The following is a 56,131-nucleotide window of genomic DNA, read 5'->3' as shown; positions in this document are numbered from 1 at the left end:
GCCGCCACCTGGCGCAGCGCCCCGACGGCGACATCCGCGAGACCCGCTGGCGGTACTCCCTGATGAACTGGGGTCACGACCCGCTCAAGGACTGAGGAGCCCGGTCACCGGCCAAGGGCGTCGTGCAGCTGGACGCGGGAGGTCGCGCCCAGTTTGGCGTAGATCCGCGCCAGGTGGGCGCCCACCGTACGGTGCGAGATGTAGAGGCGTTTGCCGATCTCCCTGTTGGTCAGGCCTTCGGCGGCCATCTGCGCGATCTGGAGCTCCTGCGCGGTGAGGAGGTCGCTGGTGGCGGCCTGGCGTTCGCTGCTCCGCTCACCGGCGGCGCGGAGCTCACGGCGGGCCCGCTCCCCCCACGGCGACGTGCCGAGCGCGTCGAAGGTGTCCCGGGCCGCGCGGAGGTGCTGTCTGGACTCCACGGCGCGCCGTTGCCTGCGGAGCCATTCGCCGTAGGCCAGCTCCGTGCGCGCCCGTATGAAGGGCCGCCGGGTCAGGTCCGCGGCGAGTGCCGTCCGAAAGAGGCCCTCGGCCTCGTCCTGGCCCGCCAGCACCGCGCGGGCCATCCGCAGGCCGTCGTGCAGGGACGGCGAGGTCGTGGTCTTCGCGGCCGCCTCCATCTGGGTGATCACGCCGGCCACGTCGCCGGGACGCTCACTGCGGAGGGCCGCGTCGGCGATGTCGGCGACCGTGTGGCAGCTCAGGGCGAGCTGGTGCGAGGGGTCGGTGATGTCGTGCATGCGCAGGAGCCGGGTGAGCGCCTGCGGGTAGTCGCCCGCGCCCAGTGCGGCGAGGGCGCGCGCGTGCTGCGCGGTGGCGAGGACGTTCCGTGCGCCGACCGGCGTGCCGAGTCGCTCGGCCTCGGCCGCCAGCTCGTCGGCCTGGTCGAAGTGGCCGCGCAGTGCCTCGATCTTCGCCTGCGTGGCGAGGATGAGGCCGAGCAGGAACGGCTGACCGGTCTCCCGGGCGAGCCTGCCCGCCTCCTCGGCGGCGGGCAGGGCCACCCCGAGGTCGGCGAGCTGCGCCGCAGCCCACGCCTGCGCCGCGAGCGCGCGGGCCAGGAGTTGCAGACGACCCTGCTCACGCAGGCCGGCCAGCGACGCGGCGGACTGCGTGATCGCCACGTCGAAGGTGCCGACGAGCACCGCGACGCTGCCCACGAGCCGCACGGTCGGCGAGTCGAGGCCGGATCGGGCGAGCAGCCGCTCCGAGCGCTCGATGACGACCGCGCCCCGGGCGATGGGGGCCGCGTAGCCGAGGATGGCGAGCAGCCGGGCGTCCAGCGGGTCGAGCGGCAGCCGCTCGGCCACGTCGACGATCCGGTCTCTGGCCGCCATGCCCGGCTCGCTCCAGAAGCAGCGCAGCGCGGCGCTCCAGAGGATCCGGACCGCCAGATCGATGTCCCCATCCGCGGCGACGGACTCGGCGAGGTCGGCGAGCGCCGAGGCGTCCATGCTCCCCTCCCGGAGTCCGTCGTCGAATGCGGCCCTGATCCAGGCCAGGCGTGCACGCCGCTGCCTCGACGGCTCGATCTCTCCCGCCTCGGAGAGGAGCCGGTCGACGATCTCCGGACGGCCGAGCTCGACCGCACCGTCCGCGGCGCGCAGGAGCCGGTCGGCCCGCCGCTCCGGATCCGGGCTCAGCCGCGCGGCCCGCTCGAGGGCGGCGACGACCGCGGCGCCGCTGCCACGGCGCTGCGCCCGGACCGCGACCGCCTCGAGGGCGGCCGCGATGTCCTCGTCCGGCCGGTCGCTCGCAGCCGCCAGGTGCCATGTTCTCCGGTCGGGCTGATCGGCCAGTGCTCCGGCCAGTGCCCGGTGCACGTCGCGGCGCCGGGCGGCACCGGCCGCTTGGTGGACGGCCGAGCGGATGAGCGGATGATGGAACGCCACGCGGCTCTCGTCCGGAGTGAGGAGGCGGGCATCGACGGCCGGCCTGAGGTCGGCGGCCGTGACGGGCCGGCCCGTGAGCCCGCGGGTGGCCGTCAGCGTCTCGTTCAGATCCGCGCTGTCGTTGAGCGCGGCGACCTCCAGTACGGCCCTCGTGACCGCCGGGAGCGCGGCGAACCGCCGCGTGAAGGCGCTCTCCAGCCTGGCCGTGAGCGGCAGCCACGGGCTCGCGAGGATGGCGGCGCCGTCGGTGCCGTGGACCGCGGCGGGCAGCTCGATCAGTGCCAGAGGGTTCCCCGCCGCCTCGGCGAGCAGCCGGCGGCGCGCCGAGGCGGGCAGGTCCGCCGCGCCGACGTCGAGCAGTGCGGCGGCGTCCTCCGCGGACAGCGGCGGGATGAGCAGGTCCGGCAGCCCGGCCTCGTCCAGCCGCGTCGCCGTGCCGGGGCGGGTCGCGGCGAGCAGCAGGATCGGTTCCGACTCCAGCCGCCGTCCGAGGAACGCGATCACGTCGGCGGTGGACGGGTCGAGCCAGTGCGCGTCCTCCGCGACGATCAGGACCGGTGCGGCCTCGGCTATCTCGGCGAGCAGGTTCAGCACGGCGAGGGCGACGAGATAGCCCTCGGGCACGACCGCCTCGGTCATTCCCAGTGCCGCCCGCAGCGCCTCCCGCTGTCCGGGCGGCAGCACCCCGATGCGGTCCCGTACCGGCCACAAGAGCTGGTGCAGCCCGGCGTAGGGCAGATGGGCCTCGGACTCCACACCGGTCGTGCCCAGGACACGCAGGCCGGACGCGTGCGCGAACGCCGCGGCCTCCTGGAGCAGGGCCGACTTCCCGATGCCGGGCTCACCGCGGAGCAGCAGGGCCGCACCGGCCTGACGTACCTCGCTCACCAGGCCGTGCAGCCGGCTGATCTCCTCGCTCCGTCCGATGAGTCCCACATTCCACAGGCTAACGACCGGCCTTCGCCCGTCCTGCCCTGCCTTGACCTGCCCCGACGCCGACCGGCGCCGTCGGCGGACCGCGCCGCGATGGTCACATGACCGATGCCTCCCGGCCCCCACCGCCCGTAGCGTCGGTGCCATGGCCGTCACCTACCAGTCATCGGACACGAGGGAAGGAACCCGTCGCTTCCGCGAAGCGGGGACGCTGTACGGGCGCGACGCCGAACTCCGGCTGATCGCGGAGGTGACGTCTCGCGGTCTGGCCGGCGCGGGCGGTGCCCTGCTCGTGCGCGGAGAGGCCGGGATCGGCAAGACCGCCTTGCTCGGCGCGGCCCGGGAGGCCGCCGTCGGGCGGGGCTGCCGCGCCCTGTCGGCGGTCGGCGTGCAGTCGGAGGCGTCGATCCCCTTCGCCGGGCTGCATCAGCTGCTCAGGCCGGTCCTCGACCGCGCCTCGGCCTTGATCCCCCGGCAGCGGCAGGCGCTGTCGGCGGCGTTCGGGATGGCCGAGGGCGTCGCACCGGAGATGTTCTCGGTCGGCCTGGCGTCACTGGAACTGATCAGCGGCCTGGCCGATGACTCGCCCGTCATCCTGGTGATCGACGACGTCCAGTGGATCGACCGGCCGAGCGGTGAGGTCCTGGCCTTCATCGCGAACCGCCTGGGCGCCGAGCGGGTGGTCATGGCGCTCGCGGTCCGTGAGGGGCATGACACCGTACTGAACGACGCGGGCCTGCCCGAACTGCCGCTGACGAAGCTCGATGACGACGCGGCGACCGCGCTTCTCGCCGCGCGCGCACCGGAACTCGGCGAGGCCGTCCGCGACCGCGTCCTGGCCGAGGCGGCCGGCAACCCGCTGGCGCTGGTCGAGCTTCCCGCGGCACTGAGCGGGGACGGTGCCCGGCAGGCACTGACGCCGTGGCTGCCGACCACCCGCCGCCTGGAGCGGACGTTCCTCCCCCGCGTCTCGGGGCTGCCGGACCCGACCCGGAGCATCCTGCTGATCGCCGCCGCCGACGACCAGAGTGACCTCACCGAGATCTTCAGCGCCGTGGAGCTCCTGGACGGCACGGCGCCCTCGGTCGACGTCCTGGAACCCGCCGTCCAGGCCGGGTTGATCGAGCTCGACGGGCGTGAGGTGCGCTTCCGGCACCCCGTCATCCGCTCGGCCATCTACCGGGCGGCCCTCCCGTCGAGACGCCTGGCCGCGCACGCCGCGCTGGCGAGAGCGCTGAAGAACTCCCAGGAACGCCGGGCCTGGCACCGGGCGGCCGCCAGCCCCGGTCCGGACGACGGCGTGGCCCTCGATCTCGAGGCGGCCGCCCTCCGGGCCCTCGACCGGGGGGCTCCGCGCGCCGCGGCCGAAACCCTGCGCCGGGCGGCGATGCTGAGCGACCCGGGCGGGGACCGGGGTCGTCTCCTGCTGCGTGCGGCGGAGATCGACTTCGAGCTCGGCGACGCCGTCGCCGCACGCCGGCAACTGGCCGAGGCGAAGTCCTCGAAGCTCGAAGAAGGAGAGCGGCTCCGCCTCACCCTGTGGATGGAGGCCCTCAATGAGGAGAGCTGGTACACCCCACAGCGGGTACGGGTCTTCGCCGACGTGGCGGACCGGTTGGCCGGTGCCGACAGCGACGGCGCCACGCTCGCGCTCAGAGCCCTGTGGCCGCTGTCCGTCGGCTGCTGGTACGGCGATCCGGCGCAGGAGACCCGTGACCTCGTCGTCAGGACGGCGCGGCGCCTCCAGCGGAGCGACGCCGACCCCATGGTCCTGTCCATCGCCGCCTGCGCGGACCCGGTCAAGGAAGCGGCGCGGGTCATCCGCAAGGTCTCCCGGATCGCGCCGGAGTTCACGGGCGACCCCGCCGAGCAGCATGCGCTGGGGGCCTCGCTGACCGCCATCTGGGCCTTCGACCTGTCGTGGCCGTTCCTGTGCGCGTCCGTCGACGGTCTCCGGCGGCAGGGGCGCCTCGGCCTGCTCGGCGAAGCCCTCGCCTCTCAGGCGTGGGCGGCGATCCATCTCGGCAAGCACCGGCTGGCGGCGACGGCGGCCGATGAGGCCGGCCGGCTGTCCCGCGACACCGGCCGATCCCGCTGGGCGCTGGTGGCCGACCTGGCCACGGCCACGCTGGCCGGTGAGCGCGGTGACCACGACACCGCGAACGAACTCATCCGGAGGACGGAGGCGGAACTGCTCTCGGTCGGCGCCCAGTCCATCCTGGGCTTCGCCCAGTTCGCCCGAGGACGGTGCGCCCTCGTCGGCAACCAGCACGGCGACGCGTTCGAGCAGCTGGCCCGGGTACTCGACCCGTCCGACATCGCCTACCACCCGTTCGTGGGCTACCTGGGGATCGCTGACCTGATCGAGGCGGCGACCCTCACCGGCCGCCGCGACGAAGCGGAACACCACCTCGCACGGCTCGACGCCCTGGCCGAGCAGACGACCTCGCCGTACCTACGGGCCATGGCCGCCTACGCCCACCCCCTGGTCGCCGACGACGACACGGCCGAGCCTCTCTACCAGCGGGCCCTCCACACCCGGCTGAAGAGCTGGCCGTTCCACCGGGCGCGGCTCCTGCTGGCGTACGGCCGGTGGCTGAGGCGCCGGCGCCGCCTCATCGAGTCGCGTGCCCCGCTGCGGGCGGCCATGGAGAGCTTCGATGCCCTCGGCATCAGGGCGTTCGGGGAGGACGCGCGCGCCGAGCTTCGCGCCGCGGGCGAGGCCGTCACCCGGTCCACGCCCGACACCCTGGACAGGCTCACCCCGCAGGAACTGCAGATAGCCAGACTCGCCGCGAGCGGGCTGACCAACCGCGAGATCGGGGCGCGGCTGTTCCTCTCGCACCGGACCGTCGGCTTCCACCTCTACCGGGTCTTCCCGAAGCTCGGCATCACCTCCCGCGCCCAGCTGCGCACGGCCGATCTCGGCGGTGACTAGGGCGGTCACGGGCGGCGGGCGTTCTCCCCCGTCGAAAGGGCCGGGAACAGCCGGGAGGCGTTGCGGGTCGTCAGCGCCCGCCAGGTGGTGCCGGGCGGCTGCTCGGCCTCGTCGATGGATGCGACCTGGGCGGCCGCGCCGACGGCCGGAGTCCAGCAGTAGTCACTGCCGTAGAGGACCCGCCGGCTGCCGAACGCATCGACCAGCGCGGGGATCTGCCGGGGGAACGGCGTGCCGGCCATGTCCCACCAGAGTCCCGCGAGCTGCTCCTGGACGGTCGGGGCGTCGCCCGGGCCGCCCCGGAAGACGGTGCGGAAGAGTTCCATGCGGTCGGCGAGCAGCGGCAGGCTGCCGCCGCCGTGAGTGAAGATCCATCGAATGTCCGGATGACGGGCGAGGACTCCGCTGAACACCAGGTCGGCGGCGGCGCGGGCGGAGTCGAAGATGAACTCCATCATCGGACGGGGCCGCCCCGCGGACAGTGCCTCGCCGCAGCACGGCGACGTGGGGTGCACGAACACCACCGCGCGGCGGCGGTTGAGCTCGGCCCAGAGCGGCTCGTACTCCGGGGCGCCCAGGTACCTTCCTCCGGCGCTGGTCACGACGGCCACGCCCCAGCTGGAGAGCTCGTCGAGGGCGCGCGAGGCCTCGGCCAGGGCTCCCTCGACGTCCGGCAGGGGCAGGGAGGCGAAGTGCCCGAACCGTCCCGGGTGTTCACGCGCCACGCCGGCGCCGGCGTCGTTGACCTCCCGGCACAGCGCACGAGCGGCCCGGTCGTCACCGAAGTGAGTGCCGGGCGATGAGATCGACAGAATCGATGTGGCCACGCCCCACTCGTCCATCAGCTCCAGGTGGGTTCCGGCGTCCCAGCGCGGCCATCCCGGCATGCCGTCGGGCAGCAGATGCCCGGCCGCCTTGGCGGCGGCCACGTACTCGTCCGTCACGAAATGGGCGTGCACATCGACAAGACCCTCGATGTAGGGCTGTTCACTCACGGGTGGTCCGTCCTTCCTCGATCATCGGTCGCGGCGCGGGGCCCGCCCCCACCGGCCCCGCGCCGCCATCGGCCAAGCGGTCAGCGGGTGGCGAAGCCGCCGTTGAGGAACACGGTCTGGCCGTTCAGCCACCGTCCGTCGGTGAGCAGGAAGCGCACCCACGGAACGACGTCCTCGACCTTCGTAAGCCGGCCCAACGGCGTCTGAGCCCTCGAGAACTCATCTTCACCGGGCGCGGCCGCGTCCCAGAAGAACGACGTGTCCATGGGGCCGGGGGCCAGGTTGTTCACCGAGACCCGGCGGCCCGTCAGCTCCTTGGACAGCGCCCGGGTGAAGTGCTCCACCGGGGCCTTGCTGCCGGCGTACACGGAGTACCGGCCGGTGTAGGCGGCCAGCAACGACGACACGAGGTTCACGATTCTGCCGCCGTCCTCGATCCGCTTGGCGGTCTCGGCCATGACGAAGAACGCGGCCTTGGAATTGATGGCGAAATGGGCGTCGTATTCCTCTTCGGTGACCTCGGTCATCGGGGCGCCTTTCGCGAGCCCCGCCGTGTTCACCGTGGCGTACAGCGCGCCGTAGCGATCGACCACCGAATCGACGACGCGGCGGATCTCGGCCACCGCGGTCAGGTCGGCCTCGATCGCGAACGCGTTCCCACCCGCCGCGACGCACGCGGCCACCGTGTCCTCGGCGAGGCCTTTGTCGGAGCGGCTGTGGTAGTGGACGGCGACGCTCGCCCCGGCGGCGGCGAGGTCACGTGAGATCGCACCACCGAGATTCTTCGCTCCACCCGTGACCAGGACGGCCTTTCCGTTCAAAGCATGCTCGGGCATCGAATGTGTCCTTCCCTGTCGCTTGGAGACGTCGGCCATCGTCGTCAGGCCGTCGCCGGGCCGTCTTCTGTCACCTGACCTGCTCGGCGCCACGTCACCGCCCTCGGTGCCCGCACCGGTGACCGGCCCAGTCACCTGACGGAAGAAGGCCGGGAGCCGCTCCGAACACGATGAGCGCGTTCCAACGAGAGGAAGGCGACCCATGGTCGATCAGCGGAATGGGAACCCGGCCGGTGACCGGGTGGCGGTCGTGACCGGAGGCTCCGGTGGCATAGGCCAGGCGATCTGCCGGCGTCTCGCCGACGACGGATGCGCCGTCGTGATCAACTACGCGGGGCGGCCGGCCGAGGCGGAGGGGCTGGCCAAGACGATCACCGATCGTGGCGGCCGGGCCATCGCCGTACGCGCCGACGTCGCGGACGAGAACGACGTCGCGGCGCTGTTCGAGGCGGCCGAGTCCGCCTTCGGCGGTGTCGACGTCGTGATCAACACGGCCGGCATCATGCTGCTCTCGCCGTTGGCCGAGCTCGACCTGGCGGTGCTGGACCGCATGCACCGCATCAACATCCGCGGCACCTTCGTCGTCGGCCGGGAGGCGGCCCGCAGGGTCCGGTCCGGCGGCGCGATCATCAATCTCTCCACGTCGATCGTCAAGATCGCCCTGCCCACCTACGGGGCCTACGCCGCCAGCAAGGGCGCGGTGGACGCGCTGACGCTGATCCTGGCCAAGGAGCTGCGCGGCCGGGACATCACCGTCAACGCGGTGGCGCCCGGGCCGACCGCCACTCCTTTGTTCCTCGACGGAAAGAGCCAGGAGTCGATCGACCGCCTGGCTCAGATGGCGCCCCTCGAACGCCTCGGTGTCCCCGCCGACATCGCCGAGGTCGTCGCGTTCCTGGCCGGACCGGCCCGCTGGGTCAACGGCCAGATCCTCTACGCCAACGGCGGCGTCATCTGACACAGCCGCCACACCGCGGTCACGACCCCATCGAACGCAACAACATCGGTACTCCACCAGAGGAGCAGGCACAATGCCGTCCAAGAAGATCATCATCGTCAGCGGGGCGTCCAGCGGCTTCGGCGCCATGACCGTACGGGGCCTCGCCGACGCCGGGCACGTCGTCTACGCCGGCATGCGCGACATCACCGGCCGCAACACCGCCGCGGCCCGCGACGCCTCCGAATACGCCCAGACCCACTCGGTGGAGCTGCGCCCCATCGAGATGGACGTGTCCCGCCAGGACTCCGTCGACGCCGCGGTCGACGCCGTCATCGCCGAGCACGGCCGGATCGACGTCGTCGTGCACAACGCCGGGCACATGGTCCTGGGCCCGCTCGAGGCGTTCACGCCCGAACAGCTGGCGAGCGTCTACGACACGAACGCCGTCTCCACACAGCGGCTCAACCGGGCGGCGCTGCCTCACCTGCGCGGCCGGCGGGACGGGCTGGTGGTCTGGGTCGGTTCCAGCAGCACCAGGGGCGGCACTCCGCCGTACCTCGGCCCGTACTTCGCGGCCAAGGCGGCCGAAGACTCCCTCGCCGTCTCGTACGCGGCCGAGCTCGCCCGATTCGGCATCGACACCGTCATCATCGTCCCCGGCTCGTTCACCACCGGCACGAACCACTTCGCCAACGCGGGTCACCCGGCCGGTACGGAGGTGGCGGAAGCCTACGAGGACGTCTACGGCGACCTGATGGGCCAGGTCGCCGAGAAGCTCGCCGAGCTGGCGCCCGCCGACGCCGACCCGGCGGAGGTGGCCCGAGCCATCGTCCGGGTGGTCGACACCCCCAAGGGCCGGCGGCCGTTCCGGGTGCACATCGACCCGGCCGACGACGGCGCCGAAACCGTCAACCGCGTCGGCGACCTGGTCCGGCGCGATTTCTACCGGCGGGTCGAGCTGGAAGACCTGCTCGGCCCGGCGCTGCCCACGGACTGACCGAGAAGCCACGACCAGCGAAGGACCATCTCATGTCCCATCACCTCGACACGCCGCTGGCGGCGCAGAACGGCCAGTTGTTCATCGACGACCTGTACGTGTTCCCCGGGCAGCGCAGCACGGTGTTCGTCATGGACGTCAACTCCGACATCACCGGCGTCTACGCGCAGCCGGGCTTCCACCCGGAGGCGCGGTACGAGTTCAAGGTGCACTTCGACGGCGCCGCCTTCGAGGACCTGACCTACCGGATCTCGTTCGGCGAGCCCGGCCCGGACGGACGGCGGACGCTGCAGGCGCACGTGCTGACCGGCGCCGACGCGCGGGAGGACGAGGCGGCCGGGGACCTGGTGCTGGAGGGCCGCACCGGAGAACCGGTCGCCGGAGGCGGCGTACGGGTCTGGGCCGGACGCGCCACCGACCCGTTCTACATCGACCTGTCGCTGCTGGCCATCGTGAACGGCGCGGTGGCGAAGGGAACCGCGGCCGACCTCTCGGCGTGGCGGCCCGACGCCGCGCAGAACAGCTTCGCCGGCACCACGGTGGAGTCGATCGTGCTGGAGGTGCCGCACTCCCACCCGCTCCTGCGTCCGGGCGCCAGGACCGGCGTGTGGTGCGCCACCAAACTCGCCACCGACGCGGGCGGCTGGCGGCAGGTCAACCGCGCCGGTCACCCGATGATGTGGCCGATCTTCTGGCCCGACGACACCGACTTCTCCAACCCCGCCAACACGAGACACCCGTCGCAGGACCTCGCCGCCGCCGGCGGGCACATCGCCGGCCTGGTCGCCGCCGTCGCCGGGGCCACCGGCATCTCCGACGACCCCGGCGGCTACGGCGAGACCGTGGCCCGCGCGCTGTTCCCCGACGTCCTGCCCTACGTGGTCGGCACACCCGCGACGTTCGGCTTCGCCACCCGCAACGGACGGGCACTGGCCGACAACGCGCCCGAGGTCATGCTGTCCCTCGTCACCGGCACCGCCGTGCTCTCGGGCCTCACGCCGGCCGTCGCGAGCGAGCGGCGCAGCGGCACATTCCCCTACGTAATTCCGGCCTGACCATCTCCCCGAAAGAATGGCAGGGTGACGCGCTCGGTGACCGCGTCACCCTGCCATTCCAATGGTGGCGCAGGTGGGATTCGAACCCACGATCTCTGGCTTATGAGACCAGCGGGGACGGCCGAACTCCCCCACTGCGCTCCGTATCCGACGTGCCGCCCCAGGGATTCGAACCCTGAACCTCCCGGTCCTGAACCGGACGCCTCTGCCGTTGGGCCAGAGCGGCGTGAATGACGAACGTGAAGAAGCGCCCCGCCGGAAAAGGCGGCCTCTTTCCGATCACCTTCAGTGTGAAGAAGCCCGACCATCGCGGCAACGCATTTTCTCGGCCGCCCCTATGACGACGCGCGCGGAGGCCGCTCACCCGCCCAGGGAGGGTCCGGGCAACCTAAAGCAGGCTTGACCTGCGTCGACTTGCGATCTTTCGAACATCAGTTCGAAGATGGCCTCATGCACGACGCCCGGCCGCTCGACCACTACCCGTCCGGATCCCATCGGATCGAGGCCCGCGACGCCTGGGTCTGGATCCGCCACAAGGGCGCCTGGCGCAAGGGCGCGATCCACTGCTGGTACGTCCATGGCGACACCTGGATGGCGTGGATGCAGCACGAGGATCCCACCCCCGACGTCCCGTGGTCGGCGTGGGGGCTCTACCTGTACGACGGGGTGACGATCCGCCGGCGCCACACACCGGCGGCGATCGCCCGCGTCGAGGTCCCGGCGGGCCCCGACGGACCCGACCGCATCACCGCCCGCCTCCGCGACACCGGCTACACCGTCGAGCCCCGGCACCATCTCGCGGGCGGCGGCAGGACTCTGCTCATCGGATGAGGCATCCATCTTTACGCCCTCCAGGCGGAGTGCGCCACGGGCGTACGCATCCGCGGCCTGCGAGGACTGCCGCTTCACGCTGCAGGGCTGGCGCCGGCCCGCGGCGTCCACGTGGGCAGCCAGGAGCAACGGACCACCGCGGATCGCACCAGGGAAAATAAGCAGCCAACTGCACAGCTAGCTGTACAGTTGGCTGTTGTCTTGCTACGCTGGACGCATGAGCGAGCAGCCGAAGCCGCGCCAAGATGCCTCACGGGTCGCCGGAGAGCTCCGCGTCACCCTCGGGCAGTTGGTCCGCCGACTTCGTGAACAGGCGGCGGGTAGCGACCTGACCAAGTCGCAGATGTCGGCACTGTTGCGCATCGAGCGCGAGGGGACCGCGACGTCGTCGTCCCTTGCCGAGGCTGAAGGCATGCGCCCCCAGTCGATGGCCAAGATCGTCCGCGTTTTGGAGGGAGCCGGCTTGATCAGCGGCTCGCCCGATCCGAAGGATGGGCGTAAGACTCTACTCAGCCTCACTCCGGCCGCGCAGGAGCAATTCCGCATTGGACGGAGCGCCAGAGAGGACTGGCTGACGAGTGCGATCGACGCCAGCCTCTCCGATGACGAGATCGCGCAACTCGCCTCTGCCGTGAAGCTGCTGAGGCGCCTGGCTCAGTCGCCCTGACCTGCCTGCCGCTGTGCAGCGGCACGGATAGCACCGCAGATACACGCATGCAGCGGATGCGGTTCCCGCCCCCGGTCATTCATCGAACGAAACGAAGGATTTAGCATGCCCATTACCACGATCGACCCGCGGACCGCTCTCATCGTCGTCGACCTCCAGCAGGGCATCGTGACGACCCCGCTGGCTCATCCGGTCGACGATGTCATCCAGCGCTCGACAGCCTTGCTGAAGGAGTTCCGCAGCCGGGGCTTGCCCATCGTGCTGGTCAACGTCGCAGGATCCCCGGCCGGCCGCACCGACGCCGGCGGCCCGCACACTCACACGTTCCCGGCGGGCTGGACGGACCTGATCCCCGAGTTGGAGCGGCAAGACGACGACCTCGTCGTCACCAAGTATGCGCGCAGCGCATTCACCGGCACCGGCCTGGCCGAACGGCTGCGCGAACTCAACGTGACCCAAGTGGTGATCACCGGGATCGCCACCAGCAGCGGCGTCGAGTCCACAGCCCGGGACGCGCACGAGCAGGGCTTCCACGTCACCCTTCCCCTGGACGCCATGACCGACTCCGCCCTGGACCGGCACGAGCACAGTGTGGCGCAGATCTTCCCGCGCATCGCCGAGACCGGCACTACCGCGGACGTCCTGAGCGTCCTGGCACTACGTTCATGACCACCCCCACGACTGAAACACCTGCCGCCGCCGCTACCTCCACGGCTTTCGGATGGCGCTTCGCCGGTCCGCTACTGCTGGGCTCGACGCTCAACCCGATCAACAGCTCGATGATCGCGACTGGCCTGGTCGGGATCGGCCTGGGCTTCCATAAAGGCCCAGGCACCACGGCGTCCCTGATCTCCGTGCTCTACCTCTGCAGCGCGGTGATGCAACCCACCATGGGCAAGCTGGCCACCGTCTTCGGCGCACGACGTGTTTTCATCACCGGACTGCTCATCCTCGTACTCGCCGGCATCACCGGAGCGGCCGCCCCGGCCTTCGGCTTCCTGCTGCTGTCCCGGGCCCTGATCGGCATCGGCACCTCCGCGGCCTACCCGACAGCCATGGCCCTGGTCCGAAAGCGGGCGGACGAGACGAAGGCAGGGGTGCCCAGCCGAGTCCTGGGCAACTTCTCCATTGCCTCCCAGGTCACCACTGTGATCGGCCTGCCGCTCGGCGGCCTGCTGGCTGGGATCTACGGCTGGCGCGCGATCTTCTTCGTCAACGTCCCCCTCGCCCTGCTCACCCTTGCTCTGACCCTCACAGGCGTCGCCAGCGACAAGCCATCGGCCCGCGAGGGCCGCGAGCCTTTGGTGACGATGATCGACCTACCGGGCATCGTGCTGTTCGCAGGGACCATCATCAGTACGCTGCTCTTCCTCTCCCACGTGAAGACTCCTGACTGGTGGGAACTGGCCGCAGCGCTTGTCCTCGGCACCGTCCTGGTCATCTGGGAACGACGCGCCGGCCGTCCCCTGGTCGACGTGCGAATGCTCGGGCGCAACCGGCCGCTGCTGCGCACCTACCTGCGCCAGGCCGTGGTCTCGCTCGGCATTTATACCGCTATGTACGGCACGAGTCAGTGGATGGAGCAGGCCGCCCACTACAGCTCGTCCCAGGTGGGTCTGATCATGCTGCCACTGTCGGCCGCCAGTATCGTCATCGCACGCGTCGTCTCGACACGCGGTTGGGTGCGCCGCCCGCTCGTCATGACCGGAATCTGCATGCTGCTCACCGGTGCGACCATGCTCCAGATCACCCACAGTTCGCCGGTGCTACTGCTGATCGGCATGTCGTTGCTGTTCGGACTTGCCAACGGCTTCAGCGGCTTCGCCAACCAGGCCACCCTCTACGTACAGGCTCCAGCAGAGGAAGTTGCCATCGCCTCGGGGCTCTATCGCACCTTCGCCTACTTCGGGGCGATCTTCTCCTCCAGCCTCATCGGCATTGCCTTCGGGACCAAGGCCGGCGACGGCGGCCTGCACACCATCGCCTGGGTCACCCTCGGCATCGGCATGGTCAGCCTGCTACTGACCACCCTCGACAAGAAGATCCCCGCGAAAGTGAACTAACTCGACGGGGATGATTCTCCCGACGACGGCACACTCGTGCGCGGCACCAGCCGTACTAAGTCAGTCGTGCAGCTGTCCCGTTTGGTAGGCGAGACAGGGGTACAACGCGGGTCATGCCGAACGATCCGGTCAGGAGGGCGCGGGGCGGCGTACGGGCGTGGTGGAGGCCGGGATGCCGCTGTTGATAGGTACCTCCGGGTGGCAGTACAAGCACTGGCGCGACGTCCTCTACCCGACCGGGATGCCGCAGCGCGTCTGGCTGGAGCGGTACACCGAGTGCTTCGACACGGTGGAGAACAACAACGCCTTCTACCGGTTGCCCAGCCGTGAGGTCTTCGCCGGGTGGCGGGAGCGCACGCCGCCGGACTTCGTGATGGCGGTCAAGGCCAGCCGCTACCTGACCCACATCAAGCGCCTCAAGGACCCGGAAGAGCCGGTGGACCGGCTGATGAACGCCGCCGGCGGCCTGGGCGACAAGCTCGGCCCGGTCCTGGTCCAGCTCCCGCCGACCCTGCAGGTCGAGGTCGAACGCCTGGAACGATGCCTGCGCCGCTTCCCTGCCGGGGTCCGGGTCGCGGTCGAGCCCCGGCATCCGTCCTGGTGGACCGACGAGGTGCGCGAGCTGCTGATCCGGCACGGGGCCGCGCTGTGCTGGGCCGACCGGCTCGGCCGGCCGCTGACGCCCCTGTGGCGGACCGCCGACTGGGGCTACCTGCGGCTGCACGAGGGCGCGGCGACGCCCTGGCCGGAGTACGGCGACCAGGCGCTGCGCTCCTGGGTGCGGCGGCTCGCCGAGACCTGGGACGACGCTCAGGACGTCTACGTCTACTTCAACAACGATCCGGGCGGCGCGGCCGTACGGGACGCCGGGCGGTTCGCCGAGTTCGCCCGCGCGGCCGGTCGCGGCGTGACCCGGACGCCCGTCCTGTCCGCGCGCTGACGCTCCGCCGCCCCACCATCGGCGCGGGCGCGCCTCACCAGGTGACGGGCAGTGCGGACACGCCGCCGGTGAGGCGGTCGACGCGGCGCGGCAGCCGGTCGATCGGCACGGCCAGGCGCAGGCCGGGGAACCGCTGGAACAGCGAGCCGAAGACCGCCCGCAGCTCGACGCGCGCGAGGTTCGCGCCCAGGCAGTACCGGATGGCGTAGCCGAAGCCGAGGTGCGGCTGCGGGTCGCGGCCGATGTCGAAGCGTTCCGGATCGGTGAAGACGGTCTCGTCGCGGTTGGCGGCCGCGGTCATGACCACGCAGAGCTCGCCCGCCCTGATCCGTACACCGTCGACCTCCACGTCCTCGCGGGCGTACCGGGCGAGGCCGTGGTCGTTCGGCACGGCGACGCGCATGATCTCCTCGACGGTCGCGGGGACCACCGCCGGATCACGCCGCAGCTCCGCGAGCTGGCCCGGGTTGGCGAGCAGGAGCAGAACGCCGTGGTCGATGCGGTTGACCGTGGTCTCGTGCCCGGCGAACAGCAGCCCGCCCGCGATGGTCGCGACCTCCTCGGGAGGCAGGTCGGCCTGGGCCAGGTCGGAGTAGACGTCCTCGCCCGGGTCGTCCCGCTTGGCCTTGACGATGCCGTGGGAGTACTCCTCCATGGCCGTACGGGCGGCGGCGGACCGGTCCGGGTCGGTGAGGTCGGTCATGTCATCCGCGAGCGCCCGGAAGTGGTCGCGGTCGGCGAGGGGGACGCCGAGGAGCTCACAGATCACCTGGATGGGCAGCGGGACCGACAGCGCCGCGTGCAGATCGGCCGGCGGGCCGTGCTCCTCCATCCGGTCGAGCAGGCCGTCGACCAGTTCCTGGACGTGCCCGGACAGCGCCCGCATCCGGCGCGCGGAGAACGCCGGGGCGAGGAGCCGGCGCATGCGGTCGTGCACGTCCTTCTCGGTGGCGAACTCCCCGGTCGGCCCGCCGGTGAGGGCGGAGTTGGAGAGCCGTGGGGCATGGTCGGGGTCGGGGTGGGAACGGCCGAAGCGCTGATCGGCGAGGATCGCCCTGGCCGGTTCGTACCCGGTCACGAGCCACGCTTCGTCACCGGTCCGCGTGCGGATGCGCGTGATCGGCTCCTCGGCGCGCAACGCGGCGTACGTCCCGGAGATCCCTAGCATGTCGGTGCGCTCGAACGGCAGTCGCGGCAGGTCGGCCATGAGGCGACGTTCCCTTCCCCGAGGTCCCAGTCAACCTCCACGCTTTCACCCGTAATGTCGATCGTCAATGCACCCTAAGTGGCGAAAGTCGGAATTGTTGGTTGTGGCTCCCGCCCCTGCCGGTCAAGGCGTCCAGGCCGGGTCGCGACCGGCGAGACCGAGTGCCCGGTCGAGCAACGGAGCCGCCTCCGGGACCGGCACCTCCGAGCCGAACGCACCGTACTGCCGGGCCATCCCGGCCATCCCGGACACCTGGTCGAACAGCGTCCGCGCCAGTTCGTCATCGAGCGGGACCTGCCGGCCGGTCGCCACGGCGAGGTCCCAGGCGTGCAGCAGGAGCTCCGCGAACAGCATCCCGCCGACCAGCCGAGCGGGCATCCTCATCGCGGCGAAGAGGCCGGTCTCGCCCTCCCAGGCGTCCGGCTCGGACCAGGCCGCGGCGGCCGCCCGCACGCTCACGGCGTACCGGCCGGCCCAGTCGGGTTCGGCGGTGAAGTCGTGCTCCTCCGCCGGGGACTCGGGCGGCGGCGCCTTGCGCGCGGCCGCCTCGAAGCGGAACCCCGTCCAGTAGATCAGATGGTTCAGCAGGGCGCGGACGTCGAACTCGGGGCAGGGGGTCGGCAGGTCCAGCCGGCCGGGGCCGATCCCCTGGACGACCGCGATCGGCACTTCCGCGGCGCGTGTCATGAGCGGGTGCAGGTCCATCGATGTCCCCTTGGTGATGTCTTCGTGAGCCGTCCGGTGGCAGGGCACACCGTAAGCCGGGCGGGCCCGGCGGTCTTGAAGAAATGCGACACTGAGCCGCATGGCCGACGCCGTTCCCGACAGCCTGCGGGCCGTCCTGAACCGCGCGGCGGCGCTCGAACGCTTCCAGGTCACCCACCGGCCGCCCGCGGCGGATCTCACCTGGCTCGCCGACCACCACTGGATCCTGCACTGGGATCTCGGCGAAGGGGATTCTCACCGGCAGCGGGTCCTCACCCACCCGTCGGTGCACATGACCTTCATCAGCGACGGTCAGGCGCGGGTGGTCGGCGGGACCTCATCCGCTCCAGGGCGCCGGCGAGACCCGACCCGCTCGCCCTCGAGGCATCCGCCGTCGTGGACCGCATCGCCGCCGATCCGATGCTGACCAGGGTCGACAGGCTGGCCACGGCGGCCGGAGTCGGGACGCGCCGCCTGCAGCGCCTCTTCGCCGACTACGTCGGGGTCGGTCCCAAGTGGGTGATCCGCCGGTACCGGATGCAGGACGCCGCGGACCGGGCGGCCGGTGGCACGGACATCGACTGGGCCGCCCTGGCCGCGGATCTGGGCTACGCCGACCAGGCGCACTTCACCCGCGACTTCACCGCGACGATCGGCATGTCCCCGGCCAGGTACGCGCGGTCGTGCGCCCGGTGACCCCACGGTCGCCGGCCGGCCGGAGATGCGGCCGGCGGCCGGACCGGCGCGGGCGGCCCGACCGGCGTCCGACCGTCGCGAGCGGGCGGACGGCGGGCGACCGTCTCAGCGCGTGGACGCCGTGACCGGCTTGTGACTCTTTCACATAGCATTCAGAGGACGACGACGCCCGGCAGAAGGACTTTTCCCAAGTGAGCTCCGCTACTGAACCCCTGCGCGCGCTGCTGCTGGAGAGCATTCACTCCGACGCTGTCGCCTCGCTGGAGAAGAACGGCTACGCCGTCGAGCTGCTGGATCGCGCCCTCGACGAGGACGAGCTGGTCGCCCGCATCCCCGGCGTACACCTGCTCGGTATCCGGTCGAAGACGACGATCACCGACGCGGTGCTCGCGGCCGCGTCCGATCTGCTGGCGGTCGGCGCGTTCTGCATCGGGACCAACCAGATCGACCTGTCCGCCGCCGCTCAGCGCGGCGTCGCGGTCTTCAACGCGCCGTTCTCCAACACGCGCAGCGTCGTCGAGCTGGTGATCGCCGAGATCATCGCGCTGACCCGGCGGCTCACGGAGAAGAACTCGGCGCTGCACGCCGGCGTCTGGGACAAGTCGGCCGAGGGCGCCCACGAGGTCCGGGGCCGGCGGCTCGGCATCGTGGGCTACGGCAACATCGGCAGCCAACTGTCGGTGCTGGCCGAGAACCTCGGCATGAGCGTGTTCTTCTACGACACGGCCGACAAGCTCGCGCTGGGCAACGCCCGCCGGTGCGCCAGCATGGAGGAGCTGCTGTCGGTCTCCGACGTCGTGACCCTGCACGTCGACGGCCGGCCCGGCAACAGCGGCCTGTTCGGCGAGGCGGAGTTCGCCCGGATGCGCCCCGGCAGCCTGTTCCTGAACCTCTCCCGCGGGTTCGTCGTCGACCACGGCGCGCTGCGGCGCCACATCGAGTCGGGTCACCTGGCCGGCGCGGCGATCGACGTCTTCCCGCACGAGCCCAAGGGCCGCGGCGACGAGTTCGTCTCGGAGCTGCGCGGGCTGCCCAACGTCATCATCACGCCGCACATCGGCGGTTCGACGGAGGAGGCGCAGCAGGACATCGGCCAGTTCGTCTCCGGCAAGCTGCAGGACTTCGTGGCCACGGGCAACACCGCGCTCAGCGTGAACCTCCCGGCCGTGTCGCTGCCCGCCCCGGTCACCGGGCACCGCCTGACGCACCTGCACCGCAACACCCCGGGCGTGCTGGCCACGATCAACGGCATCCTCGCCGACCACGAGGTGAACATCGAGGGCCAGCTCCTCGGCACGCGCGGTGAGATCGGCTACGTGATCACCGACATCGGCACCCAGTACACCACCGACGTGCTGGAGAAGCTCCGCGCGCTGCCGAACACCGTCCGGCTGCGCCTGCTGTCCTGACCGCGCGCGTTCACGCGATGTTGAGCTCCGGCTCGGCCGCGATCTCCGCCTGCTCGGCCGCGACGGCCGCCTCGACCTCGCGGCTGGACACGGCGATCCGCACGGCGAAGAAGTAGACGGCGAGGGAGAACACCGCGACCGTCAGGACGTCGATCCAGTCGGGCAGCACCTTGCTTCCGCCGTAGCGGCCCAGGAACCCGATGAGGATCATGCCGCCGAGCCACGGCCAGACCCACATGGCCGCGGTCCAGTTCAGCGGCGAGCGTTCGGCCTGAGGAGTCCTCGCCCGGGTCACCGCGAAGATCACCAGGCCGAGCAGGATGGCGAGCCCGAGCTTCCACTCCGCCTGGAAGCTCGACCAGTAGATGATCAGGTTCGCGCAGATGAAGGCGACGGGCGCCAGCACGCGGTGCGCCGGGAGGCGGTACGGGCGGTTCCGTTCCGGATCGCGTAGCCGCAGGGCGCGCAGCGCGATCGGCCCGTACGCGTACATGATCGCGGTCGCCGAGGTGACGAGGCCGACCAGGGAGTGCCAGCTGGGGAACGGCAGGAACGCGATCTCCCCGACGACGAAGGCGATGATGACCGAGACGATCGGCACCCCCTTCGGGCTCACCTTCGCCACCGCGGCCGGCACCGACTTCTCCCGGCCCAGCGCGTACGAGAGGCGGGACGACGCGGCGACGTACACGAGGCCGGTCCCGGCCGGTGAGATCACGGCGTCGGCGTAGAGCAGTCCGGCCAGCCAGGCGGCGCCGGCCCCGACGGCGAGCGTGGCGTACGGGCCGAAGTCGCCCTTGCCCACCGGGTTCGCCCAGCCGTGCGCGATGTGGGCGGGGTTGAGCGCGCCGATGAACGCGACCTCCAGCAGGATGTAGACGAGGGTGCCGATCGCGGTGGCCGTGATCACCGCGCGCGAGACGTCCTGCTGCGGCTTCCTGGCCTCCCCCGCCAGCTGGATCGCCTGCTCGAACCCCTGCAGGGCGAACACGACGCCCGCCGGCAGCGCGGCGAACACGCCGTGCGCCCCGAAGGGCATGAATCCGCCGCCGGCCCTGAAGTTGGACGCGTGGAAGGTCAGCAGCAGGAGGACCACCACGGTGAGCAGCGGGATCGCCGTCTTCCAGATCACGGCGATCCCGTTGGAGTGGGCGAGGAGTTTGACGCCGACGATGTTGATGAGCGTGAAGAGCAGCATGAAGACCGTCGCCACCAGCAGGCCGACGCCGGTCAGCGTCCCGTCGGCGTGGAGCATCGTGATGTGGTGCCTCACCCACCCGATGTGGTCGCAGTAGGACAGCATCGCCTCGACCTCGATCGGGGCGATCGTGACCGCCTGCACCCAGGCCATCCAGCCGGCGGTGAAGCCGACCAGCGGGCCGAACGCGAAACTCGGGAACCGCGCGGTGCCTCCGGCGATGGGATAGGCCGCGCCGAGCTCGGCGTGCACCAGGGCCAGGATGACCAGCATCACGGCGGCGAGGATCCAGGACACCAGTGATGCGGGGCCGGCGATCGTCGCGGCCGTGAGCGCGCCGAGCAGCCAGCCGGAGCCGATGATCGATCCGAGCGAGACGAACATCAGTCCCCAGAAACCGACGTCCCGCCGTAGGCGTCGTCCCGAATCGACGGATCCGGTGGTGCTGGGCGCCATGAAACCCCCTTCGAGGGTGCTAGCGGACGAACCAGTGGCTATCTGGCGCTAATCGACGTTATGGACAGGCCGTAATACACGTCAACGCCGGAGGCAGGCTAATTCGATCGCACCTTGAACGCAATGAGCGGCCAGCACGCGGGTATACCCGAAGAGCCCTTTGAGACCTCCGTAATCCAAGTGATCGGCGGTTTCGGAGTGACTGCTGTTTCGATTGATAATCCGAGGAACAGCAGCGTTTCGCGCTATTGAGGGAATAAGGCTTTCATCCGGAAAAGCGGCGAGGTGCGGGCGAGAGAATCGGCCTCTCACCCGCACCTCCCCGGGGCTGTCACGTGCCACGAGAGTGTCAGTAGAAGTGCCACGAGAGCCTCAGTGACCTGGGTCACTCGGTCTTCGGGTCCAGTAGCAGGGTGTCGTGGAGATTGACCGGGATGTTCAGGCTGAAGGCGACCTCGGGGGTCAGCTTGATCTGTGTCGGCTGGCCGTGGGCGTCGATGTGGCAGGTGATGTAGCTGGCGGCGACGGCGGCGTCGAGGAGTTCTGGGTTGCTGGTCAGGATGTCTTTGATGCGTTGGTGGTCTCGGTGGCCGGCGCGGTAGGCGATGAAGGCCATCCCGGTCGCGGGGCCTTGCTGCTGGTTGAGGACCTGCTGGAGCCGGGTGCGGATGTCTGGGAGGAGGAGGTCGGGCTGCACGGCGAGTTGCAGGACGTTGCCTTCGTCGGCGGTGAGGCGAAGAACCGGGTGCTCATGGAGTAGCGCGGCGAGGTGGCCGGCGGCGGTCTGGGCGCGTTCGAGCGGCCAGTGCAGCACGTGCGCGATCTGGTCCACTCGCACGGGGTGGGCGAGGGCCAGGACCAGGACGGCGTGCACACGATCGGCGTCGTCGAGTGAGTCTGCCGAGTTGGCTGCGGGTTCGGCCTGGGGCGTTTGGTCCAGCCACCCGGGCCAGGGCAGGTCGAGCCGCCTGGCCAGGGCCCGGACGGCCCGCAGCGGTAGGTCGTCGAGGTCGGCGCCGCTGGCGAGGCGGCGGATCCGGTGGACGGGCAGCCCGAGTAGATCGGCGAGTTGCTCGCTGGTCATGCCGTGGTCGCGGGCCCGGCGCAGGAGCCAGGTTCCCAGCGGGTCGGGTCGCGTCATGTCCATACGGGGGTGCTCAGGTCGAGGGTGTAGGCGTCGCCGACCAGGTTGCGCAGGACCAGGCGGCGCTGCCGCATCCAGAGGGTGCCGTGCCCGGCGGGCGGCTCGACGCGGTCGACGGGGAGGTCGCCGGCGGCCGTGGTGGCGGTCAGGGCACGGTCGGCCAGGGTGCGGACGTCGTCGTGCGGTGGGGTGAGGTCGAAGAACGGGTCGCCGGGGTGGCGGGGGCCCTGCATCTGGCGGAAGGCGAGGTGGGCGGCGATTGCGAGCCGGGCGTGGGCGGGGACGGGAAGGTACTCGCCGTTGATCTTGATGCCGGTTGCGGTGCTGGTGACGTCGTCCATGGTGAGCGTGCTGGGGTGCCAGTACCGTTCGTCGCCGCGGTGGTCGAAGGGGAACAACAGGAACAGGGTCGCGGCGGCGGCCGGGGCGGTGGCGGTGGCGGCCCGGTTGATGGCCGCGACCGCGGTGGGGGTGAGGCGGTGGCCCAGGCCGGGGTCGCCGGGCCAGGTCTGGTGGTGGAGGAGGAGCCCGTCGCGCAGGAAGGCCGCTTGGGTGGCGCGGAGCCGGACCAGGGCTTCGCCGTCGGAGGCGCACCGGTAGAGGCGGGCGGCCAGGTGGATGCTGAGCGCAAGCGCGAGCCGGTCGGGTGCCTGGCCGGCCTCGCCGGCCTTTCGGTGGTTGCGCAGCCAGGTGCGGGCGGCCTGGAAGGTCTTGAGCCAGAGCTGGTCGACGCGGGCGGCGGTGTTGCGGTCCAGGGTGCGGATGCAGCTGGCTCGGAAGGTCAAGAAGTTGTCGGCGGGCAGGTCATCGGGGATCGGCTCACCGATCGCCTTGGCCCTGGTTGCGGCCGGTGGGCGGGACCGTATCCGGTCGAGTTCGCGCGGGTCGGCGGTGGTGACCTGGCTGTCGGTGTCGCGGCCGAAGGCGGTGACGACCGAGCTGGTGGCGGTGCGGGAGGCGTCGATCAGCCACAGTCGGGTTCGGTGTGGGCGGGGTGGGCCGAGCAGTGCGCGCAGGTAGGGCGCGAACTCGGCCGGCATGGTGTGGGCGCGGTCGATGACCAGGTGCGCCAGACGGTAGCCGGTGACCCATGCTTTGGCTTGGTCCCAGGGGCGTTGCGGGGACGACAGCCGGGCGGGCAGGTGCTTGCCGAGCCCCTCCAGGACGCAAAAGAGGAAACGGCCCAGGCCCGGTCATCGCTGCGGTCGGGATCAGGCAGCAGCTCGGCCAGCTCCAGCTCGTCCAGATCGGTGGGTTCGAGCGCCACGGCGATGTTCCTTCCCCGAGATCGTGCCGGTGATGATCGTGCCAGACGCAGGGCCAGGCGCGCGGCCAAATGCCCCAGGACCGACACTCACTGCGCTGATCAAGTAGACCGGTGATCAGGGCTGATGCCGTCGTCGATGCTCGCGTCGAGGTCGCCGTTGTCGACGAGAGCGGGAAGTGACGTGAGCGGCGCAGGATAGGCGTCGTTTCCCCCGGCGTCCCCCGTCCTTGCTTACCGGAGCCAAGGGCGGGGGATCTCCCATGTCGGGCGCGATCAGCGCCGGCGAACGACGAGGGGCTGGTCGACCACGCCGACCCGGCCGTCCGGGTCCGAGAGGGTGCCGTGGGTGAGGCCGATACCGTCGTCGGCCAGCTCGGTCCGGCAGTCCATGTGCACCCATTCGCCGTCGGAGTGGCGCAGCAGCCGAGCAGTGACGGCCATGCCACTCGTCCGGATCCTGCGGAACCGGCGGCGGGACCTGTTCGGTCTCCACCGGGGGAGTCGGGCCGGTCGCGATGTGCCAGGCGCGGGCGGTCACCGCCGCCCGGCCGTCGACGATCGATTGCGCCTCGGTGAGACGGACCTGCCGGCCGGGCCGCCGCGGGGCTTGAGCGACAACCACTCGGTCAGCGGCGTTAGCGAGCCGTCGAACGCGGAGTTACGCAGACCGGAGTGACCTGGCCTGTCACCGACCCACCCCCAGCCTCAATCCGACGACGGCGACCGACACGCACGTCTCCACACCGTTCTTGTCCGGTCTGCTGTGGCTAGACTTTTGCCAGTCAATTGGCCCGAGCTCTTCAGGTAGGGCCCCGGCATTCTGCCAACCGGCCGCAGAGAAACTAGGACCGCCGTTGCCAGAATCGTACTGTTGGGGGGCATAGCCCTGGGTGACAAAGACGGGATAGTTGCTGCGGATGGGTCGGAACTGCGGGTCAAACTCGACAGATTGGAACAGTTCTCCTTCGTAGAGCGGGCGGTGACTGACTCGCCCCCACTGCGCGTCGACCCAGTAGACCGTGCCTTGGTAGTTCAAGCCAACGACGGCATGCGCGGTCGCGGCGACGAACTGCTCGCGAGCGGCCCCTGAGGGCCGGAAGAAGACCAGGGCAGAGGACCCGTGACCATGCGCGCGCAAATGACCGGCTATCGCCTCCCACGCTTCGTTGGCCCCTACCCGCCGACCCGCAGTGTCTTCGGGTGCGCGAAGCTGAGCGCCGAGCCACGTGCTGGTCCAGAGGATCCCATCCGTCTCCGTCACGGGCGCCCCGTCTTGGCCGACGGAGACGGGTGCGGCCACCGTCGGCCTTCCCGCCCAGCTCTCCAGCACACTTCGCGCCACATCGACGCAATTGGCTCTGTAGCCGACGTTCGTCAGATTACCGTTGATTGCCTGTATCCAGTCGCTGGACCCCGAAGCAGTGAAGAACGTGTTATGGATTTCGCGTCGGTTCAGCCATCGTATCCCTCCAGCCATGGAGTACGCGGTGCTACGCGGATCGGGGAACTGGCGGAACGCACCACGGCCGTCTCGTGGAAAAACGCGCTCCAGCCGCTCCTGAACTCCCTCCTCGGGGTAGCCCAACTGACCGGGCGTATACCCGTACTGACGGGCCAAAGCCAGCGGCGGCCAAGGCACCGGAACCGGGACCTCGGCCTCGGCGGCGGTATCCAATCTAGACGAACGACGCTGGCGTCTTGGTGCCCCGATGCGGGGGTTGGCCGGGTCGAGCATGGCCCGGGCGGCTGAATCTGACTCCCGTGTGGTGGCCCAGTCCGGAATGATCACCTGGCGGTGGGGGTCGATGGACAGGACGCGGGAGTTGATGGGCGGGCCGAGCACGGTGGCCAGCAAGGTGGCCGACTCGGCGAGCCGGCCGGCCGGTGCGGCGGCGGTGTCCAGGGGGTCGATGGTGGTGGCCTGGCCCGGTTGGGCGGGGTTGATGAGAACCACGCCGTCCTCGGTATGGACGAAGGCAGCGACGTGGCGCAGATCGAGGGCGTCACCGGACCCGGACTGTTCGTTGACCACGACCATGGTGGTGCCCGGCTCACTGGTGCCTAGGGCGATGATAAGGGTCCGCCAGTCATCGAGGCGCCCCCACGCCGCGGCCGGCTGGCCAAGACCACGCCGGGCATCGTCGCCCGCCTCGATCAGACCGTCATCACGGGTGAGCCCGCTGGTGATCCCACCCACGACCTGGCGGGCAGCGCCGGTGGTGAACGAGGGGCCGTAGAAGGCGCCGATGATGTGTTCGATCACCGCGAGGCAGTACTGGCCCATCTCCGGTCCCGGAACCGGCCCCGCAGAACCCGCCTCCGAACGCATCGCGGCCACACCCGCCGCGGTGCCATCACCGACCACCCGCTCCAACTGTTGCAACGACACCCGTACCTGGCCCCTGCCCGCGCCATCCACCGCCGCCTCCCCAGCGGATCGTGCCGTGGCGGGCGTGGAGGCCTCTGCCGCGGTGGCCCTGCCGGTATCGCCGCGGTCCAGATGACCGCCACCGCCACCGGTGCCGCTGCGGCTGCTCGAAGCCCACTCGCCGCCGTCTTCGTCGCGGGCGATGTCAGGGGCCGGCCGACGGGGGCCCGTGGCGGCCGGCGGACCGGTCCATGACGCCGACGCCTCGTGCAGTCGGGCTCGAAGGGCCGGATCGGCGGTGTCCTCGAGCGTCCGGCGTAGCCCGCGGACCACCGCGTCGGATACGTCGTCGACCCTGTTGACCTGAAAGTCATACCCGGACTCGGACCCCGTCTGCGCCCCCGCCGGCCGGTGGACGAACCATCGAAACCCGTCCCGGTTTTCTATCGCGTAGCCGGGGCCGAGTTGGGTGAGGAGCTCGTTATCTCCCACTCCGCGGAAGGAGGGGTGGAAGTCATCGATCATGAACCGGACGACGCCTATTCCCGGATTGGCTCTCTGGAGTCTGTCCTGCAGTCTTCGCAGGTCCGATTCGTTTGCGGCGCGAGCATCAGCGGCGCTGGGCGGCTGGAGGGTGCGGGCCGCAGCAGGGCCCGTAAAAGCGGAGGGCCCGGTATTGCCCGTCGGCCGCTGTGTCTGCGTCCCCGCCGGCCGGTGGACGAACCACATCTCCGTGTCCCGGTTTTCCGTTGCGTAGCCGGGGCCGAGTTGGGCGAGGATCTCAGCGTCTGAGCCAGAGCGGACGCTGGGGTAATCGGATACGAGCCTGCCCCGGTCGATGCCGCCCGTCCGCTGGATGTCTTCCCGTAGCCTTCGCAGGTCCGACTCGTATGCGGCGCCTTCCCACGTCAGGCCGTCGTCGAAACTCCCCATCCATGGCATTCCGACGTGGGGGTCGGTGGGGTCGGTCAGGGCCTGAGCGGTTGATTCCGATGCCGGGGTGGCCTGGCCGAGTGGGTGGATTACCTGGCCGCCAGGGTTCTGGAAGTACGCGCGGGCATCGATCAGCGGCAGCCCGTCTCGTGTACCGAGGCCGTCTGGTGCACTGAGCCAGTCGGTCACGTTCTGGGTGCCGATGACGCTGGTGTAGCCCTCGCTTCGGTTTTGGTCGGGGTTGATCAGGACCAGGCCCTGGTCGTTGGTGTTGATCAGGGCGATGCCGTGGCCGAGCCGGTTGGGGCGGCCGAGCCGGATGTAGGCGCGCGCGCCGGCCCCGGCCTTGGTCAAAGAAGCGACCACATCCGCCCACGCGGTGACGCGTGGCCACCGCAGGGCCGAGGCCATGTCCGGGAGCGGTCGTGCCGGGGACCAGCGGTGCGACAGGCCGGTGAGCAGCGTCCAGCAGTACCGGCTGCCCCACTCCGGTCCGGGCACCGGGCCCGGACCGTCGAGCCGGTCCTTCTCGGCTTTCTTGGCCGATTTCGCGGCCGCGCCGGCATCGTGTTCGACCTGCTCCGCCGACAACACGCCACCGGCCGCGGGCAGGTGAACCACCGCGCCACCGGCCGCATCACGCGCTCGACCCGATGCCGGCCCGTGAACCGTCCGATCCGCGGAAATCCCAGCCGGGACGGCGCCGGTATGCGTGGCGGCGCGCGGCCGGCTATGGCGGCCCGCACCCGCTTTACCCCGCCAATCGTTCACCTGTGATGCAGACACCGATCCAACGGCAGTCGTGCGACCACGGGCATCGCCACTAGAAACCGTGCTGCCGGTACGGCCGACGCTAATGACCTGTTCCCAGGCCAGACCGGTAGCTTCCCGAGCCGTGGACCGCCCCGGCGAGCCGGTCGCGGGCCACAAAACCGTCGCCCCCGCGCGTTCGCCGGTGCCCTGCGTGATCGTCCCATCCGACTTCCACCGGGTCGCCGGGCTGGCCTGGACACACGCCCCCGTACTACGACTCGACGTGCACCACCGGGCTTGCCGCATACCCAACCCCTCAAGCATCAACACCGTTCAGCGAGACCAGCACACACCAGGCTAAAGCCGATTGCCCCACCCCGACGGTATATGAGCGACGGTCTGGTCCCTTGCCATCACTGGCAGACCTTCACCGACCGCCGTCCCGGCACCGCATGGATCAACGCCATGGCCGACGGCGCCCGCCGCTGGGCCGACCACCGAGGCCTCACCGTCACCCGATGAACGGGCAAGATCTGCGGACCAACTTCACCTACGTGCCTTACATGGCTGACAGGCCACCAAGCCACTGACCTGCGGTTTCACTCAACTACCCCAGATAAATGCCGTCGTCGTCGCCGGTCCTGGCGCTGCACCGGCACGGGCCCAGGCCCACTCGGTGGCTGGCCGGGCCCGCCGCGCAGCGCTGTGGGCATGTGATCGGTGATCCCAGCACGTCGTACAGCAGCGTGTCCAGCAGGTCTGGCTGTGGCCGCTCACCTGGTCCGCGCATTCGGCTTCGTGCCCTCCTGCCGCTAGCGATCTGCTCCGCAGGGGTATTTCCGCTGGTGGGTAGGGTGGGAAACCGGGGTGTGACCGGCATAAGACCGTGCCCGCCCAACTCCCACGTCGCACGGCCACCGGCCACGCCCTTACGCGCGTACCGCAAGCGATCGTCCGGGCAATCGTGGACGCCCATGACAGCCGCTGGGGGAAGGTCATGGAGGTCTTGCGCGAAGTCGCCTGGCTCCTACGCCGGCGCCGAGGCGGTGGCGGGCCGACGCCGGCGTCGCCTGGCGTCCGTCGCGGTGAGCCGGACCGCCGGCGGGCAGCTGGCCCAGCAGCTGCGGGCGCTGCCGGGCCACTACGCCGACCGGCTGCCCGCCCGTACGACGCGGCGCGTCGAACAGGCCGCGGCCGCCGGGGAATGGGAAGACGCCGTCGAGCAGGCGATCACCGGCTTGGCCTCGCGGGCGGCACCGGTGAGTACGGCCGAACGCGACCAGCTCACCGAGCTCGCCGACGAGCTCGGCCTGTCAGGGGCGCGTACGGCGGACCTGCGCACCGGCGAGATGCCCAGCCCCGACGCCGGTGAGGTGGCGGGGCCGTGGTCGACGTAGCGTCCAGGTCAGGGACGTGACCGATCGGGTACGGCCGCCCAGCTAAGGTCACGCGCGGTCTCGGTCACGTCCCGCCGGGGCTGTTACCCCTCGCGCAGGTCGGTGAGGATCCCATCCAGCATGCGAGTTGCGCGCCGACCAACTGCCCGGCCTCGGTGGCTTCGTAACAGATGGACAGCGGCGGGCCGGGGAAGGTGCGGTGGCCACCCCGGCCGCCGGATCGAGCGGGCGAGCCTCACTGACATTCACCTGTCGCCAGCCACTGACGTTTACCTGTCGGACCCCACTGACAGCTAGCTGTCACTCAACCCGCTACTGACGCTCTCGCGGCAGACCCACTGACACCCTGCGGCACTACCCACTGACGCTCTCATGGCACTTGGCAGGGGCGTCAGCGGATCTTCTTGGGGCGGTAGGCGTGGTACTGGCTGCCGCTGCTCAGCCCGTAGGTGAGTACGCGGTGGTCGGTCCCGTAGCCGCCATGCTGCTCGTACGCCCAGTAGGACTTCTTAGTCTTGCTGTTGACCCAGCGCTCGAAGATGACGACGTGCCGGGTGTGGTTGTTCCCGGTCGCGTCGATCACCAGGTCGCCCGTCTGCAGCGACGCCATGCTGATGCGCGTCGAGTAGGTCTTGGACGCCAGGCCCACCGTGTTGGGGCCGGGCTTCGACAGCGCGAGCGCCATCGAGGCGTACCCGGAGCAGTCGGTGCGGTACCCGCCGTGCGTCCGGTAGCCGGCATGGCGACCGAGAACCGAAGCGCGGGGCACGGGGGATCCGTGACGTGAGCCCGACTCGACGGCTGCGCCCATTGCCCGACGATCTTCCCGCGGCGACCCGGAGTCTCTGCGGGAGTCGCGCGCGCTGAAGGACGGGTCCGGGTACGACCTCCGCGCGCGCACTCGCCCGGCGAAGAACCGGGCGACCGGCTCGGCGCGGTGGTGTCCCGGCCGTCCGGGCCCCCGAGGCGTCGCCGGCTCGTCCACGCCGGGATCACGGTCGGCTGTTCGCTCGTCGAAGCTGCTCCCCGGCTACCTGATCATCAACGCGATCGGCGAGGCCGGCACCCGGCAGGTCGCGATCTTCGAAAGGTGGGCGAACACCGCGCACACGGCCTACTGGGCGGACCAGCGGCGTCGCGGATACGGACGGACCACCTCGTCCTCCGGTATCCCCTCGCCGCCCACCGGCCCTACCGGCCGCTGAACATCCACGAACAGCCCGGGAGCACACCCGCCCCGTGAGCTCGGGGGGCCCGACCGTGGACGACGTGCGGCGCGGTCCTGAGACAATTCAACGTATGGGTCTGATCACGACCGTCGGCGTCGCCCTGCATCCCGAGCGCAACTGCAGGGGGGTCATCGACACCATCACCGGCTGGGCACGCGACCGGAAGGCGCAGGTCCTCGGCCTGCCCGGAGAGGTCGCCCGCATCGACGGCGACGTCGAGCCGGTCGAGCCCGACGCCCTGGCCGACCGCGCCGACCTGATCGTCAGCCTCGGCGGTGACGGCACGATGCTGCGCGCCATGCGGCTGAGCTACCCGCGCCGTACCCCGGTCCTCGGCGTCAACCTCGGTCGCCTCGGCTTCCTCGCCGAGATCGACGTCCCGGACCTGAGCGCGGCGCTGTGCGCGATCGACGAGCACCGCTTCACCGTGGAGCCCCGGACCGGGCTCCGGGCGACCGCCGACGGCTTCGACGCGCTCGCGTTCAACGACATCGACCTGGCCCGCGTGCCCGGGGACGGGATCCCCGTGGTGGAGCTCTGGGTCGAGGGCAACCCCTTCGTCCGGTACGCCGCCGACGCCGTCGTCGTCGCGACGCCCACCGGCTCCACGGCCTACAACTTCTCCGCCGGAGGCCCGATCGTCTCCCCGAGCGCCGAGGGGCTGCTCGTCACGCCGGTCGCGCCCCACTCCGCCTTCAACCGCGCGCTGTTCCTGTCTCCGCAGGAGAAGCTCGCGCTGCGGATCCTGCCGACCAGCGGCGCCGTCGCCGTCGAGGCAGACGGCGTGCTCATCGGCCGGCTCTCCCCCGGTGACGTCCTCGAACTGACGGCGCTGCCCGGTGCCGCCGGCGTCGTACGGCTCGGGCAGACGACCTTCTACCAGCGCGCGCAGCGGCGCCTGCGCCTCATGGGCTCGGCCGAGGCGGACGGCGACTGATCCTCACCCGCCCGGCCCTCAGGCGGTCGGGACGGTGAGCCGTCCGGTCCGCAGCAGCCCGGTCGCCATCGCGGACGCCTCGCGCACCTGGGTGGTCAGCCACTCCCGCCGCCGCCCGAACCGGGCGGCCGGGGCCGAGACGGTGAAGGCGCCGGCCGGGTGGCCGGTCTCATCGAAGTACGGAGCGGCCACGCAGCAGACTCCCGGGCTGAACTCCTCCAGATCGAGGGCGTACCGCCGGCGGCGGATGTCCGCCAGCTCGGTGAGGAGCGCGTCATGATCGACGATCGTCTGTGGCGTGACCGGCGTCAGGTCCACCCCGTCGAACAGGGCCGTCACGTGGTCGCCCGGCAGGAAGGCCAGCACCGCCTTCGAACCCGCTCGTGCGTGCATGAGCTCGCTGTACCCCACGTCCAGAGCGGCGGGCCGGACGGCGTTCGGGCCGGAGAGATAGTGCTGGAGGACCAGGCTGCCGTGGTACCAGCCGGAGACGTACGACGTCTCCCGGGTCTTGGCGTGCAGGCGGGTGAGGATCACGGAGAGTTCGGGCGACGGGCCTGAGCGGCGCCGCAGGTGCCGGCCCAGTGTCGCGGCGCGCGGGCCGACGTCGTAGCGCCCGCCGGGCAGGCGGACCAGGTGCCCGCTCTCCAGCAGTGTGCGCAGCAGGTGGTAGCAGGTCCCGGGCTTCAGCCCGAGGGTGCGGCTCAGCACCTTGGCGGTGGCGGTGCCGTCGGCGGTCGCCACCGCCTCGAGCAGGACCAGTCCCCGCTCGAGGGTGCGCAGCGTCGTACGAGCGGGCTCCTCGGCCGGCGGCCCGCCGGCACCGTCTTCGCGTTCCGGCATGATTCCTCCCCCGAGCGTTCTGGGCCGTCGCCCGACCAGCATGAGGCCGAATTTCGACTTTGTGAAATCCGGGGCGCCGAGGCGGAGGCTCGCCGGTCCGCCGGGCCTAGCGTCGTCATCCGGAACGACATGACAGGAGCATTCATGACCCGTCGCTGGAGCCCGGACGGCCTCGCGCCGCCGATCGGCCAGTACAGTCACCTGGCCGCCGTACCGGCCGGCCATGAGCTGGTGTTCGTCTCGGGCCAGGTCGGGGTGGCCGAAGACGGGACCCTCGCCGGTCCCGACGCCCGGTCCCAGACCCGCCAGGCGTTCGCGAACATCGGGCGGCTGCTCGACTCGCTCGGCGCCGGGCCCGAACACCTGGTGAAGCTGCTGACGTTCGTGGCGGGGACCGAGCACCTCGACGGGAGCCGTATCGCCCGGGAAGAGGTGTTCGCGGCCTGGTACCCGGAGGGCGACTGGCCCGCCCACTCGCTCATGGTCGTCGCCGCGCTCGCCCGGCCGGACCTGACGGTCGAGGTCGAGGCCGTCGTGGCGCTCCCCCCGCGCTGACGTCGGCCGTCGTGGCGCTCCCCCGGCGCTGACGGTCCGGCCTCGCCCGAGGACACCGCCCGGGCCCCCGGCCGAGCGGCTCCTGGGGCCATCGCGCGCGGCCTCGGCGGGAGGTCAGCGCGGCGGGGCCCACTCGGGCGTCCAGAGGCGCGCCCCGTCGCGGTCGCGCAGCCTCCGCAGGAAGGACAGCACGCCGGGAGTGCCCATGCCCCAGCTGCCGCTCGCCCCTTCGAGGGTGTTGTCGGGGAAGACGGGGTGTTCGAGGTCGCCGCCGCTGCGGGTCAGCATGAGCTCGACGACGCGCTCGGCGCCTCGCCAGAACTCCTCCTCCCCGGTCGCCAGCGCGACGTCGATGAGCATGTCGCCGATGCCGGCCAGCCCGCAGCACTGCGAGACCACCCACGCCTGGGGCGCGATCCCCAGGCAGGCGCGGGCGCCCGCCCTGGCGGTCTCGAGGTACCACTCGTCGTCGTAGACCCGCGCGGCGCGCACCAGCGCGGTGACGATTCCGGAGAGTCCCTGGCACCAGGAGGCGCCCATCGGCCGGGCCGCGGGTTCGCGCAGCACGCGGGCGAGCGTCGCGGCCTCGCCGGCGAGCGCGTCGAGCCGTCGCCGGGCCGCCTCACCGGCCGCCGTGTCCCCGGTGGCCCGGTGGTAGGCGAGCAGGAACGCGGCGATGCCCGCCTCGCCGTGGGCGAAGCCGGACTCGGTGGCCACGCCGGTGCCGGGCTGGGCCGGGGCCGCCGCGTCCTGCGTATCGCGGACCTCGCCGGCCAGCAACCGCCGCGCGCATTCGGCGGCGACGGCCAGGTGCCCCGGCCGAGGATCCAGGTCCGCGAGGAGCAGGTGACCGGCGCCGACGCCGGCCACCCCGTGTACGTAGTCGCCGCGTTCGGCGTCGCCGAGCTCGATCGGATCGCCGACCGGGACGTCCGCGCCCAGCATCCGCCGTGCCGCGCTCAGGAACAGCTCGGTCCCGGTACGGCCGAAGAACAGCGCCGAAGGCAGCCGCGTCGGCGGGATCATCCGGGCGGTCCAGCGGGCCAGCTCCCCCGCCACGTCCTCGGTGGCGGCGTGGTGCAGCAGCTCCATCCCGAGGCCGGCCGATCCGCCGTACACGTGCGTCACCGGGGGCGAGGACCGCCGTGGGTCCGCCGGGCCCGCCATCGTCCTCTCGGCGAAGCGGACGCACTCGTCCCTCGTGTGCGCGATCACCGCGTCGAGCAGGTCGGGGGTGAACCGCGGTGGTGCGGTCCGCGTCCCGCCGGCGGTCACGTGTCCCGTACGGTGCCGTCCATCCCGGAGGTCGGCCGCCGCGGCGGTGCGCTCGGCGGGGTCGAGGCTGAGCAGCCGGGGGATCAGGCCGCGCACCCCGGTCGTGATCCCCGGGAACAGCGCCGCCAGGGTCATCAGGGTGCGTTCGAGGTTGCGCGCCGGGTCGGGGTCGACGCCGATCGGGTGCATTCCCGTGGCCGCGAAGAACAGCACGCCGCCGAGGGCGAAGTAGTCGTCCGCCGGTTCGGACGGGCGGCCGGTGTGCTGGTCCGGCACGCTGTAGCCCGGCGTCCAGCCGGGGATCTGGAACCCGTCGTACCTGCTGTTGCCGAAGTCGACGAGCGTGCAGCGCAGATCGTCGTCCAGCACGACGTTCTTCGGCGACAGGTCGCGTACGACGACGCCGCGGGCGTGCGCGGCGTCGAGGAGGCCGATCAGCTGCGTGGCGAGGGCGGCCAGGTCGCGGCCCGTACCGGGCGGATCGTCGGCGAAGAGGCCGTGCTCGTTCACGAAGCGGTTGAGGTCGCGGCTCCCCTCCTCGGTGATGACGAGGTACTCGTCCTCGCCGTGCCGGAAGTGGTCGATCAGGCCGGGTACGCCGTCGATGCCCTCGAGCGCCTGCAGGATCCGGCGTTCGTTGCGGATCTGCAGCCGCAGGTCCATGCCGTCGGCGTTCTCCCCGACGTACGCGCGGGCCTCTTTGATCACCACGCGGCGTCCCGAGGCGGTGTCCTCGGCGCGGTAGACGTTGCCGCGCGCGCCACGGACGACGCCGGAGGTCAGCCGGTACCGGCCGCCGAGCGTCGGCGCGCCCTCGGCGGACCCGTCCTCCGGCGTACCGCCGCCGGACACCGCCGAGCCGTCCGGCACCGCAGAGCGATCCGACGCCACCGAGCCGTCCGGCGCGGCGGAGTCCGGCGTCGGCTGCCGGAACGGGTCGGACGCCCAGGGCGGGCAGCGGAACTCCGGCCCGGCCGCCCCGGGGAGGAACTCCCCGTCGGGACCGATCAACACGAGTTCGTAGTCGCCGTTCTCATCGACGCGGTACTGCGGAACGAACGGCCCGTACCGGTAGTAGACGGGCGCGCTGCGGTGCACCCGGCGGTCGCTGGGCACCCGGGGCCCGGCGTATCCGGCGAGCGCCGCCGCGAGCACCCGCCCGACCTTGACGACGCGGTCCTGCGGCGGGTACACGGTCACGGCCTTGCCGACCGCGCCGGGATCGGTGTCGCCGGAGTTCAGTTCACGCAGCACGGCGGTGGATCGCGCCACCTTGAAGTCGCAGTCGAGGTGGAACAGCAGCGGCAGGACCCGGTCGAGCGTCGCCACGAGGGTGCCGGGACGCGCGGACACGTGGAGTTTCCAGCCCTGCGCGGGCAGGTCGAGGCCGGGCCGGTGCACGCTGACCCAGGTGTCATCGACATGGACTTCGCGGCCCTCACGCTCCGCTATTTCGGCGACCCTTTCCGCCATGTCCTCTGTGCGATCTGAAACAGCCGCGTCCATAGAGTTCCTCCACGCGAGCACTCGATCCGCATTTCCCGCGATATGTCAGCGAGAAAGGCCATCGGGGCCATGCCGATGGCCTTTCTCTCACCACGCGGCCGGGAGCGCTCCGTCCCGGCGTACGTGGTCGGCGCCGGACCGGGCGAGGGTCCGGGGCCGCCGTCGCTCAGACGGTCACTTGATGGACGGGCAGCAGGGGAACGTGCTGCATACGGTGCGCTTGCAGGTGTTGACGCAGGCCTGCGGGCCGTGCAGCAGCTCCATAAGCTCGCCTTCGAAGTCGATGACGAGGTCGTCGGCCTCGAGCACACCTGCGTCGCGGGGTTCGAGCGTGAGTGCGGGCATAACGGACTCCTTCCTCGGCCGGCGCCTCGTGGGCGGGCCGCAGCGGATGTGCGGGGCACGACCGTCCTGGTGTGGAATGCGCCCCGGGTTCATCGAATGCCAAAGACGTGAGCGCTTGAAACGGCGTCTTCGCCATGATCAACCTCCAGCATTATGAGTTCGATCTTGGAAGCTGTCCAGGTGGCGATGACGAATATTGACGCCGTTGATTTCTCCCGAGAAACAGGCATAATGACCGGGCCGTTATTTTCTACCGTCTCGATAGGAATAGCGAAGATTATTTACATCGCCGGAACGGTCGTCTAGCGTGAGGAGCCATGATCACTTTGGGTCGCGCCCGGTGAGACTCCGGCGGAGGAACCGGCCCGCGGCTCCCGCCGCCGACCAGTCGGGTCTCGCGCTGCGCTACTGGGAGATCCACGACGACCGGTTCATGTCCGCCGGCCTGATCACGATGGCGCGCAGGCTGCCCGCCCTGACCGGCGCCGCCCTACGCCTGGCGTGGCAGGCCGACCGGCGCGACACGCTCGCCGCGCTCGGCCTGAACGTCGTCGCCGGAGCCTTCACCGCGTTCGGGCTCCTGGCGACGACCGGCGTCCTGGAGTCGTTGTTCGCCGGCGGCCCCAGCGCCGCCCGGGTGCGCGCCGCACTGCCGGCGCTGCTCCTCGTCGCCGCCGCGACCGCGGTCCGCGCCGGGCTGCTGGCCGCCGCCGGCTGGGCACAGCTACGGCTCAAGCCGCGCGTGGAGCGGCTGGCCGAGACGCGCCTGTTCCGGCTCACGACGCGAGTCGAGCTGAGCGCCTTCGACGACGACGAGTTCCACAACGCGATGCAGCGGGCGCGGGACAGCGGCGTGCCCGACTCGGTGACCGTCGTCGAGATGACGGTGAACGTCCTCACCGGCGCGGTCGGCGTCGTCGCCGCCGCCGCGACCCTCGGCGTGCTGCACCCGGTCCTCATGCCACTGCTGCTGATCACCGCCCTGCCGGACGGGTGGGCGGCGCTGCGCGCCGCCCGCATGCGCTACCTGGCCTTCCGCAGGATGTCCCGGGCACGGCGCCGCAAGTACATGCTCTCGGACCTGATGGCCGAACGGCCGCCCGCCGCCGAGGTGCGCGCGTTCGGCCTGCGCTCCTTCCTGCTCGGGGAGTACGACCGGATCGCCGACGCGGAACAGCGGGTCGAGCTCGACGTCGCCCGGCAGCAGACCGCCACCAGGGTCGCCGGCGACCTGCTCACCGGCGCCACCACCGGCCTGGTCTACGCGGCGCTCGGCGGGCTCCTCGCCGCGGGGATCATCCCGCTCGCCGTCACGGGAACGGCCGTGCTCGCCATCCGGGCCGGCCAGTCCTCCCTCGCCGCCCTCATGCAGTCCCTGAACAAGCTGTACGAGGCGGGTCTGTACTTCGGCGACTACCTGGACTTCTGCGCGATGGCCCGTGAGCGCGTCCCCGCCCGGCACGCCCGCACGGCCCCGGACTCCTTCGGCCGCATCACCGCCGAGCGGCTGACCTTCACGTATCCGGGCGCGGAGACCCCCGCCCTGCGCGACGTCGACCTGACGATCCGCCGCGGCCAGGTGATCGCGCTCGTCGGGGAGAACGGCTCCGGCAAGACGACGCTCGCCAAGCTCCTCGCCGGCCTGTACGCGCCCGACTCCGGCACGGTCCGGTGGGACGACACCGAGATCTCCGCGATCGACGGCGACACGCTGCGCGAGCGCATCGCGGTGATCGCCCAGGACCACACGCGGTGGCCGCTCACCGTACGGGACAACATCCTCATGGGCCGGGCGGCGGAGGAGGACCGGCTGGCCGAGGCCACCCGGGCGGCCGGCGCCGACCAGGTCGTCGACCGGCTGCCCCAGGGGTACGACACGCTGCTCGACCGCAGGTTCGAAGGCGGTCACGAGCTGTCCGGCGGCCAGTGGCAGCGGATCGCGACGGCGCGGGGCTTCTACCGCGACGCGCCCTTGATGATCTTCGATGAGCCCACCTCCGCGCTGGACGCGCGCGCCGAGCACGCCCTGTTCGAGCGCATCCGCGACCACGCGCAGGACCGTACGGTCGTCCTGATCACGCATCGCCTCGCGAGCGTCCGCTACGCCGACCACATCTACGTCCTGGACGCCGGACGGGTCACCGAGCACGGCACGCACGCCGAGCTCATGCGCGCCGAGGGGCTGTACGCCCAGCTGTACGAACTGCAGGCCGCCGCCTACCGCGCCACCCCGGACCTGCAACCAGGCTGACCACCACCGCCGCCCTGCGCCGCCCCGGCGCGGAGCGGCGCTGCGGATATCCTCGCCGTGTGGTGGCGACGCAGACCGGTGGCGGTTCGATCGACAAGGCGCTCACGGTGCTGGAGGCACTGGCCGAGCACAGCCGGGTGACCGACATCGCGGCCGGCACCGGGCTTCCCAAGTCGACCGTGCACCGCATCCTGCAGTCCCTCGTCGGCTGGGGGTTCGCCCGCACCGACGGCCGTGGCGGCTACCTCCCCGGTCCGCGCATCCTCACCCTGGCGGGCAAGGTGATGAGCCGGTTCGACCCGGCGCAGCACGCCGACTCGGCCCTGCAGGCGCTGCGCGACCGTACGGGCTTCACCGTGCACTTCGCGATCCGCAGCGGCGACGAGGCCGTCTACGTCCGCAAGCTCGAGGGGCTACGGCCGTACCGGATGGGGTCGCGGGTCGGCATGAGCCTGCGCCTGCACTCCACCTCGATCGGCAAGGCGATCCTCGCGCAACTGTCCGACGATGAGGTCACCGCGATCGCGTCGCGAACCGGGCTGGAGCCGCGCACCGAGCGCACGATCACAGAGGTCGACGCGCTCATCGCGCACCTGGCCGAGGTCCGCCGTCACGGTCACGCCGTCGACGACGAGGAGAACGAGCGCGGCATCCGCTGCGTGGGCGCGCCGGTGTTCGACCACACCGGCGCGGTGATGGGCGGCATCTCGGTGTCCGGGCTCGCGTTCGAGGTCGGCGTGGACGACGCGCCGCTGTTCGCCGCGGTGATGGCCGCGGCACGGGACGTCTCGCTGGCCATGGGCGCTCCGCCCGAGCGCGTGCCCGCACCCACGCCCGCCTGACCGCGCACCCGCGACCGCCTGACCGCGCACCCGCGACCGCCTGACCGCGTACCTGCCGACCCCACCGGCCGGACCGCGCACCCACACCCGGACCCGCGCCGGCCCGACCGCGCGCTCGACCGACCCGCCGACCCCGCCGACCCGGCCGGCCCGCTCCTGCGGCAGGGGTTCAGCCGGTCATGAGCAGGCGCTCGATCTCCTCGGCCGTGGCGACCCGGCCGGTGCCGCCCTGCCCGCCGAGACAGATCGAGGCCGCCGCCGCGCCGCCGCGTACGGCCTCCACGAGAGACGCCCCGCGCGCGAGCCGCGCGGTGAGCGCGCCGGCGAAGGCGTCTCCCGCGCCGGTCGCGTCGACGATCTCCGCAGCCGGTACGGCGGGCAGCCGCCGCCGGTCCGCTCCGCTCGCGAGGTGGACGCCGTCGGCTCCGCAGGTGACCGCGACGGCGGCCGCGCCCAGGTCGAGGCACGCGGCGGCGGCCGCTTCCGGGTCGATGGTGTCCAGCAGGGCGGACGTGTCGGCGGGGCAGGACGGCAGGACCAGCGCGGCCCGAGGCGCGATCTTCGCCAGGACCGCGCGGGCGTCGCCCGGCGTGGTGAGGCGGCCCCGGAAGTTGGGGTCGTACACGACCTTGCCGCGGGCCTTCTCGGCCGCGTGCACCACGGCGGCGGCGCAGGAGTCCGACAGCGCGGCGGTGATGCCGCTCAGCAGCACGGCCCCGGCCTCGGCGACCGGCGCGCGGTCGACGTCGGCCGGGCCGAGCCGGGACGCGGCGCTGCCCGCGCGCAGGTAGGCGAAGGCGCGGGTGCCCAGGGGGTCGGCGCCGACGACGTACGCCCCGGTGTGGCCCGGCCCGCGCCACATCCAGCGGGTGTCGACGCCGTGCCCGGCGGCGAAGGCGACGAGCCGGTCGCCGAACTCGTCCTCGCCGGTACGCGTCACGAGGGCGACGTGGGCCCCGGCGGCCGCGGCGGCGACGGCCGCGTTGAGCGCGTCGCCGGAGAAGGAGAGCCGGAAGGTCTCCGCGCTGGTCAGCGGGTCGGCCGCCGAGAACTCGACGAGCGGCTCGCCGATGACCACGACGTCGGGGGCGCCGCCGGTCACTTCGCCGCCCCGAGCAGTTCGCGGACGGCCTTGGCCGGGTCGGGCGCCTTGACCAGGTCCGAGCCGACGCCGACGGCGTACGCGCCCGCGTCCAGGTAGGCCGGGACGTCGGTCAGCGCGATCCCGCCGGTGGGCACGATCCGCGCGCCCGGCAGCACCGCCAGGACCGAGCGGAGGTACGCCGGGCCGCCGACGTGCGCCGGGAACAGCTTGGCGATGCCGCGCCCGGCGGCGGCCGCGACCTCACCGGGCGTGAACCCGCCTTCGAGGAACACTGTCCCGGTCTCGGCGGCGACGGCGCGGACGGCCTCGGCGGGGTAGGGGCTGACCAGGAAGTCCGCGCCCGTGTCCAGGGCGCGGCGGGCGTCTTCGGCCGTCGTGACCGTGCCGGCGCCGAGAACCGCCGCCGGGTGGGCCCGGCGCAGGCCGGCCAGAGCATCGGCCCAGCCGGGGGTGGTCGCGGTCAGCTCGATGACGGTGAGCCCGGCGGCCAGCAGCGTCTCGGCCGCCCGTACGGCTCCGTCGGCGTCCGGCGTCCTGAGCACCGGAACGACTCGGCTCGCGCCGATCGCCCGTTCGATCCCCGCTTGATCCATTCGCCGGAGCCTTTCTGTTCTGTCTGACGGGACGGCGTTCTATAAGACGGATGATAAATGAAGAGACACCGCGGGGGACGGCGATTAGGGTCTCGGCCGTTGACCTACCCCCGGGACCGCTCATGACCGAGATCCTGCTGGCGGGCGTCGTCGGCTCGACCGCGTACGGCCTGGCCACCGCCGGCTCCGACATCGACCGGCTCGGCGTCTTCGCCGCGCCGACCGACACCCTGCTCGGGCTGCGCACGCCGCGTGAGTCGATCGTCACCACCGCACCCGACCGGACGCTGCACGAGGCCCGGAAGTGGTGCGCCCTCGCGCTCGGCGGCAACCCGACCGTCATGGAGCTGGTCTGGCTGCCCGACGACCTGTACGAGACGCGGACCACATTCGGCGACGAGCTGATCGGCATCCGCGCGGCGTTCCTGTCGGCGAAGCGGGTCCGGCACGCCTACCTCGGCTACGCGGACCGGCAGTTCCGCAAGCTGGAGAACCGCGGGGAGGGCGCCGTCGCCGCCGGCGACCGCCGTCGTACGGCCAAGCACGCCCGGCACCTGGCCCGGCTCGTCCACCAGGGCCGGGAGCTGTACGCCACCGGGCGGCTGCGCGTCCGCCTCGACGACCCGGACTGGTACCACCGCTTCGGCGACCGCGTCGCCGCCGGCGATCTGGCTGCCGCCCGGCGGCTGCTCACCGAGGCCGAGGCCGACTTCGACCGGATCCGCACGCCGCTGCCGGACCGCCCCGACGAGGCCCCCGTCGAGGCGTGGCTGCGGGCGGTCCGCGCCGCGCACTACACGCCCCGGCCGGCCCCGTGAGTCCGGCCGGCCCCGTGAGTCAGCGGACGGGGCCGGCCGGCAGGCGTTCGATCGCGATGGCGGCCGCGTCGTCCTCCAGATGACCCCCGACATGATCGAGGAGGTCCTTCTGGAGCAGCGCGACGAGGGTCACGGGATCCTCGCCCGCCCACCTGCGGAGGCGTTCGGTGAGCGCGTAGAACGTCCCCGTCCGGTCGCGGCCCTCGACGATGCCGTCGGTGTAGAGCAGCAGGATGTCGCCGGCCTCGAAGGCGAACGTCGCGGGCAGGTGGTCCGCGGCGGCGAGTTCGCCCAGCCCCAGTGGTGTCCCCGGCAGTTCCGGCCCCAAGGTCAGGATCCGGTCTCCGCGCACCAGCAGCGGCGGTGGATGGCCACAGTCGACCACGTGGACGACCGGTTCGGTGTCGGGAATCTCGATGATCGCCGCGGTGACGAAGCACTCCGCGACGTCGGAGTCCGCCTCGGAGAGTTCGGCCAGGTTCCGGCAGACGCTGTCCTCCAGGTGCTTCGCGAGACCCGGAAGACTCGAGTGACGGTGCGACGCCTCACGGAAGGCGCACAGGAGCACCGCCGCGTCGCTGACCGAGGCCAGTCCCTTCCCCCGCACGTCGCCGATGATCAGGCGGGTACCGCCGACCGTACGCGCGGCGGCGTACAGGTCGCCCCCGATCCGTGCCTCGGCGGCGGCGGCGAGGTACATCGACGCGATCCGCAACGGGCCGATCCGGGGCGGCAGCGGGCGCAGGATGACGCGTTGCGCGACCTCCGACACCGACCGGACCTCGCTGAGCTGCCGCTCGTGGCGCTCGCGCAGATAGCAGAACGCCACCACGAACGCCGAGACCACCAGCAACGTGATGATCTGCACCTGATGGTTCATCGTGCCGATACCGCCGTGCAGGAAGGCGATCACCACCTGCGCCACCACCGCGAGGACACCGATCGCCCCGGTCATCACCGGACCGCCGAACGACGCGGTGAGCGCGGGCGCCACGACCAGGAGCGGCCCCAGATGGACGTAGTTCGGCGTCAGGATGTCCACCACGCTGATCAACATGATGAGCGCGACCGGAATCGCCACCATGGCCTGACCCGGCCGCCATGACGCGAGAACCTGGCGCATGTGTCCACCGCGCCGCACCGTTCCACCGTACCCCGGCGGGCCCGGCGCCAGGTCTGCCGTCCGAGCCCGCGTCAGGTCCGATCGACCGGGCTTCGGACCCGGTCAGAGGCGGGTCCGGCGGCCCGGGCGCAGGCGTTCGAGGCGCCACCAGGCGACGATGACGAACACCAGCCCGAGACCGGCCAGCACCCCCATGTCCGTGCCCCAGGTGGTCACGTCGGGGTGCCAGAGCCGGTCCTCGATCGGCTTGTGCGCCAGGTGCGCGAGGTCGACGGTCGACGCCGCCGCGCCCAGGCCCCAGCGCGACGGCGTGATCCAGGCGACCTGCTCCAGGCCCGCCTTGCCCTGCAGCGGCATGAGGGCGCCGCAGAGGATCACCTGGGCCAGGGACAGCAGCACCAGCAGCGGCATCGTCTTCTCCGACGTGCTGACCGCCGCCGACACCACCAGGCCCATCGCCATCGACACGACCGCCAGCCCGGCCATGGCCAGGATGAGCTCCGGGTACGGCGAGGTGAACGCGCCGTGCGCCGGCATCGGGCGGAACGCCAGGCCGATGAGGACGAGCAGCACCGCCTGCACCCCGGTGATCAGGCCGAGGATGAGGATCTTCGACAGCAGGTAGATCCCGGCGGACAGCCCCGCCGCCCGCTCCCGCCGGTAGATCGGGCGTTCCTTGACGAGTTCGCGCACGGAGTTGGCGGCCCCGACGAAGCACGCGCCGATGACGAGGGTCAGGAGCACCGACGCCGCGTCGTCGTTCTCGCCGGGATCGGTCAGCCCGTGCGGCGCCGGCATCGCCCGGATGAGCAGCCCGACGACCAGGGGCAGCACCGCCAGCACGGCCAGGTAGCTGCGGTCCGAGCCGATGACCGCGGTGTAGCGGCGGCAGAGCGTGCCGAGCTGGGAGATCCGGCCCTGCCGCCGGGGCGGCGGGGCCGGCTGCGGCGGCTCCGGGCGGTGCACCTCGGCGTCGCCGTCCAGGCCCGACAGGACGTAGCGGGTGTACAGCGGCGCCATCCGGAACTCGGCGGCCCAGTCGCGGTCGGGCTCCCGGTCGAACGCCTGGAAGACCTCGGCCCAGCTCGCCTTGCCGAAGAAGCCCAGGCCCTCCGCCGGCGGACCGTAGTAGGCCACCCGGCCGCCGGGGACGAGGACGAGCAGGCGGTCGCAGGTGTCGAGGTTCGCGACGCTGTGCGTGACCACGACGATCGTCCGGCCGTCGTGGGCCAGGTCGCGCATCATCTCCATGACCGACTTGTCCAGCCCCGGGTCCAGGCCGGACGTGGGCTCGTCGAGGAACAGCAGCGACGGCTTGGTCAGCAGCTCCAGCGCGACGCTCACCCGCTTGCGCTGGCCGCCGGACAGCGCGTCGATCCGCGTCTCCGCGTGCGGGGTCAGGCCGAGCTCCTCGATCACCTCGTCGACCCGGCGGTTCCGCTCCGCCGCGACCGTGTCCCCGGGGAACCTCAGCTCCGCCGCGTACCGCAGGGCCCGGCGGGTGGCCAGCTGGGTGTGCAGGATGTCCTCCTGCGGGACGAGGCCGATCCGGTGCCGCAGCTCCGCGTAGTGGCGGTACAGGTCACGGTTGTCGTATCGGACACCGCCCTCGGTCGCCGGGCGGGTTCCGGTCACCGCGCCCAGCAGGGTCGACTTGCCGGCGCCGCTGGGGCCGATCACTCCCACCAGGCAGCGCTCGGGGATGGGGAAGCTGACGTGGTCGAGCAGGACCTTCCCCTTGGCGGTCCGTACGGTGAGATCGTGGGCGACCAGCGACACGTCGCCGGTGTCGATGAACTCCCGGAGTTCGTCGCCGACGAGCCGAAAAGTGGCCCGTCCGATCCCGACGATGTCACTTTCGGTGAGCGGCGCCGAGGTGATCCTTTTTCCGTTGACGAATGTCCCATTGTGGCCGCCGAGATCAACGATCTCGTGTCGGCCGTCGGCCCTTTTCCGCAACTCGGCGTGATGGCGGGAAACGATCAAATCCGAGAGGACGATGTCATTGTCCGGAGCACGGCCGATCCGCAGCGGGCGGGACGGGACGTGAATGACGGAGGTCGGCGCGCGGTCCACGCCGATGCGCGAGTCGAGCGCCGGCGGAACCGAACAGGCCACCTGCGGGCCGCTGTCGGCGTTGCCGAGCCGGAAGACGATCTCGCCCTCGATGCCGGCGCGCCGGACCCGCCGCGAGCCGGCGAACGTACCGTTCGTACTGCCTAAGTCCTCCAGGAGCCAGCCCTTGTCGTCGGTACGGAGGACGGCGTGCCGCCAGGACACGCGGGGATCGATGATCGGGACGTCGGCCGCCGGATCACGGCCGACGGAGTACGGACCCCCGGGCTGCAGTCTGCGGACGGCCTCCTTGGTCCGCACGACGAGAGCCGGCGGGGCCATCGACGAGACAAAGCCCTCGGCCGCCATATCTCGGCAGTGTAGATCGGAAGTCATGAAACGCCCATGACTTCACCATCACTTCGACGTCAAACTATTGACGACCGCCCCGCCGTGGAATTTGCTGAGGGCCATGGCGACCCCCACCATCGTCTAATGAGCGCGCACGAAAGCGAATGGACCCGCCCGGACGGCCTCCCGCCGCGCCGCCCGGGCGGCCTGCGCCGGAAACGACGCCGCCCGCGGCCATTGATCATCGTATTGATCATTCTTCTCGTGCTGCTGGGTCTCCTGGTGGGCCTCGACCGGTTCGCCGCCGCGTACGCCGAGAGCCGCATCGCCGGCGAGGTCCAGAAGCAGGGCTTCGGCGCCCGGCCCGACGTCACGATCGACGGCTTCCCCTTCGTGACCCAGGTCCTGAACCGTCACTTCCCGCACGCCCACATGACCGCGCACAACGTACGGGAGGGGCCGGTCACCCTCAGCCTCGTCCAGGGGGACGTGCGCGACGTGCGCGTGGACTCCGGATTCGCCAAGGGCACCCTCGGCAGGGTGGACGGCACCGCGACCATCGGGTTCGGCGAGCTGGCCAAGGCCGCCGACCAGCCCGGCGTGCGGTTCACGGCCGACGGCCCCGACAAGGTGAAGGGGGACGTCGACCTCGGCATCGGGTCCGGGACGGTGGTCTGGCAGGTGACCAAGGTCGGCCGGGACCGGATCCGCGTCCACCCGCTGTCGGCCGAGGGGTTCCCGCTGTCCGACCTGGACGAGGACCTCGACTTCACGGTGCCGGTCGGCGGACTGCCGCTCGGCCTGACGTTCCAGAGCCTGTCCGTCACGAAGAAGGGCGTCGCGCTGCACATCTCCGGCGCGCACATCGCCTTCGGCTGAGCCGCGCCGAGGCCACCCGCCGGTCGAGACTCACGCGCCGGTCGAGGCGCGGGCGCGGGCGGCGCGGGCGTACTGGTCGTCGAAGCGGCGCGGGAACGGCAGCATCCGGTGCCGCTCCGGCCACCGGGCGAGCTGGCGGACCGCGTTGCAGCCCGCCGCGGTGACGACCCGGTCCGCCCGGGCGAACAGCGGCCACGCCGGGTAGGCGTCATGGTGCGCGACCCCCGGCGGCAGGACGTCCGGGCGGCTCGGCGACACCAGCGTGAACCCCGGTCGCGTGCCCTCGATTGCCGCGACGTCCAGCGCGTACGCGACGAGTTCCGCGACCTCGGCGGGCGGCCCGGAGTGCACGATCAGCCATCCGCCGGGCGCGACGGCGACGGCGGGCTCCGGCTCGGGCGGGTCGGCCAGCGTCAGCGGCGCGACGGCGGACGACACCGCCTCCAGGTACGCGCGGTGCTCCCCGCCGACCGGCTCGACCAGCCGGGTCTCGGCGAACTCGAGAGGGTCGGCGGCGAGCAGCGGCCGGTAGGCGTCCCAGCGCAGCAGGCGGGCGAGGTGGACGACGCGGGTGCCCGGCGGGACGACGGCGGCGCTCAGCTCGCCGGACAACCCGGCGGGGAACGCGTCGACGACGAACTCGCGCGGCCGCAGGCCGGCCAGGGTCGCCCCGATCCAGCGCGCGAGCCCGTCCCGGTCCAGCCCGGCGGGCGCGGACAGCACCCGGTGGCCGGCCACGACCCGCGGGTCACCGGCGAACGGCGAACCGGTCAGGATCGTCACCGGCTCGCCGGCCACTCCCCGCGTGTGCAGGTAGGCCCGGATGCGGGTGAGGTGCCCGAGCCCCCCGCCCTGCGCGTAGCAGACGATCAACTCTGGCCCGCCAGCGCGGCGGCCAGGACGGCCCGCAGGTCCGGCGGCACCTCGCGGCACAGCAGGACCGCCAGGCCGGGGCTCGGCGCGGCGCCGGAGCGGGCGACCGTCGCGCCGTCCGCGGTCTCGACCTTCGCGCCCTGTTCCTCCGGCCGGACGTCGCCGACCTCCGTCTGCCCCTGCTTCACCTTAATCCGGCCGTCCGCCTCGCGCCGGAACTCGTACCGCGTGTCGGACTCGCCGCGCCGGATCCGCACCTGACCGGCCGCCACCTTGGCGCGCCACAGCGTACGTCCGGCGGTGTCCTTCAGCTTGACCCCGTCGGCGGCGGACTTGGCCACGGCCACCACCCGGCCGCCCTCGGCGTACCGGCCGTCCGTGCCGGTGATGGTGACCGGTGCGCCGCCGAGCCTGCTGGTGATCCGGGTCGTGGCGCCGGCGGTGTCGACGGTCAGGAGCGGGCCGCCCGCCGCGGTGGTGACGCGCAGGTAGGCCGGTGCGGCGGACGCGGTGGTCGGCGCCGGCGGGGCGGTCTCGCGCTCGCCGCTCCCGCCGTTCCCGCCGCCGGAGCAGCCGGCGAGCAGCAGCGCCGTCGCCGTCAGCGCCGCGGGGCTCCGCATCGTACGGTTCACGTCGGTGTCCCCTCGGTCTCCGTCAGTACGGCCAGGTAGCCGACCGTCTCCGCCTCCGGGGTGAAGTCCCGGCGCACGCGTTCACGCGCCGCCGCGCCCCGCTTGGCCAGCTCCTCGTCCGTCGCGCGGGCCGCGCGGTCGACGGCGGCGCGGCAGCCGTGCGGGTCGCCCGCGCGGAACGTGAAGCCGATCTCCTCGTCGGCCAGGTCGGCCAGGCCCCCGGCGTCGGAGGCGAGCAGCGGCAGCCCGAGCGCGGCCGCCTCCAGCGCGACGTTCGGCAGCCCGTCGTAGAACGAGGGCAGCGCGACCAGGTCGCAGGACGCGTACACGCCCGGCAGCTCGTACCGGTCCAGGAACGGCATCCGCGTGTGCGGCACGCCGGCCAGCCGCGCCTCCATGCCCTCCTCGACCTCGCCGACGAGGAGCAGGTGGAACGCCTGCGCGTGCCCGGAGGCGGCCAGCGCGTCGAGCAGGAAACCGACGCCCTTCTTGTTCTTGAGCTGCCCGATCAGGCCGAGCACGCGCCGTCCGGGCTCGACGTGGGCCGCCCGCCACTCCCGCGCGCGGGCCCGCTCGGAGGGCAGCACCTCCCAGTTCGCGGTGTCGATGCCGTTGGCCACCCAGGCCACGGTGGCGCCGGGGACGAGCGCGGACACCAGCGGGCCGTGCGACCGGGCGACGACGCAGACGCGGGCGGAGGCGCGCAGCGCCGTCAGCAGCGCCTCGCGGCGGCGCAGCGAGAACACCCCGGTGTCGAAGTCGTTGCCGCGCAGCAGCGTGATCAGCGGCGCGCCGAGCCAGGCCGCCAGCACCGGCGCACCGAGCATGCCGTACGTGCCGCCGAACGCGACGACGTGGGTGTACTCCTCACCGGCCAGCTCGGTCCACAGGCGGCGCAGCGCGTGCTCGGGGTTGTCCTCCAGCGGGACGACGAGGAGCCGGCCGCCGGCCTCGCGGTCCACCTTCCACGGCCGCGGCCGGTGGCTCAGGTGCGCGACGTCGATCTCGACGCCCGCCGCGCGCAGGCCGCGGACGATGCGGTCGCACGACTCCGCCATTCCGCCGCGGCTCGGCGGGTAGTGCTCGGTGATCCACAGGACGCGCATCAACTGTCGACCCAGTCGTTCCCGTCGTCGCCGTCGAAGCCGTCGCCGTCGTATCCGCCCACGTCGAAACCGTCGCCGCCGTCGAACTGGCCCCGGTCGTAGGAGTCGAACCGTGAGTACCAGACCGCGTCGTTGTACATGCCGGAGCTCTGTTCGTAGTAGCGGCGGCGGTAGCCGCGCGCCCATCCGGGGTGGAAGGGGTCCGTGTAGGCCTGCGCGGCGGCGCACTCGGGGCACAGCCCCTGCGGGTCGACGTGCCGGGCACAGACGGCCCGGCCGCAGCGGCACACGGTGACCGACGGCCGGCCGCACCGGCCGAGCACGAAGAAGCCGGTCGTCACGGCGCAGGGGTTCACGCGGTCCTCCTCGCCGTCGCCGCGGGCGGCGTCCACCGGAACGGCTCGGTCGCCACCGCCAGGACCCACTGCAGCTGGTCCTGCTCGGTGGGCGCCGGGCCGAGCTTCGTCGTCGCGCTGATCACCGTCCGCTTGCCGGGCTTGACCCGTACGGCGAGGGTCCGCGGCGGCGGGGTGTCCGGCCGCCGTACGTCCTGGCCGGGCTGCAGGGTGCGGCGGGCCGTGATCCGCTGGACGGCCTTGCTCTTGGTCTTGTGCTTGTGCTTGCCGCGCGGGTTCACCTTGTGGATCTTCCGGTAGCGGACCCGGTCGGTGACGGTCAGCTCCAGGACGCTGCCGTCCCGCAGCTCGGCCCGCACCGCGAGCCAGGGGTCCAGCGCGAACCACTCGGTGATGCTGCGGATCGGCTTGCGGACCGGGAGCTGCCGGGTCGGCCCGGCCTTCTCCGGCACCTGGGGGCCGCGCAGGTCGGCGGTGATGCCGATGGCGCCGCCCGGCGCGACGTCCTCGCACAGCACCCTGATCAGCGGGACCACTACGGCGACCGTCCGGTCCGGCAGGCGCCACTTGCGCCGCTTCACCGTCTCGGCGTGCCGGGCGAGGCTGGCCACCACGGCGTCCCACTCCGCCGGCGGGAGCGTGACGGACGCGGTGCGCTGCCAGACGAGCCCCTGGTGCACCGGATGGAATCGCTCGATCGCCGCCCGTGTCTTCCGCCAGAACATGGCCGGACAATATCAATCGGTCATCGCCCGAGATAAGCCTCAAATGACACTCTCCGCCTCCACCGTTCGGGTCAGCGGCGCACGACAGGAGGCGTCAGGCGGGAGGCTCGAGAGAGTCGTACACCTGCGACAGCCGGGAACGGGACGCCGGCCAGGTGAAGTCCTCCCGGATCCGATGCCGTCCGCGTTCTCCCATCGCGCGGGCGGCGTCGGGGTACTCCAGCAGGACGCGGAGCACGCGGGCCAGCTCGCCGGGCCGGTCCGGGGCCACCAGCCGGCCGTGCTCCCCGTCCGTCATGATCTCCCGGACGGCGGGCAGATCGGAGGCGACCACCGGAACTCCCGCGGCCATCGACTCCAGGATCTTCAGCGGCGCGCAGCCCTGGTCGAGGTTGCGGGCGCAGGCGGTCAGCGGCGCGACCGAGATCGCGGCGCCCGCCAGCCAGCCCGCCACCTCCGGGTGCGGGAGCGTGAACCGCCAGAGGAGCCGGTCCGCGACGCCGGCGCGCTCGGCGAGGCGCCGCAGCGGGCGGGCCCGGCGTTCCGGCACCGACGAGCAGATGACGAGCCGCAGGTCGGTCAGGTCCGCGAGCCGGGCGAACGCCCGCAGCAGCACGTCGACGCCCTGCCACGGCTGCAGCGCCCCGACATAGATGAGGTAGCGGTCCGGAGCGTCGTCCGGGCGGGGCGCGGCGGCGGGCACGTCCGCGCCGTTCGGCACCAGGTGGATCTTCGTCTCGGGGACGCCGCGGCGGGCCAGCGCCCCGGCGATGACCCGCGAGGGCACCACGACCGCGTCGGCGCCCTCCAGGCAGAGCCGCTCCAGGTCCGCGATCTTCGCCAGAGTGGCGGGGGTGACCGACGGGCGGGTGTGCGCGAGCTCGACGGACGGCAGCCCGTTGACCTCGTACACCACGCGGTGACGCCGGCCGGGGAGGGTGACCACGGGCAGCGCGCTCCACGGATCGCGGACGTGGCAGATCCGCAGGGTCTCGCGGTGCGGCTCGACGTGCGCGGCCACCCAGCGGGAGTACGCCTCGGCGCGGTCCAGGAAGTTGGGGATCTGCGCGCCGAAGCGCGCGATCTCGATGCCGCCGGCCTCCCGCTGGTAGCGCGGCAGCGGCCCGCCGCCGAGCACGCCGAGCAGCCCGCCGTCGAACCGGGCGAACAGCTCGGCCGCCATGTGCCCGATGTGCACGGCCGATCCCTTGCTCGACGGGAAACGGTCGAAGGCGAAGTAGGCGGCGCGCACGGCCGCCGGTGTTTCCGAACTCATCCCGCCCGCTCCATGCGCTCGAGGCGCCGCGGCGCGTACGCCCACCGGCCTCCGGGGCTCATCGCGGCCGCTCCGTACGCTCGCGGTGCCACCGGACCTGGTCGGCCAGGCCCTCGGCCAGCCCGATCCGCGCGGACCAGCCGAGGAGACGCCCGGCCCTCGTCGTGTCCGCCCACGTACGGGGCGCGTCGCCGGCCGCCGGGGCGTACGCGCGCACCCGCGGCCGTACGCCCAGCAGGCCGGCGAGCAGGTCGATCGCGTCCCGGACCGTGGCCGGCTCGGGATGGCCGACGTTGAGCACGGTGCCCGGCGGCAGGTCGGCGCCGGCCGCGGCCAGGGTCGCGGCCGTGACGTCGGCGACGTGGGTGAAGGCGCGCGACTGGCGGCCGTCCCCGAAGACCGGCAGCGGCCGGTCGCGCCGGGCCGCCTCGACGAACCGGTGGAAGGCCATGTCGGGGCGCTGGCGCGGGCCGTAGACCGAGAAGTAGCGCAGGGTCACCGCCGGCAGCCCCTCCTCCGCCGCCTGTGCGGCGAGGCGCTCGACGGCGACCTTGCTCCGCGCGTACGGGCTGGCGGGACGCGGCGGATCGTCCTCACGCTGCGGGCGGGCCCCGGCGGAGCCGTACACCGAGGAGCTCGACGCGACGACCACGCGCGGGCGGCGGCCGGGCGGAGCGCCCAGGCAGGCGGCGAGCAGCCGCCGCGTGGCGGTGACGTTGTCGCGCTCGGTGGCCGCCTCGCCGGCGCCCCAGGAACTGCGCACCCCGGGCCGGCCGGCCAGGTGGACGACCACGTCCGCGTCGGCGAGCTTGGTCAGGTCGTCGGCCGCCAGGTCGGTCTCGACGAGGGTGACGCCGGCCCGGTCGGCGAGCGCCGCCCACGTGGCCCGCGCGGCGTCCGGTGCGGCGGACCGGCAGAGCGCGTCGACGGCGAGCACCTCATGGCCAGCCCCGGCGAACGCCTCCGCCACATGGCCGCCGATGAACCCGGCCGCTCCCGTCACCACCACCCGCACGTGCGCACCTTAGTGGACCGTGGTCGCCTGAGATGCGGTCCATTGTCCGATCCGCCGGATCAGCTGGGGGGTCGCGGCGCTCTCGGCATGCCCGTACCCGGACTCGATCCACAGCTCGCGCGGGTCACGGGCCGCGGTGTAGAGCTGTTCGGCGTGCTCGACCGGCAGGAAGGGGTCCCGGTCGCCGTGGACGACGAGGAGCGGCGTCGGCGCGATGCGCCCCGCGACCTCGTGCGGCGCGGCGGGCACCGTCGCCCACGAACCACCGGCGATCCGCGTCCGCTTGACGAGGCGTGCGGCCAGGCGGCCCGACCGGCGCTCGATCGCCCAGTGCACGCGGCGCATCGGCTTGGTGTCGCGGTAGTACCAGCGGGCCGGCGCGCTCACCGCGGCGACCGCGTCGACGCCGCCGAGCAGGGCCGCGTGCCGGACGACGACGGCGCCGCCCATCGAGAAGCCGACGAGCCCGACGTGCCGGTACCCGAGGTGGCGGGCGTGGCGGACGGCCGCGTCGACGTCGAGGATCTCCCGGTCGCCGACCGTGGACCGGCCGCCGGACCGCCCGTGGCCACGGAAGTCGATCGCGATGACGCCACCGGTCTCGCCGAGCACCCTGGCGATCCGCCGCGTCGTCGGCTGCCGCCACCCGCCGGTGAACCCGTGCGCGAGGACCAGGCACAGGCCGTCCGGTCCGGGGAGGTGACCGGCGTCGATGCGGACGCCGTCCATGGCATGCAGGATCAGGGGCTGAACGTTCACGTCGTTCATCGTGCCCGCCCCGACCGGCTCCCCATGCCGCCGCCCCACCGGAAGGTGGCCGGGGCCGGCGCGGAGTCCCGAATGATGTGGCCGGCCCCCATCACGGTGACGCGTCGGCTCTGGGTGCCGTTTCATCCGGTGCTGCCGCCCATCCTGATCGCAGCATGGGTCAGCGCTTGATGTAGTCGACGAGCTGCTCGCGCTCGGTCTCCAGCTCGGCGATCGTGCTCTTGACCACGTCACCGATGCTGACGATCCCCACGAGACGGCCGTCGCGGACGACCGGGAGATGACGGATGCGGTGCTCCGTCATCGTGACGCGCAGTCCGTCCACGGCGTCGCCGGGCGCGCAGGTGCGCACGTGCGTCGTCATGATCTCCGACACCGGCGCGTCCAGCAGGGCCGCGCCCCGCTCTCCCAGGCGCCGGACGATGTCACGCTCCGAGACGATGCCGTCGATCGTCGAACCGTCCGCGGACACCACGACCGCACCGATGTTGCGGTCCGCGAGCAGTCGCAGGAGATGCCGCACGCTCGCGTCCGGGGCGATGGTCGCGACGTCAGCACCCTTGGCGCGAAGGACTTCCGAGATTCGCATCCGCCGACCTCCCGATTGGTGGCGACCGGGACTCACTACGCCAAGCATCCTCCGTCCGCGGGAGAACGTCACGGGCTTCGGGAAACCGAGCCGGCGCCGTCGGCCGGTCCGGGAGATCCGCTGCCGTCCGGCCGGACGGGACGGCGGCCGGTCAGATGCGCGAAGACGATCGTGTTGTCCTTGTAGCTGTGGCCGTCGAAGTCGCCTCCGCAGGTGATCAGCCGGAGCCCGGCGAACCTCAGGGGGCCGTAGACGCGCTGCGTCGGGAAGTGTTTCTTGGACGCCCGCTCGACCGAGTCGACGGCGAACATCGCGACCGTGTCGTCCGCGCGGGTGACCTCGATCTTGTCACCGGGGTGCAGCCGGGCGAGCCCGTAGAACACGGCCGGGCCCTTCTTCGTGTCGACGTGGCCGACGAGTACGGCGGGACCGCGCTCCCCCGGTGTGGGGCTCTTGTCGTACCACCCCGCCAACTGGGCCCGGGACAACGGCGGTACCGCGAGCGAGCCGTCGCGCTCGAGGCCGAGACGGAGCAGGCGCGAGTGGATCCCGACGCGCGGGATGTCCACTCGCAGCGGGATGGAGCCGCCGAGGGCCGCCCCCGCCGAGGGGGCGGCCGCCGCGCCTGGCCGGGCCGCGCGCGGATCCGGCCGTGGCGGCCCGTGGTGCCGGCACGCGCCGAACCACAGGACCACCGCGCCGGCCGCGATCAACCCGGCGGCCGCCCCGCCGTGGAGACGGCCGCCGTGTGACCGTGCTGATCGGCTACGAACGGACACCGGTCCGGATCCGCCGGCGAGCGAGAAGCGTCGTACCGCCCAGCAGCAGGGTGAGCCCGGCGAGGCCCAGCGGCACGCTGGATCCCTGAGCACCACCGAAGCCGGTCCGTACGGGGCCGGAAGGGACCATGCCGACACCGGCCGGGCGGCCGGGCGCGCCCATGGCCCGGGCGCGGATCTTCTTCACGGTCTCCCGGTGCTGCCCGAAGCCTCCTCCGCCGCCCGGGGCGCCGCCGATGACGCTCCCACCGGCGGTTCCGTTGCCGCCGCCACCGCCGCCGTCACCGTCGTCACCGAAGGCCGCCCAAGGCGCGATGCCGCCGCCGTTGTTGTTGTTACCGCCAAAGCAGCCGCCCGCGACACACGGGTCGAGGCCGTCGCCACCGCGGCCATCGCCGTCGTCGTCATCGTCCCCGCCGCGGACCAGGCCCGGGGCGTGCACACCGGCGGGACGCAACGCCTGGTGGGCTCCCGGGTAGACGGCAACGTGCTGCGCCCGGTGGTGCAGCCCCGCGCTCGCGTCACTGTGGACGGCCGCCGCCAGAGCGGGTGAAGCCAGCCCGATCGTCAGTGCGGCCGCTGAAGCGGTTGTCAGGGTCAGGTTACGGACCCTCATAAGTACCCCCTTGAAGTCAGCGGCAGCCTGGACCGCTCCCTGGCTGCCGGCATCGCCACCGCTCCCCTCATTCCCCCATCACCGACACCGCGATCTAATTCTCTCCGCTCTTGATGAAATGATTACGGTGCGGAACGGACACTTAGCGACATCCCCCGCGCCGCCATTCCCAATCAGTGGTGCATCGGTCGACATAGCCCCCATTACGCAGGTTTCTCCACACGACAGATGGACGAGCCCGCCGCCCCCATCTCTCGGATCACACTCCGCATGACCTGGGACGATGCCGTCACCACCACGGCGGAATTCCCGAAATGTAACGCTTATCCATGAAGCCGAAGGAAGCCGCCTCTGGTAATCACCGACCGGCTCACCACGGCACCGCGAAGCCCCTTTCAGGCCACAGGAGATGACACATCGCCGCCGATATCCGGTTACCGGAAGAACGCCCTGAATATGCGGAGATCACCGCAGCGACGCGAGCCCCGCACGGGCGGCCGCGATCGCGTTGGCCAGGCTGCGCTGCTCACTGGCGGACCGGTCCCCGGCGGCCGGCTGCTCCTCGGTGTACTGCACCCGCAGGATGACGTTGCGGTACCGCACGGTGGCCTCCCCGACCGCGATCCTGACGTCCCGGTCGACCCAGTACCGCTCGAACGCCGCGTCGCCGAGGCCGCCGATCCGGCGCAGCGTGCTCGTGTCGGCCGTCCGGTCCTTCTCCGCCTGCCGCCACTGCGCCTCGTACGACCAGACGGTCATGCCCGTGGCCTGGTCGTGCATGTACTTGGGCAGGAACGCCCGCGCGTCGACCTGGACGGCGCGGTAGCGGCTCCCGTCGGTCATCGAGTACTTGCAGACGCCCGCCGTCTCCGCGCCCATCTTGTCGATCTTCGGAGCGGCCGTCGGCACCAGCCGCCGTACCGTGTCGGCGGGCAGGATCGAGCACGCCTGCGGCAGCGCGGCGAGAACGGCCGGTCGCACCGCCGTCGGCGGCGCGTCGGCCGCACGGGAACCGGTCGGGGCGGGACGGGACCGCGGCGGTGCGCTCGCCGGCCGGGCTCCCCCGCGGCCGAACACGAAGACGGCCGCCGCGGCGACGCCCAGCGCCACCACGACGAACGCGGCGACCACGACGCCCTGCGTACGCGGCCGGCGGCTCTTGGCCCTCGGCGCCTCCGGGGGCGAGTAGACCCGGTGGAACGGTTCCGGCAGCCGCGGCAGTCCCAATCCTTCTCCCCACTCGTGTTCCCCGGGAGTCCCGGGGTGCCGGCTCGATGCGACCGTAACCGTCGGATCCGCCCCCAAACCAGACTCGTACGCGCCTGGCACGCGTGACACCATGCCGCTCCTCGCCTCCTCCGGCCGCCGGGGCCCGGCCGCCGCTCCTCCGGGACGGGTTCACCCGATTGTCGGTCGCCGGCGTCAGAATGGAATGTGCTGTTGAGCGAGATCACCGAGACCTCACAGGCCGTCGCCGCGACGTCCGGGCGGCGCGCCAAGATCGAGCTGCTCGCCGCCTGCCTGCGGGACGCCGAGCCGGAGGAGACGGCGATCGCCGTGGCGTACCTCTCCGGTGAGCTGCCACAACGCCAGATCGGCGTCGGCTGGGCGGCCCTGCGCGACCTGCCGCCCGCGGCGGCGCAGACGGCCCTCACCGTCGACGAGGTGGATGCCGCGTTCACCGCGATCGGCGCCGTCTCCGGTAAGGGTTCCGTCACCGTTCGGCGACAACTGGTGGGGGAATTGTTCGCCCGGGCGACCGCCGCCGAGCAGAGTTTCCTCCTCCGCCTGCTGTCCGGAGACCTCCGCCAGGGTGCCCTCGACGGCGTGATGGCCGACGCCATCGCCGTCGCGGCAGACGTGCCGGCGGCCGAGGTGCGCCGCGCCGTGATGTTCCGCGGTTCGCTCGGCGCGGTGGCCACCGCGGCGCTGTCCGAAGGGCGTGACGGCGTGCGCGCGTTCGGGCTGGAGGTCGGGCGCCCGGTCAAGCCGATGCTCGCCGCGAGCGCGCCGTCCGTCGAGGCGGCGCTGGAGAAGGTGAGTCCCGCGGCCGTCGAGTGGAAGCTCGACGG

General features: G+C 72.0%; 52 protein-coding genes and 2 tRNA genes (2 of these 54 only partly in view). 22 read left to right on the top strand and 32 right to left on the bottom strand.

The features are described 5' to 3' along the window. On the top strand, positions 1-95 hold the final stretch of the coding sequence (locus tag NE234_RS12260) for a DUF3140 domain-containing protein (protein ID WP_252779068.1). Its footprint begins 241 nt before the window's first position; only the last 95 of its 336 coding nucleotides appear in the window; its start codon lies off the left edge, out of view; the stop codon is at positions 93-95. A 9-nt stretch (positions 96-104) separates the two neighbouring features. On the opposite strand, the gene NE234_RS12255 is transcribed toward NE234_RS12260, so the two are convergent. Continuing rightward, positions 105-2,825 (bottom strand): ATP-binding protein, encoded by a 2,721-nt coding sequence (locus tag NE234_RS12255; RefSeq protein WP_252779067.1) that lies wholly within the window; start codon positions 2,823-2,825, stop codon positions 105-107. 142 nt (positions 2,826-2,967) lie between these two features. Between NE234_RS12255 and NE234_RS12250 the strand changes: the two genes are divergently transcribed. Continuing rightward, complete coding sequence (locus NE234_RS12250) at positions 2,968-5,760, top strand: helix-turn-helix transcriptional regulator (RefSeq protein WP_252779066.1); 2,793 nt, start codon at positions 2,968-2,970, stop codon at positions 5,758-5,760. Positions 5,761-5,765: 5 nt separating this feature from the next. On the opposite strand, the gene NE234_RS12245 is transcribed toward NE234_RS12250, so the two are convergent. Continuing rightward, positions 5,766-6,755: an amidohydrolase family protein gene (locus tag NE234_RS12245; protein WP_252779065.1), complete on the bottom strand. Its 990-nt coding sequence runs from the start codon at positions 6,753-6,755 to the stop codon at positions 5,766-5,768. 80 nt (positions 6,756-6,835) lie between these two features. After that, on the bottom strand, positions 6,836-7,591 hold the full coding sequence (locus NE234_RS12240) for an SDR family oxidoreductase (protein WP_252779064.1): 756 nt from the start codon (positions 7,589-7,591) through the stop codon (positions 6,836-6,838). A gap of 202 nt (positions 7,592-7,793) precedes the next feature. Here NE234_RS12240 and NE234_RS12235 point away from each other — a divergent pair, with 202 nt between their 5' ends. From NE234_RS12235 to NE234_RS12225, 3 genes are all read left to right on the top strand, one after another. Next, positions 7,794-8,549, top strand: a complete 756-nt coding sequence (locus tag NE234_RS12235; protein WP_252779063.1) for an SDR family oxidoreductase — start codon at positions 7,794-7,796, stop codon at positions 8,547-8,549. Between the two features lie 73 nt (positions 8,550-8,622). Next, entirely contained in the window at positions 8,623-9,528 is a 906-nt protein-coding gene (locus tag NE234_RS12230; protein ID WP_252779062.1) for an SDR family oxidoreductase, read from the top strand. 32 nt (positions 9,529-9,560) lie between these two features. Then, on the top strand, positions 9,561-10,583 hold the full coding sequence (locus NE234_RS12225) for a DUF4331 family protein (RefSeq protein ID WP_252779061.1): 1,023 nt from the start codon (positions 9,561-9,563) through the stop codon (positions 10,581-10,583). A 62-nt stretch (positions 10,584-10,645) separates the two neighbouring features. Here NE234_RS12225 and NE234_RS12220 read toward each other — a convergent pair. After that, positions 10,646-10,724: transfer RNA gene (locus tag NE234_RS12220), tRNA-Met, on the bottom strand. Positions 10,725-10,736: 12 nt separating this feature from the next. Then, positions 10,737-10,809, bottom strand: a tRNA-Leu gene (locus NE234_RS12215). Positions 10,810-11,033: 224 nt separating this feature from the next. Between NE234_RS12215 and NE234_RS12210 the strand changes: the two genes are divergently transcribed. From NE234_RS12210 to NE234_RS12190, 5 genes are all read left to right on the top strand, one after another. Further along, positions 11,034-11,414, top strand: a complete 381-nt coding sequence (locus tag NE234_RS12210) for a hypothetical protein (RefSeq protein ID WP_252779060.1) — start codon at positions 11,034-11,036, stop codon at positions 11,412-11,414. Between the two features lie 217 nt (positions 11,415-11,631). Continuing rightward, positions 11,632-12,081 carry a MarR family winged helix-turn-helix transcriptional regulator gene (locus NE234_RS12205; protein ID WP_252779059.1) on the top strand — a complete coding sequence of 150 codons (450 nt, stop codon included), beginning with the start codon at positions 11,632-11,634 and terminating at the stop codon, positions 12,079-12,081. 105 nt (positions 12,082-12,186) lie between these two features. Beyond that, positions 12,187-12,750: an isochorismatase family cysteine hydrolase gene (locus NE234_RS12200; protein ID WP_252779058.1), complete on the top strand. Its 564-nt coding sequence runs from the start codon at positions 12,187-12,189 to the stop codon at positions 12,748-12,750. Continuing rightward, the gene (locus tag NE234_RS12195; protein ID WP_252779057.1) at positions 12,747-14,144 is read left to right on the top strand and encodes an MFS transporter; all 1,398 of its coding nucleotides are present in this window, start codon (positions 12,747-12,749) and stop codon (positions 14,142-14,144) included. The genes NE234_RS12200 and NE234_RS12195 overlap by 4 nt, the downstream gene beginning before the upstream one ends. 172 nt (positions 14,145-14,316) lie before the next feature. Then, the gene (locus NE234_RS12190; protein WP_252779056.1) at positions 14,317-15,084 is read left to right on the top strand and encodes a DUF72 domain-containing protein; all 768 of its coding nucleotides are present in this window, start codon (positions 14,317-14,319) and stop codon (positions 15,082-15,084) included. Between the two features lie 34 nt (positions 15,085-15,118). Here the strand turns inward: NE234_RS12190 and NE234_RS12185 are convergent, their stop codons facing one another. Both NE234_RS12185 and NE234_RS12180 read right to left on the bottom strand, forming a co-directional pair. Next, positions 15,119-16,291 (bottom strand): cytochrome P450, encoded by a 1,173-nt coding sequence (locus NE234_RS12185; RefSeq protein WP_252779055.1) that lies wholly within the window; start codon positions 16,289-16,291, stop codon positions 15,119-15,121. A gap of 123 nt (positions 16,292-16,414) precedes the next feature. After that, positions 16,415-16,996 (bottom strand): TIGR03086 family metal-binding protein, encoded by a 582-nt coding sequence (locus NE234_RS12180; RefSeq protein WP_252779054.1) that lies wholly within the window; start codon positions 16,994-16,996, stop codon positions 16,415-16,417. 100 nt (positions 16,997-17,096) lie between these two features. Here NE234_RS12180 and NE234_RS12175 point away from each other — a divergent pair, with 100 nt between their 5' ends. The 3 genes from NE234_RS12175 (at position 17,097) to serA (ending at position 19,101) form a co-directional block, all read left to right on the top strand. After that, the gene (locus NE234_RS12175; protein WP_252779053.1) at positions 17,097-17,423 is read left to right on the top strand and encodes a DUF6597 domain-containing transcriptional factor; all 327 of its coding nucleotides are present in this window, start codon (positions 17,097-17,099) and stop codon (positions 17,421-17,423) included. Next, complete coding sequence (locus NE234_RS12170) at positions 17,393-17,692, top strand: helix-turn-helix domain-containing protein (protein ID WP_252779052.1); 300 nt, start codon at positions 17,393-17,395, stop codon at positions 17,690-17,692. The genes NE234_RS12175 and NE234_RS12170 overlap by 31 nt, the downstream gene beginning before the upstream one ends. Before the next feature lie 191 nt (positions 17,693-17,883). After that, positions 17,884-19,101 carry a phosphoglycerate dehydrogenase gene (gene serA / locus NE234_RS12165; protein WP_252779051.1) on the top strand — a complete coding sequence of 406 codons (1,218 nt, stop codon included), beginning with the start codon at positions 17,884-17,886 and terminating at the stop codon, positions 19,099-19,101. A 10-nt stretch (positions 19,102-19,111) separates the two neighbouring features. On the opposite strand, the gene NE234_RS12160 is transcribed toward serA, so the two are convergent. From NE234_RS12160 to NE234_RS12140, 5 genes are all read right to left on the bottom strand, one after another. Then, positions 19,112-20,755, bottom strand: a complete 1,644-nt coding sequence (locus NE234_RS12160) for an APC family permease (RefSeq protein ID WP_252779050.1) — start codon at positions 20,753-20,755, stop codon at positions 19,112-19,114. A 385-nt stretch (positions 20,756-21,140) separates the two neighbouring features. Continuing rightward, positions 21,141-21,896: a helix-turn-helix domain-containing protein gene (locus NE234_RS12155; RefSeq protein ID WP_252779049.1), complete on the bottom strand. Its 756-nt coding sequence runs from the start codon at positions 21,894-21,896 to the stop codon at positions 21,141-21,143. Further along, a complete protein-coding gene (locus tag NE234_RS12150; RefSeq protein WP_252779310.1) occupies positions 21,893-22,939 on the bottom strand; it encodes a hypothetical protein in 1,047 nt (348 codons plus the stop codon). The genes NE234_RS12155 and NE234_RS12150 overlap by 4 nt, the downstream gene beginning before the upstream one ends. Positions 22,940-23,439: 500 nt before the next feature. Then, positions 23,440-23,607, bottom strand: coding sequence for a thioesterase family protein (locus NE234_RS12145; protein WP_252779048.1), 168 nt, complete (start codon positions 23,605-23,607; stop codon positions 23,440-23,442). A gap of 244 nt (positions 23,608-23,851) precedes the next feature. Continuing rightward, entirely contained in the window at positions 23,852-27,088 is a 3,237-nt protein-coding gene (locus NE234_RS12140) for a toxin glutamine deamidase domain-containing protein (protein WP_252779047.1), read from the bottom strand. Positions 27,089-27,607: 519 nt separating this feature from the next. Here NE234_RS12140 and NE234_RS44285 point away from each other — a divergent pair. Together NE234_RS44285 and NE234_RS12135 are read left to right on the top strand one after the other, a co-directional pair. Then, the gene (locus tag NE234_RS44285; RefSeq protein ID WP_256528674.1) at positions 27,608-27,742 is read left to right on the top strand and encodes a hypothetical protein; all 135 of its coding nucleotides are present in this window, start codon (positions 27,608-27,610) and stop codon (positions 27,740-27,742) included. Between the two features lie 563 nt (positions 27,743-28,305). Then, positions 28,306-28,617 (top strand): hypothetical protein, encoded by a 312-nt coding sequence (locus tag NE234_RS12135; protein ID WP_252779046.1) that lies wholly within the window; start codon positions 28,306-28,308, stop codon positions 28,615-28,617. A 391-nt stretch (positions 28,618-29,008) separates the two neighbouring features. Here the strand turns inward: NE234_RS12135 and NE234_RS12130 are convergent, their stop codons facing one another. Then, positions 29,009-29,386: a hypothetical protein gene (locus tag NE234_RS12130; RefSeq protein ID WP_252779045.1), complete on the bottom strand. Its 378-nt coding sequence runs from the start codon at positions 29,384-29,386 to the stop codon at positions 29,009-29,011. A 530-nt stretch (positions 29,387-29,916) separates the two neighbouring features. Between NE234_RS12130 and NE234_RS12125 the strand changes: the two genes are divergently transcribed. Continuing rightward, positions 29,917-30,783 (top strand): NAD(+)/NADH kinase, encoded by an 867-nt coding sequence (locus NE234_RS12125; RefSeq protein WP_252779044.1) that lies wholly within the window; start codon positions 29,917-29,919, stop codon positions 30,781-30,783. 18 nt (positions 30,784-30,801) lie between these two features. Here the strand turns inward: NE234_RS12125 and NE234_RS12120 are convergent, their stop codons facing one another. Further along, positions 30,802-31,626 carry an IclR family transcriptional regulator gene (locus NE234_RS12120; RefSeq protein WP_252779043.1) on the bottom strand — a complete coding sequence of 275 codons (825 nt, stop codon included), beginning with the start codon at positions 31,624-31,626 and terminating at the stop codon, positions 30,802-30,804. A gap of 144 nt (positions 31,627-31,770) precedes the next feature. Here NE234_RS12120 and NE234_RS12115 point away from each other — a divergent pair, with 144 nt between their 5' ends. Continuing rightward, a complete protein-coding gene (locus tag NE234_RS12115) occupies positions 31,771-32,181 on the top strand; it encodes a RidA family protein (RefSeq protein WP_252779042.1) in 411 nt (136 codons plus the stop codon). A gap of 114 nt (positions 32,182-32,295) precedes the next feature. Here the strand turns inward: NE234_RS12115 and lanL are convergent, their stop codons facing one another. After that, positions 32,296-34,929 (bottom strand): class IV lanthionine synthetase LanL, encoded by a 2,634-nt coding sequence (lanL, locus tag NE234_RS12110; RefSeq protein ID WP_252779041.1) that lies wholly within the window; start codon positions 34,927-34,929, stop codon positions 32,296-32,298. Between the two features lie 207 nt (positions 34,930-35,136). Then, positions 35,137-35,307 (bottom strand): SflA family class IV lanthipeptide, encoded by a 171-nt coding sequence (locus NE234_RS12105; protein WP_252779040.1) that lies wholly within the window; start codon positions 35,305-35,307, stop codon positions 35,137-35,139. Positions 35,308-35,647: 340 nt separating this feature from the next. Here NE234_RS12105 and NE234_RS12100 point away from each other — a divergent pair, with 340 nt between their 5' ends. Next, complete coding sequence (locus NE234_RS12100; RefSeq protein WP_252779039.1) at positions 35,648-37,558, top strand: ABC transporter ATP-binding protein; 1,911 nt, start codon at positions 35,648-35,650, stop codon at positions 37,556-37,558. A gap of 59 nt (positions 37,559-37,617) precedes the next feature. Continuing rightward, complete coding sequence (locus NE234_RS12095) at positions 37,618-38,400, top strand: IclR family transcriptional regulator (RefSeq protein ID WP_252779038.1); 783 nt, start codon at positions 37,618-37,620, stop codon at positions 38,398-38,400. A 169-nt stretch (positions 38,401-38,569) separates the two neighbouring features. Here NE234_RS12095 and NE234_RS12090 read toward each other — a convergent pair whose 3' ends face one another. Beyond that, positions 38,570-39,502 carry a sugar kinase gene (locus NE234_RS12090; protein ID WP_252779037.1) on the bottom strand — a complete coding sequence of 311 codons (933 nt, stop codon included), beginning with the start codon at positions 39,500-39,502 and terminating at the stop codon, positions 38,570-38,572. Beyond that, complete coding sequence (locus tag NE234_RS12085; protein ID WP_252779036.1) at positions 39,499-40,098, bottom strand: bifunctional 4-hydroxy-2-oxoglutarate aldolase/2-dehydro-3-deoxy-phosphogluconate aldolase; 600 nt, start codon at positions 40,096-40,098, stop codon at positions 39,499-39,501. The genes NE234_RS12090 and NE234_RS12085 overlap by 4 nt, the downstream gene beginning before the upstream one ends. A gap of 122 nt (positions 40,099-40,220) precedes the next feature. On the opposite strand from NE234_RS12085, the gene NE234_RS12080 reads away from it, so the two are divergent. Next, positions 40,221-40,916, top strand: a complete 696-nt coding sequence (locus tag NE234_RS12080) for a nucleotidyltransferase domain-containing protein (protein ID WP_252779035.1) — start codon at positions 40,221-40,223, stop codon at positions 40,914-40,916. A gap of 19 nt (positions 40,917-40,935) precedes the next feature. Here NE234_RS12080 and NE234_RS12075 read toward each other — a convergent pair whose 3' ends face one another. Continuing rightward, positions 40,936-42,039 carry a PP2C family protein-serine/threonine phosphatase gene (locus NE234_RS12075; protein ID WP_252779034.1) on the bottom strand — a complete coding sequence of 368 codons (1,104 nt, stop codon included), beginning with the start codon at positions 42,037-42,039 and terminating at the stop codon, positions 40,936-40,938. 102 nt (positions 42,040-42,141) lie between these two features. Continuing rightward, positions 42,142-44,463, bottom strand: a complete 2,322-nt coding sequence (locus tag NE234_RS12070; RefSeq protein ID WP_252779033.1) for an FHA domain-containing protein — start codon at positions 44,461-44,463, stop codon at positions 42,142-42,144. Positions 44,464-44,589: 126 nt separating this feature from the next. Here NE234_RS12070 and NE234_RS12065 point away from each other — a divergent pair, with 126 nt between their 5' ends. Further along, positions 44,590-45,324 (top strand): LmeA family phospholipid-binding protein, encoded by a 735-nt coding sequence (locus NE234_RS12065; RefSeq protein WP_252779032.1) that lies wholly within the window; start codon positions 44,590-44,592, stop codon positions 45,322-45,324. 30 nt (positions 45,325-45,354) lie between these two features. On the opposite strand, the gene NE234_RS12060 is transcribed toward NE234_RS12065, so the two are convergent. From NE234_RS12060 to NE234_RS12005, 12 genes are all read right to left on the bottom strand, one after another. Next, a complete protein-coding gene (locus tag NE234_RS12060; protein WP_252779031.1) occupies positions 45,355-46,197 on the bottom strand; it encodes a hypothetical protein in 843 nt (280 codons plus the stop codon). Beyond that, positions 46,194-46,829 (bottom strand): hypothetical protein, encoded by a 636-nt coding sequence (locus NE234_RS12055; RefSeq protein WP_252779030.1) that lies wholly within the window; start codon positions 46,827-46,829, stop codon positions 46,194-46,196. The genes NE234_RS12060 and NE234_RS12055 overlap by 4 nt, the downstream gene beginning before the upstream one ends. Continuing rightward, on the bottom strand, positions 46,826-47,935 hold the full coding sequence (locus NE234_RS12050) for a glycosyltransferase family 4 protein (protein ID WP_252779029.1): 1,110 nt from the start codon (positions 47,933-47,935) through the stop codon (positions 46,826-46,828). The genes NE234_RS12055 and NE234_RS12050 overlap by 4 nt, the downstream gene beginning before the upstream one ends. Beyond that, the gene (locus tag NE234_RS12045; RefSeq protein WP_252779028.1) at positions 47,935-48,291 is read right to left on the bottom strand and encodes a hypothetical protein; all 357 of its coding nucleotides are present in this window, start codon (positions 48,289-48,291) and stop codon (positions 47,935-47,937) included. Before NE234_RS12045 ends, NE234_RS12050 begins: the two co-directional genes overlap by 1 nt. Continuing rightward, entirely contained in the window at positions 48,288-49,016 is a 729-nt protein-coding gene (locus NE234_RS12040; RefSeq protein ID WP_252779027.1) for a hypothetical protein, read from the bottom strand. Before NE234_RS12040 ends, NE234_RS12045 begins: the two co-directional genes overlap by 4 nt. 94 nt (positions 49,017-49,110) lie before the next feature. Beyond that, entirely contained in the window at positions 49,111-50,292 is a 1,182-nt protein-coding gene (locus NE234_RS12035; protein ID WP_252779026.1) for a glycosyltransferase, read from the bottom strand. 58 nt (positions 50,293-50,350) lie between these two features. Continuing rightward, positions 50,351-51,307, bottom strand: coding sequence for an NAD-dependent epimerase/dehydratase family protein (locus NE234_RS12030; RefSeq protein ID WP_252779025.1), 957 nt, complete (start codon positions 51,305-51,307; stop codon positions 50,351-50,353). A 9-nt stretch (positions 51,308-51,316) separates the two neighbouring features. Further along, a complete protein-coding gene (locus tag NE234_RS12025; protein ID WP_406566989.1) occupies positions 51,317-52,036 on the bottom strand; it encodes an alpha/beta hydrolase in 720 nt (239 codons plus the stop codon). Between the two features lie 199 nt (positions 52,037-52,235). Continuing rightward, on the bottom strand, positions 52,236-52,664 hold the full coding sequence (locus NE234_RS12020) for a CBS domain-containing protein (RefSeq protein WP_252779023.1): 429 nt from the start codon (positions 52,662-52,664) through the stop codon (positions 52,236-52,238). Between the two features lie 68 nt (positions 52,665-52,732). Then, positions 52,733-53,443: a class F sortase gene (locus NE234_RS12015; protein WP_252779022.1), complete on the bottom strand. Its 711-nt coding sequence runs from the start codon at positions 53,441-53,443 to the stop codon at positions 52,733-52,735. Continuing rightward, complete coding sequence (locus NE234_RS12010) at positions 53,430-54,059, bottom strand: hypothetical protein (protein ID WP_252779021.1); 630 nt, start codon at positions 54,057-54,059, stop codon at positions 53,430-53,432. The genes NE234_RS12015 and NE234_RS12010 overlap by 14 nt, the downstream gene beginning before the upstream one ends. Positions 54,060-54,524: 465 nt before the next feature. Continuing rightward, positions 54,525-55,286: a hypothetical protein gene (locus NE234_RS12005; protein ID WP_252779020.1), complete on the bottom strand. Its 762-nt coding sequence runs from the start codon at positions 55,284-55,286 to the stop codon at positions 54,525-54,527. A 207-nt stretch (positions 55,287-55,493) separates the two neighbouring features. Between NE234_RS12005 and NE234_RS12000 the strand changes: the two genes are divergently transcribed. Next, positions 55,494-56,131, top strand: partial view of an ATP-dependent DNA ligase gene (locus NE234_RS12000; RefSeq protein WP_252779019.1) — the 5' portion only. The gene runs 889 nt beyond the window's last position; 638 of the gene's 1,527 nt are visible here — the first part of the coding sequence; its start codon is at positions 55,494-55,496; its stop codon lies off the right edge, out of view.

The organism is Actinoallomurus rhizosphaericola, from assembly GCF_024055675.1.
Classification (GTDB): Bacteria; Actinomycetota; Actinomycetes; order Streptosporangiales; family Streptosporangiaceae; genus Actinoallomurus; species Actinoallomurus soli.
This window is presented reverse-complemented; position numbering and strand designations above follow the sequence as displayed.

Bases quoted from the DNA above. Each gene is read 5' to 3' on its own strand.
- NE234_RS12250 (WP_252779066.1), top strand. From the start codon at position 2,968: ATGGCCGTCACCTACCAGTCATCGGACACGAGGGAAGGAACCCGTCGC.
- NE234_RS12240 (WP_252779064.1), bottom strand. From the start codon at position 7,591: ATGCCCGAGCATGCTTTGAACGGAAAGGCCGTCCTGGTCACGGGTGGA.
- NE234_RS12235 (WP_252779063.1), top strand. From the start codon at position 7,794: ATGGTCGATCAGCGGAATGGGAACCCGGCCGGTGACCGGGTGGCGGTC.
- NE234_RS12230 (WP_252779062.1), top strand. From the start codon at position 8,623: ATGCCGTCCAAGAAGATCATCATCGTCAGCGGGGCGTCCAGCGGCTTC.
- NE234_RS12225 (WP_252779061.1), top strand. From the start codon at position 9,561: ATGTCCCATCACCTCGACACGCCGCTGGCGGCGCAGAACGGCCAGTTG.
- NE234_RS12210 (WP_252779060.1), top strand. From the start codon at position 11,034: ATGCACGACGCCCGGCCGCTCGACCACTACCCGTCCGGATCCCATCGG.
- NE234_RS12205 (WP_252779059.1), top strand. From the start codon at position 11,632: ATGAGCGAGCAGCCGAAGCCGCGCCAAGATGCCTCACGGGTCGCCGGA.
- NE234_RS12200 (WP_252779058.1), top strand. From the start codon at position 12,187: ATGCCCATTACCACGATCGACCCGCGGACCGCTCTCATCGTCGTCGAC.
- NE234_RS12195 (WP_252779057.1), top strand. From the start codon at position 12,747: ATGACCACCCCCACGACTGAAACACCTGCCGCCGCCGCTACCTCCACG.
- NE234_RS12190 (WP_252779056.1), top strand. From the start codon at position 14,317: ATGCCGCTGTTGATAGGTACCTCCGGGTGGCAGTACAAGCACTGGCGC.
- NE234_RS12185 (WP_252779055.1), bottom strand. From the start codon at position 16,291: ATGGCCGACCTGCCGCGACTGCCGTTCGAGCGCACCGACATGCTAGGG.
- NE234_RS12180 (WP_252779054.1), bottom strand. From the start codon at position 16,996: ATGGACCTGCACCCGCTCATGACACGCGCCGCGGAAGTGCCGATCGCG.
- NE234_RS12175 (WP_252779053.1), top strand. From the start codon at position 17,097: ATGGCCGACGCCGTTCCCGACAGCCTGCGGGCCGTCCTGAACCGCGCG.
- NE234_RS12160 (WP_252779050.1), bottom strand. From the start codon at position 20,755: ATGGCGCCCAGCACCACCGGATCCGTCGATTCGGGACGACGCCTACGG.
- NE234_RS12155 (WP_252779049.1), bottom strand. From the start codon at position 21,896: ATGACGCGACCCGACCCGCTGGGAACCTGGCTCCTGCGCCGGGCCCGC.
- NE234_RS12150 (WP_252779310.1), bottom strand. From the start codon at position 22,939: ATGCCGGCCGAGTTCGCGCCCTACCTGCGCGCACTGCTCGGCCCACCC.
- NE234_RS12145 (WP_252779048.1), bottom strand. From the start codon at position 23,607: ATGGCCGTCACTGCTCGGCTGCTGCGCCACTCCGACGGCGAATGGGTG.
- NE234_RS44285 (WP_256528674.1), top strand. From the start codon at position 27,608: ATGAGCGACGGTCTGGTCCCTTGCCATCACTGGCAGACCTTCACCGAC.
- NE234_RS12125 (WP_252779044.1), top strand. From the start codon at position 29,917: ATGGGTCTGATCACGACCGTCGGCGTCGCCCTGCATCCCGAGCGCAAC.
- NE234_RS12120 (WP_252779043.1), bottom strand. From the start codon at position 31,626: ATGCCGGAACGCGAAGACGGTGCCGGCGGGCCGCCGGCCGAGGAGCCC.
- NE234_RS12115 (WP_252779042.1), top strand. From the start codon at position 31,771: ATGACCCGTCGCTGGAGCCCGGACGGCCTCGCGCCGCCGATCGGCCAG.
- lanL (WP_252779041.1), bottom strand. From the start codon at position 34,929: ATGGCGGAAAGGGTCGCCGAAATAGCGGAGCGTGAGGGCCGCGAAGTC.
- NE234_RS12105 (WP_252779040.1), bottom strand. From the start codon at position 35,307: ATGCCCGCACTCACGCTCGAACCCCGCGACGCAGGTGTGCTCGAGGCC.
- NE234_RS12085 (WP_252779036.1), bottom strand. From the start codon at position 40,098: ATGGATCAAGCGGGGATCGAACGGGCGATCGGCGCGAGCCGAGTCGTT.
- NE234_RS12080 (WP_252779035.1), top strand. From the start codon at position 40,221: ATGACCGAGATCCTGCTGGCGGGCGTCGTCGGCTCGACCGCGTACGGC.
- NE234_RS12075 (WP_252779034.1), bottom strand. From the start codon at position 42,039: ATGCGCCAGGTTCTCGCGTCATGGCGGCCGGGTCAGGCCATGGTGGCG.
- NE234_RS12070 (WP_252779033.1), bottom strand. From the start codon at position 44,463: ATGGCGGCCGAGGGCTTTGTCTCGTCGATGGCCCCGCCGGCTCTCGTC.
- NE234_RS12065 (WP_252779032.1), top strand. From the start codon at position 44,590: ATGAGCGCGCACGAAAGCGAATGGACCCGCCCGGACGGCCTCCCGCCG.
- NE234_RS12050 (WP_252779029.1), bottom strand. From the start codon at position 47,935: ATGCGCGTCCTGTGGATCACCGAGCACTACCCGCCGAGCCGCGGCGGA.
- NE234_RS12040 (WP_252779027.1), bottom strand. From the start codon at position 49,016: ATGTTCTGGCGGAAGACACGGGCGGCGATCGAGCGATTCCATCCGGTG.
- NE234_RS12035 (WP_252779026.1), bottom strand. From the start codon at position 50,292: ATGAGTTCGGAAACACCGGCGGCCGTGCGCGCCGCCTACTTCGCCTTC.
- NE234_RS12025 (WP_406566989.1), bottom strand. From the start codon at position 52,036: ATGGACGGCGTCCGCATCGACGCCGGTCACCTCCCCGGACCGGACGGC.
- NE234_RS12020 (WP_252779023.1), bottom strand. From the start codon at position 52,664: ATGCGAATCTCGGAAGTCCTTCGCGCCAAGGGTGCTGACGTCGCGACC.
- NE234_RS12010 (WP_252779021.1), bottom strand. From the start codon at position 54,059: ATGAGGGTCCGTAACCTGACCCTGACAACCGCTTCAGCGGCCGCACTG.